This window comes from Rhizobium sp. R711 (assembly GCF_002211365.1).
In the GTDB taxonomy this organism is placed as follows: domain Bacteria; phylum Pseudomonadota; class Alphaproteobacteria; order Rhizobiales; family Rhizobiaceae; genus Rhizobium.
Genome location: NZ_LOKZ01000034.1, coordinates 112,881 through 168,317, shown reverse-complemented (window position 1 = coordinate 168,317; position 55,437 = coordinate 112,881). Strand labels below are relative to the sequence as shown.

Annotated in this window: 55 protein-coding genes and 1 riboswitch (2 of these 56 running past the window's edge); of the genes, 22 read left to right on the top strand and 33 right to left on the bottom strand. The window is 59.5% G+C overall.

Going from position 1 to position 55,437, the window contains the following annotated elements; genetic code table 11:
• Positions 1 to 425: the 3' portion of an Lrp/AsnC family transcriptional regulator gene (locus ATY80_RS21470; protein WP_007533095.1), read on the top strand. 64 nt of this gene lie to the left of the window's left edge; only the last 425 of its 489 coding nucleotides appear in the window; its start codon lies off the left edge, out of view; it ends in the stop codon at positions 423 to 425.
• Between the two features lie 20 nt (positions 426 to 445).
• Here ATY80_RS21470 and ATY80_RS21465 read toward each other — a convergent pair whose 3' ends face one another.
• On the bottom strand, positions 446 to 1,444 hold the full coding sequence (locus tag ATY80_RS21465; RefSeq protein ID WP_088694335.1) for an ABC transporter permease: 999 nt from the start codon (positions 1,442 to 1,444) through the stop codon (positions 446 to 448).
• A 36-nt stretch (positions 1,445 to 1,480) separates the two neighbouring features.
• A complete protein-coding gene (locus tag ATY80_RS21460; RefSeq protein ID WP_088694474.1) occupies positions 1,481 to 2,254 on the bottom strand; it encodes an ATP-binding cassette domain-containing protein in 774 nt (257 codons plus the stop codon).
• 182 nt (positions 2,255 to 2,436) lie between these two features.
• On the opposite strand from ATY80_RS21460, the gene ATY80_RS21455 reads away from it, so the two are divergent.
• Together ATY80_RS21455 and ATY80_RS21450 are read left to right on the top strand one after the other, a co-directional pair.
• Complete coding sequence (locus ATY80_RS21455) at positions 2,437 to 3,417, top strand: NAD(P)-dependent oxidoreductase (protein WP_088694334.1); 981 nt, start codon at positions 2,437 to 2,439, stop codon at positions 3,415 to 3,417.
• 47 nt (positions 3,418 to 3,464) lie between these two features.
• Complete coding sequence (locus ATY80_RS21450) at positions 3,465 to 4,454, top strand: sugar-binding protein (RefSeq protein WP_088694473.1); 990 nt, start codon at positions 3,465 to 3,467, stop codon at positions 4,452 to 4,454.
• 65 nt (positions 4,455 to 4,519) lie between these two features.
• On the opposite strand, the gene ATY80_RS21445 is transcribed toward ATY80_RS21450, so the two are convergent.
• Both ATY80_RS21445 and ATY80_RS21440 read right to left on the bottom strand, forming a co-directional pair.
• Positions 4,520 to 5,221 (bottom strand): DNA alkylation repair protein, encoded by a 702-nt coding sequence (locus ATY80_RS21445; protein WP_088694333.1) that lies wholly within the window; start codon positions 5,219 to 5,221, stop codon positions 4,520 to 4,522.
• Positions 5,218 to 6,111, bottom strand: coding sequence for an NAD(P)-dependent oxidoreductase (locus ATY80_RS21440; protein WP_280950699.1), 894 nt, complete (start codon positions 6,109 to 6,111; stop codon positions 5,218 to 5,220). Before ATY80_RS21440 ends, ATY80_RS21445 begins: the two co-directional genes overlap by 4 nt.
• Positions 6,112 to 6,337: 226 nt before the next feature.
• On the opposite strand from ATY80_RS21440, the gene ATY80_RS21435 reads away from it, so the two are divergent.
• From ATY80_RS21435 to ATY80_RS21420, 4 genes are all read left to right on the top strand, one after another.
• A complete protein-coding gene (locus tag ATY80_RS21435; protein ID WP_088694331.1) occupies positions 6,338 to 7,303 on the top strand; it encodes an aliphatic sulfonate ABC transporter substrate-binding protein in 966 nt (321 codons plus the stop codon).
• Between the two features lie 30 nt (positions 7,304 to 7,333).
• Positions 7,334 to 8,509 carry an FMNH2-dependent alkanesulfonate monooxygenase gene (gene ssuD / locus ATY80_RS21430; RefSeq protein WP_088694330.1) on the top strand — a complete coding sequence of 392 codons (1,176 nt, stop codon included), beginning with the start codon at positions 7,334 to 7,336 and terminating at the stop codon, positions 8,507 to 8,509.
• A 109-nt stretch (positions 8,510 to 8,618) separates the two neighbouring features.
• A complete protein-coding gene (gene ssuC, locus ATY80_RS21425; protein WP_088694329.1) occupies positions 8,619 to 9,455 on the top strand; it encodes an aliphatic sulfonate ABC transporter permease SsuC in 837 nt (278 codons plus the stop codon).
• A gap of 10 nt (positions 9,456 to 9,465) precedes the next feature.
• Positions 9,466 to 10,290: an ATP-binding cassette domain-containing protein gene (locus ATY80_RS21420; protein ID WP_088694328.1), complete on the top strand. Its 825-nt coding sequence runs from the start codon at positions 9,466 to 9,468 to the stop codon at positions 10,288 to 10,290.
• Between the two features lie 32 nt (positions 10,291 to 10,322).
• Here ATY80_RS21420 and ATY80_RS21415 read toward each other — a convergent pair whose 3' ends face one another.
• The 4 genes from ATY80_RS21415 to ATY80_RS21400 form a co-directional block, all read right to left on the bottom strand.
• Positions 10,323 to 11,075 carry an ABC transporter ATP-binding protein gene (locus tag ATY80_RS21415; RefSeq protein WP_088694327.1) on the bottom strand — a complete coding sequence of 251 codons (753 nt, stop codon included), beginning with the start codon at positions 11,073 to 11,075 and terminating at the stop codon, positions 10,323 to 10,325.
• A complete protein-coding gene (locus tag ATY80_RS21410; RefSeq protein WP_088694326.1) occupies positions 11,069 to 12,136 on the bottom strand; it encodes an iron ABC transporter permease in 1,068 nt (355 codons plus the stop codon). Before ATY80_RS21410 ends, ATY80_RS21415 begins: the two co-directional genes overlap by 7 nt.
• Positions 12,136 to 13,272 carry an ABC transporter substrate-binding protein gene (locus ATY80_RS21405; protein ID WP_088694325.1) on the bottom strand — a complete coding sequence of 379 codons (1,137 nt, stop codon included), beginning with the start codon at positions 13,270 to 13,272 and terminating at the stop codon, positions 12,136 to 12,138. The genes ATY80_RS21410 and ATY80_RS21405 overlap by 1 nt, the downstream gene beginning before the upstream one ends.
• 91 nt (positions 13,273 to 13,363) lie before the next feature.
• Positions 13,364 to 14,494, bottom strand: coding sequence for an ABC transporter substrate-binding protein (locus ATY80_RS21400; RefSeq protein WP_088694324.1), 1,131 nt, complete (start codon positions 14,492 to 14,494; stop codon positions 13,364 to 13,366).
• Positions 14,495 to 14,605: 111 nt separating this feature from the next.
• On the opposite strand from ATY80_RS21400, the gene ATY80_RS21395 reads away from it, so the two are divergent.
• Positions 14,606 to 15,421 carry a class I SAM-dependent methyltransferase gene (locus ATY80_RS21395; protein ID WP_088694472.1) on the top strand — a complete coding sequence of 272 codons (816 nt, stop codon included), beginning with the start codon at positions 14,606 to 14,608 and terminating at the stop codon, positions 15,419 to 15,421.
• A gap of 27 nt (positions 15,422 to 15,448) precedes the next feature.
• Here ATY80_RS21395 and ATY80_RS21390 read toward each other — a convergent pair whose 3' ends face one another.
• From ATY80_RS21390 to ATY80_RS21370, 5 genes are all read right to left on the bottom strand, one after another.
• Positions 15,449 to 15,628, bottom strand: coding sequence for a hypothetical protein (locus ATY80_RS21390; RefSeq protein WP_088694323.1), 180 nt, complete (start codon positions 15,626 to 15,628; stop codon positions 15,449 to 15,451).
• 63 nt (positions 15,629 to 15,691) lie between these two features.
• Positions 15,692 to 16,168, bottom strand: a complete 477-nt coding sequence (locus ATY80_RS21385) for an SRPBCC family protein (protein WP_088694322.1) — start codon at positions 16,166 to 16,168, stop codon at positions 15,692 to 15,694.
• An 8-nt stretch (positions 16,169 to 16,176) separates the two neighbouring features.
• A complete protein-coding gene (locus ATY80_RS21380) occupies positions 16,177 to 16,509 on the bottom strand; it encodes a metalloregulator ArsR/SmtB family transcription factor (protein WP_088694321.1) in 333 nt (110 codons plus the stop codon).
• Complete coding sequence (locus ATY80_RS21375; protein WP_088694320.1) at positions 16,506 to 17,189, bottom strand: glutathione S-transferase family protein; 684 nt, start codon at positions 17,187 to 17,189, stop codon at positions 16,506 to 16,508. Before ATY80_RS21375 ends, ATY80_RS21380 begins: the two co-directional genes overlap by 4 nt.
• A 122-nt stretch (positions 17,190 to 17,311) precedes the next feature.
• Complete coding sequence (locus ATY80_RS21370; RefSeq protein WP_088694319.1) at positions 17,312 to 18,127, bottom strand: class I SAM-dependent methyltransferase; 816 nt, start codon at positions 18,125 to 18,127, stop codon at positions 17,312 to 17,314.
• 124 nt (positions 18,128 to 18,251) lie between these two features.
• On the opposite strand from ATY80_RS21370, the gene ATY80_RS21365 reads away from it, so the two are divergent.
• Positions 18,252 to 18,974 (top strand): DUF2270 domain-containing protein, encoded by a 723-nt coding sequence (locus ATY80_RS21365; RefSeq protein ID WP_088694318.1) that lies wholly within the window; start codon positions 18,252 to 18,254, stop codon positions 18,972 to 18,974.
• An 18-nt stretch (positions 18,975 to 18,992) separates the two neighbouring features.
• Here the strand turns inward: ATY80_RS21365 and ATY80_RS21360 are convergent, their stop codons facing one another.
• The 4 genes from ATY80_RS21360 to ATY80_RS21345 all read right to left on the bottom strand — a co-directional run bounded on the left by ATY80_RS21360 (position 18,993) and on the right by ATY80_RS21345 (position 21,938).
• Positions 18,993 to 19,259 carry an aspartate-semialdehyde dehydrogenase gene (locus tag ATY80_RS21360; RefSeq protein WP_088694317.1) on the bottom strand — a complete coding sequence of 89 codons (267 nt, stop codon included), beginning with the start codon at positions 19,257 to 19,259 and terminating at the stop codon, positions 18,993 to 18,995.
• Positions 19,260 to 19,417: 158 nt separating this feature from the next.
• Positions 19,418 to 20,248: an ABC transporter permease gene (locus tag ATY80_RS21355; protein WP_088694316.1), complete on the bottom strand. Its 831-nt coding sequence runs from the start codon at positions 20,246 to 20,248 to the stop codon at positions 19,418 to 19,420.
• Positions 20,245 to 21,048 (bottom strand): ABC transporter permease, encoded by an 804-nt coding sequence (locus ATY80_RS21350; protein WP_088694315.1) that lies wholly within the window; start codon positions 21,046 to 21,048, stop codon positions 20,245 to 20,247. The genes ATY80_RS21355 and ATY80_RS21350 overlap by 4 nt, the downstream gene beginning before the upstream one ends.
• A gap of 113 nt (positions 21,049 to 21,161) precedes the next feature.
• On the bottom strand, positions 21,162 to 21,938 hold the full coding sequence (locus ATY80_RS21345; RefSeq protein ID WP_088694314.1) for an ABC transporter substrate-binding protein: 777 nt from the start codon (positions 21,936 to 21,938) through the stop codon (positions 21,162 to 21,164).
• Positions 21,939 to 22,261: 323 nt separating this feature from the next.
• Here ATY80_RS21345 and ATY80_RS21340 point away from each other — a divergent pair, with 323 nt between their 5' ends.
• Entirely contained in the window at positions 22,262 to 24,595 is a 2,334-nt protein-coding gene (locus ATY80_RS21340; RefSeq protein WP_088694313.1) for an OmpA family protein, read from the top strand.
• A 620-nt stretch (positions 24,596 to 25,215) separates the two neighbouring features.
• Here ATY80_RS21340 and ATY80_RS29750 read toward each other — a convergent pair.
• From ATY80_RS29750 to ATY80_RS21320, 4 genes are all read right to left on the bottom strand, one after another.
• Positions 25,216 to 25,533, bottom strand: coding sequence for a hypothetical protein (locus ATY80_RS29750; RefSeq protein WP_245306912.1), 318 nt, complete (start codon positions 25,531 to 25,533; stop codon positions 25,216 to 25,218).
• A 233-nt stretch (positions 25,534 to 25,766) separates the two neighbouring features.
• On the bottom strand, positions 25,767 to 26,282 hold the full coding sequence (gene mobB / locus ATY80_RS21330; protein WP_088694312.1) for a molybdopterin-guanine dinucleotide biosynthesis protein B: 516 nt from the start codon (positions 26,280 to 26,282) through the stop codon (positions 25,767 to 25,769).
• Positions 26,282 to 26,914, bottom strand: coding sequence for a molybdenum cofactor guanylyltransferase MobA (gene mobA, locus ATY80_RS21325; RefSeq protein ID WP_088694311.1), 633 nt, complete (start codon positions 26,912 to 26,914; stop codon positions 26,282 to 26,284). Before mobA ends, mobB begins: the two co-directional genes overlap by 1 nt.
• Before the next feature lie 7 nt (positions 26,915 to 26,921).
• Complete coding sequence (locus ATY80_RS21320) at positions 26,922 to 27,830, bottom strand: DMT family transporter (RefSeq protein WP_088694310.1); 909 nt, start codon at positions 27,828 to 27,830, stop codon at positions 26,922 to 26,924.
• 205 nt (positions 27,831 to 28,035) lie between these two features.
• On the opposite strand from ATY80_RS21320, the gene ATY80_RS21315 reads away from it, so the two are divergent.
• Entirely contained in the window at positions 28,036 to 28,806 is a 771-nt protein-coding gene (locus ATY80_RS21315; protein WP_088694309.1) for an SDR family oxidoreductase, read from the top strand.
• A gap of 21 nt (positions 28,807 to 28,827) precedes the next feature.
• On the opposite strand, the gene moaA is transcribed toward ATY80_RS21315, so the two are convergent.
• Entirely contained in the window at positions 28,828 to 29,874 is a 1,047-nt protein-coding gene (gene moaA / locus ATY80_RS21310) for a GTP 3',8-cyclase MoaA (protein ID WP_088694308.1), read from the bottom strand.
• Between the two features lie 134 nt (positions 29,875 to 30,008).
• On the opposite strand from moaA, the gene ATY80_RS21305 reads away from it, so the two are divergent.
• Entirely contained in the window at positions 30,009 to 30,383 is a 375-nt protein-coding gene (locus tag ATY80_RS21305) for a DUF971 domain-containing protein (protein WP_088694307.1), read from the top strand.
• A 25-nt stretch (positions 30,384 to 30,408) separates the two neighbouring features.
• A complete protein-coding gene (locus ATY80_RS21300) occupies positions 30,409 to 31,599 on the top strand; it encodes a low temperature requirement protein A (protein WP_088694306.1) in 1,191 nt (396 codons plus the stop codon).
• 2 nt (positions 31,600 to 31,601) lie between these two features.
• Here the strand turns inward: ATY80_RS21300 and ATY80_RS21295 are convergent, their stop codons facing one another.
• Positions 31,602 to 32,069 carry a MarR family transcriptional regulator gene (locus tag ATY80_RS21295; protein ID WP_088694305.1) on the bottom strand — a complete coding sequence of 156 codons (468 nt, stop codon included), beginning with the start codon at positions 32,067 to 32,069 and terminating at the stop codon, positions 31,602 to 31,604.
• Between the two features lie 45 nt (positions 32,070 to 32,114).
• Here ATY80_RS21295 and ATY80_RS21290 point away from each other — a divergent pair, with 45 nt between their 5' ends.
• Positions 32,115 to 33,068 (top strand): alpha/beta hydrolase, encoded by a 954-nt coding sequence (locus ATY80_RS21290; protein WP_088694304.1) that lies wholly within the window; start codon positions 32,115 to 32,117, stop codon positions 33,066 to 33,068.
• A 49-nt stretch (positions 33,069 to 33,117) separates the two neighbouring features.
• Entirely contained in the window at positions 33,118 to 33,729 is a 612-nt protein-coding gene (locus ATY80_RS21285; protein WP_088694303.1) for a pyridoxamine 5'-phosphate oxidase family protein, read from the top strand.
• A gap of 54 nt (positions 33,730 to 33,783) precedes the next feature.
• On the opposite strand, the gene ATY80_RS21280 is transcribed toward ATY80_RS21285, so the two are convergent.
• The 3 genes from ATY80_RS21280 to fumC form a co-directional block, all read right to left on the bottom strand.
• Positions 33,784 to 34,854, bottom strand: a complete 1,071-nt coding sequence (locus tag ATY80_RS21280; protein ID WP_088694302.1) for a GGDEF domain-containing protein — start codon at positions 34,852 to 34,854, stop codon at positions 33,784 to 33,786.
• A gap of 565 nt (positions 34,855 to 35,419) precedes the next feature.
• Positions 35,420 to 37,027 carry a fumarate hydratase gene (locus ATY80_RS21270; RefSeq protein ID WP_088694301.1) on the bottom strand — a complete coding sequence of 536 codons (1,608 nt, stop codon included), beginning with the start codon at positions 37,025 to 37,027 and terminating at the stop codon, positions 35,420 to 35,422.
• A 156-nt stretch (positions 37,028 to 37,183) separates the two neighbouring features.
• The gene (gene fumC, locus ATY80_RS21265; protein WP_088694470.1) at positions 37,184 to 38,575 is read right to left on the bottom strand and encodes a class II fumarate hydratase; all 1,392 of its coding nucleotides are present in this window, start codon (positions 38,573 to 38,575) and stop codon (positions 37,184 to 37,186) included.
• 400 nt (positions 38,576 to 38,975) lie between these two features.
• Here fumC and ATY80_RS21260 point away from each other — a divergent pair, with 400 nt between their 5' ends.
• Complete coding sequence (locus ATY80_RS21260) at positions 38,976 to 40,850, top strand: L,D-transpeptidase family protein (protein ID WP_088694469.1); 1,875 nt, start codon at positions 38,976 to 38,978, stop codon at positions 40,848 to 40,850.
• A gap of 56 nt (positions 40,851 to 40,906) precedes the next feature.
• On the opposite strand, the gene ATY80_RS21255 is transcribed toward ATY80_RS21260, so the two are convergent.
• A complete protein-coding gene (locus ATY80_RS21255; RefSeq protein WP_088694300.1) occupies positions 40,907 to 41,611 on the bottom strand; it encodes an HAD family hydrolase in 705 nt (234 codons plus the stop codon).
• A gap of 191 nt (positions 41,612 to 41,802) precedes the next feature.
• Here ATY80_RS21255 and rpiA point away from each other — a divergent pair, with 191 nt between their 5' ends.
• From rpiA to gor, 3 genes are all read left to right on the top strand, one after another.
• The gene (gene rpiA, locus ATY80_RS21250) at positions 41,803 to 42,501 is read left to right on the top strand and encodes a ribose-5-phosphate isomerase RpiA (protein ID WP_088694299.1); all 699 of its coding nucleotides are present in this window, start codon (positions 41,803 to 41,805) and stop codon (positions 42,499 to 42,501) included.
• Positions 42,502 to 42,518: 17 nt separating this feature from the next.
• Entirely contained in the window at positions 42,519 to 43,103 is a 585-nt protein-coding gene (locus tag ATY80_RS21245) for a DUF2059 domain-containing protein (protein ID WP_088694298.1), read from the top strand.
• A 111-nt stretch (positions 43,104 to 43,214) separates the two neighbouring features.
• Positions 43,215 to 44,600 (top strand): glutathione-disulfide reductase, encoded by a 1,386-nt coding sequence (gene gor / locus ATY80_RS21240; protein WP_088694297.1) that lies wholly within the window; start codon positions 43,215 to 43,217, stop codon positions 44,598 to 44,600.
• 6 nt (positions 44,601 to 44,606) lie between these two features.
• Here gor and ATY80_RS21235 read toward each other — a convergent pair whose 3' ends face one another.
• The gene (locus ATY80_RS21235) at positions 44,607 to 45,977 is read right to left on the bottom strand and encodes a pilus assembly protein TadG-related protein (protein ID WP_088694296.1); all 1,371 of its coding nucleotides are present in this window, start codon (positions 45,975 to 45,977) and stop codon (positions 44,607 to 44,609) included.
• A gap of 290 nt (positions 45,978 to 46,267) precedes the next feature.
• Between ATY80_RS21235 and ATY80_RS21230 the strand changes: the two genes are divergently transcribed.
• Complete coding sequence (locus ATY80_RS21230) at positions 46,268 to 47,641, top strand: 3-deoxy-7-phosphoheptulonate synthase class II (RefSeq protein WP_088694468.1); 1,374 nt, start codon at positions 46,268 to 46,270, stop codon at positions 47,639 to 47,641.
• 122 nt (positions 47,642 to 47,763) lie between these two features.
• Here ATY80_RS21230 and ATY80_RS21225 read toward each other — a convergent pair whose 3' ends face one another.
• The 3 genes from ATY80_RS21225 to ATY80_RS21215 all read right to left on the bottom strand — a co-directional run bounded on the left by ATY80_RS21225 (position 47,764) and on the right by ATY80_RS21215 (position 51,312).
• Complete coding sequence (locus ATY80_RS21225; protein ID WP_088694295.1) at positions 47,764 to 48,660, bottom strand: hypothetical protein; 897 nt, start codon at positions 48,658 to 48,660, stop codon at positions 47,764 to 47,766.
• Between the two features lie 132 nt (positions 48,661 to 48,792).
• Entirely contained in the window at positions 48,793 to 49,317 is a 525-nt protein-coding gene (locus ATY80_RS21220; RefSeq protein WP_088694294.1) for a DUF1003 domain-containing protein, read from the bottom strand.
• A gap of 81 nt (positions 49,318 to 49,398) precedes the next feature.
• Positions 49,399 to 51,312, bottom strand: a complete 1,914-nt coding sequence (locus ATY80_RS21215; RefSeq protein WP_245306911.1) for an LTA synthase family protein — start codon at positions 51,310 to 51,312, stop codon at positions 49,399 to 49,401.
• Positions 51,313 to 51,540: 228 nt separating this feature from the next.
• Here ATY80_RS21215 and ATY80_RS21210 point away from each other — a divergent pair, with 228 nt between their 5' ends.
• Both ATY80_RS21210 and bluB read left to right on the top strand, forming a co-directional pair.
• On the top strand, positions 51,541 to 52,374 hold the full coding sequence (locus ATY80_RS21210) for a TolB family protein (RefSeq protein ID WP_088694292.1): 834 nt from the start codon (positions 51,541 to 51,543) through the stop codon (positions 52,372 to 52,374).
• Between the two features lie 25 nt (positions 52,375 to 52,399).
• Positions 52,400 to 52,582, top strand: a riboswitch (cobalamin riboswitch).
• 39 nt (positions 52,583 to 52,621) lie between these two features.
• A complete protein-coding gene (gene bluB / locus ATY80_RS21205; protein WP_088694291.1) occupies positions 52,622 to 53,311 on the top strand; it encodes a 5,6-dimethylbenzimidazole synthase in 690 nt (229 codons plus the stop codon).
• Positions 53,312 to 53,317: 6 nt separating this feature from the next.
• Here bluB and ATY80_RS21200 read toward each other — a convergent pair whose 3' ends face one another.
• Both ATY80_RS21200 and ATY80_RS21195 read right to left on the bottom strand, forming a co-directional pair.
• A complete protein-coding gene (locus ATY80_RS21200) occupies positions 53,318 to 54,400 on the bottom strand; it encodes a DUF2865 domain-containing protein (protein WP_088694290.1) in 1,083 nt (360 codons plus the stop codon).
• A 122-nt stretch (positions 54,401 to 54,522) separates the two neighbouring features.
• Positions 54,523 to 55,437 carry the final stretch of an NADP-dependent malic enzyme gene (locus tag ATY80_RS21195; protein ID WP_088694289.1) on the bottom strand. The gene runs 1,398 nt beyond the window's last position, so the window shows 915 of its 2,313 coding nt (coding positions 1,399-2,313); the start codon falls outside the window, past its right edge; the stop codon is at positions 54,523 to 54,525.

Sequence of the window (55,437 nt, the reverse complement as noted above, 5' to 3'; positions counted from 1 at the left end):
ACCTTGCCAAGAAGGTCGGGCTTTCCACGACACCATGCTGGCGGCGCATCCAGAAGATGGAAGAGGACGGCGTGATCAAGCGCCGCGTTGCGATCCTCGATCCGGAAAAGGTCAATACCAAGGTTACGGTCTTTGTGTCGATCCGGACGGCAACGCACTCGATCGAGTGGCTGCGGCGCTTTTCCGAGGTCGTTGCCGATTTTCCCGAGGTGGTCGAGTTCTATCGCATGAGCGGCGATGTGGACTACCTGTTGCGTGTGGTTGTGCCTGACATTGCCGCCTACGACGCCTTCTACAAGCGGATGATCGCCAAGATCGAGATCCGCGATGTGTCGTCCGCCTTTGCCATGGAGCAGATCAAGTATTCGACGCAACTGCCGCTCGATTACATGATCCTCGATAACGCGAAGTCGAACGAGGACTGACAAGCGACAGCGGCGCAGCGTTATTCGCTCTGCCGCAGATTTCTCAGCCGGTCGAACAGAACCGCAAGAACGATCGCGCCGCCGATGAAGGTCCCTTGCCAGAAGGCATTGATGCCCAATAGGCCAAGGCTGTTGCGGATAACCTCGATCAAGGCGGCGCCGACAAGGGCGCCGAAGGCGGTACCGACACCGCCGGCGAGATTGGCGCCGCCGATGACGGCTGCGGCGATGACCTGCAGTTCCATTCCGGCGCCGATGTTCGTCGTGACGGCTCCGAGCCAGCCTGTCTGGATGATGCCGGCAACACCGGCCGAGAGAGCCGAGATCATGTAGACTGCGACCTTGATCTTCCTGACCGGCACGCCGGTCAGGGTCGCGGCGTGTTCGTTTCCACCGATGGCGAAGACGTAGCGACCGAAGCGTGTCCAGCGCAGCACGAAGCCGGTCAGCAAAGCCAGCACAGCCATGTAAAGCACGGGATTGGCGATGCCGAAGAGCCATGCACCGCCGCCGAGCGCCAGCAGCTTGTCGTGATCGGGGCCGAACTGGAAGACGACGGTGTTGTTCGAGGCCACCATCGCGAGGCTTCGGGCGATCGACAGCATTCCGAGCGTGACGACGAAGGGCGGGAATCCGAGGTAGGCGATCAGAATGCCGTTGAAGGCGCCGACCACCAGCGCTGTGCCGATCGAGGCTGCAATGCCCGTTCCGATGCCATAGCCGGCATGCATGGTGATCGCAAGGATCATGCTGCAGAGGCAAAGCACTGACCCGACCGACAGGTCGATTCCACCGGTGATGATGACCAGCGTCATGCCAAGCGCAATAATCGCGACGAAGGTGACGTTGCGGGTGATGTTGTAAAGGTTGGTGGGCGTGGCGAAGGAGCTCGTGGCGAAGGATAGGAAGATGCAGGCGAGGACGACGGCAACGAGCACCCAAAAGGTCTGACTGGCGAAAATGGACGAGAACCAGTTGCGCTGCTTCTGCGCTATCGTCTGATCGAGGGTTATTGCCATGGTCGACCTTCGCTTACGTTAACTACCGTGTGCTAATCACACCTGTTCGATTGCGCCTGTTATCAGCCCCGTGACTTCCTCCGGCGAACTCGCCGCTATCGGCTTGTCTGCGACCTTGCGCCCGCGCCGCATGACGATCACGCGGTCGGCAACCGAGAAGACGTCAGGCATGCGGTGGCTGATCAGAATGACTGCGATGCCGCGATCGCGCAGTTGACGGATGTGAGCAAGAACCTCCGCAACCTGGCGTACTGAGATGGCGGCGGTCGGCTCGTCCATGAGCACGAGCTTCGCTTCCGCCAGCATGGTACGAGCGATTGCCACGGCCTGGCGTTGGCCACCCGACATCTGTTTTACCAGATCTCGTGGCCGTGTCTCCGATTTCAGCTCATTGAAGATTTCGCCGGCGCGCTTGTACATCGATTTGTAGTCGAGGATGCGAAGGGGGCCAAAACCACTGCGGATCTCGCGGCCGAGGAATACATTGGCGGCGGCCGTCAGATTGTTGCAAAGCGCGAGGTCCTGGTGGACGATCTCGATGCCCCGTTGTCGGGCTTCGACCGGCCGATGCAGAACGAGGTCTTGGTCGTCGAGTCGCATCGTTCCGTGGCTTGGACGGAAATTGCCGGCGATCATCTTCACAAGCGTCGATTTGCCGGCGCCGTTGTCGCCCATCAATCCGACGACCTCTCCCGCTTCCAGCGAAAATGACACGTCGTTGACCGCCTGTATGGCGCCGAAATGTTTTGAGATGTTGGTGAGCTCGAGAACTGCCACCAGCTGTCTAGCCTCCCAAAGCCGCGACCGTATTTCAAGCCGCAATTTCACCCGCCAGTTCCTCCCTGCGAGCGCTCTCAGCATTTATCCAGAACCGCGCGAAACCGTCAATTGGATGCTGCTAATTTACGGCGTTCGTTACAATTACTCGTTTTATAGTACAATTCGATTGACGCGCGGAGGTGTCTGTATATTAGCTGTTTGTGGAGGAGAGCATGCTGATCCTTGTCACCGGTGCAACGGGCAAGGTCGGGCAGCACTTCATCGCTGGGCTGCTCGACGATCCGCGATTTTCGAAGGCGCGCATTCGCGCGCTTTGTCATAACCGCTTGTGCCCAGAAACCGAACGCGTCGAGGCGGTGCGCGGCTCTATCAGCGATCGCGGGGCGGTTACGAGCGCGCTTGCGGATGTCACGCATGTCGTGCATCTCGCAACATGCAAGGAGACGCCTGATGACGTGATGGATGTCACCGTCAAGGGACTGTTCTGGCTTCTCGAAGGCTTCAGGACCAGCGCCACTGCACGCCAGTTCATTCTCATCGGCGGCGATGCCGCGATAGGGCATTTCTTCTATCGCCACGAGGCCCCGATTACCGAAGCGACGCCGCATCAGGCCTATCCCGGCTGCTATGCCCTATCGAAGGTGCTGGAAGAGGTGATGCTGGAGCAATTCCAGATCCAGTATGGCATCAATGGCTGCTGCCTGCGTGCGCCTTGGATCATGGAGAAGGATGACTTCAAGTTCACGCTGTCGTTCGGAGACGATGTTTTCGGGGGGCCGGATTGGAAGACGCTCGTTCCGGAGAGCGACGCCGTGCGCTATGCGCGGAAGCAGACGGTTCCGTTGTTGCGTGACGCCGATGGCCGCCCCTTGAAGCGCAATTTCGTTCACGTCGACGATCTCGTCTCCGCAACACTTGAAGCGCTCGACAATCCGCGCGCGCGCGGCCAGCTGTTCAACATTTGCATGGATCGACCTGTCGACTACGGTGAGGTTGCCCTCCACCTTGCGCGCACACGCGGCCTCGGTTCGGTCGACGTACCGAGCCAGTTCCACTCGAACTGGATGGACAACGGCAAGGCGAAATACCTGCTCGGGTGGCGGCCCGTCTACGATCTGGAAATGCTAATCGACTCGGCCTGGGGGTATGTGCGTTCGGAGGAGGATTCTCGCATCGTCTGGTATCCGGGTTGATCATGTGGCGGGCGATGGCGTCCGCCATTTTTCAATGGGAGGAAGCTATGAAGAAGGCATTATTGCTTACAGTCGCGGTGCTGGCGCTGACGGCCGGACAGGCCCTGGCAGCCAAGAAGCAGTTGGTCATCGTCGTGAAGGGCCTCGACAACCCGTTCTTCGAGGCGATCAACCAAGGTTGCCAGAAGTGGAACAAGGAAAACGCCAAGTCCGAGTACGAGTGCTTCTACACAGGCCCAGCATCGACATCTGATGAGGCCGGCGAGGCGCAGATCGTTCAGGACGTGTTGGGCAAGGCCGAAACGGCGGCAATCGCCATATCTCCGTCGAACGCCAAACTGATCGCACAGACGCTTAAGACGGCTAATCCCAAGGTTCCTGTGATGACCCTCGACGCCGACCTTGCGGCAGAGGATTCAGCTCTGCGCAAGACCTATCTCGGCACCGATAACTATCTGATGGGCGCGCGCATCGGCGAGTACATTAAGAAAGCGAAGCCAAAGGGTGGCAAGATCTGCACGATCGAAGGCAACCCCGGCGCCGACAACATTCTCCGGCGTGCTCAGGGTATGCGCGATACCTTGACCGGAAAGAAAGGCCTGACGGCATTGAAGGGTGAGGGCGGATGGACGGAGGTTGCCGGCTGCCCGGTCTTCACGAACGACGACGGCGCCAAGGGCGTTCAGGCCATGACCGACATTCTCCAGGCCAATCCGGACCTGGACGCCTTCGGCATCATGGGCGGCTGGCCGCTGTTTGGCGCACCGCAACCCTATCGCGACCTATTCAAGCCGATGGCTAAGAAGATTTCCAAGAACCAGTTCGTGATCGGTGCAGCCGACACGATCGGCGATGAAGTCGCGATCGCCAAGGAAGGTCTCGTGACTGCTCTTGTCGGTCAGCGGCCGTTCGAAATGGGCTACAAGGCGCCAACGGTCATGATGGACCTGATCGCTGGAAAGAAGGTTCCGGATCCCGTCTTCACCGGTCTCGACGAATGCACCAAAGATACCGTCAAGACGTGCATTCAGAAGTAGTTGACAAGCGAGGCAGCGGGCGAAGCATCGTCCGCCCGCTGTCTTTCCGATGGCGGGTACCGCGGTCACCGTAGAGCCGCTTTCCGATCCAGTCTGACAAGCACCTTGTCGCTCGTCAGTTCCCGGACGGCATCCTTGCCGATCCAACGTGCCGTCTGATCATCCGATGCCGCCAGTTTCTTCGCGAGCTCCAGTGCTGCGGTATGGCAGTAGAGACTTCGTTTTCCGATGTTTCTCAGCGCCCAGTTCACAGCCTTGCGCACGAAATTGCGGGGATCGTCGGCATGGGTCGCGATGAGCGGAAGCGAGGCCAGCAATGTCTCATCCGGCTCCTTCTTCAGGTGGACGGCCGCGCCCGCAATCATTGCAAAGGCCGTGCGCCGGACGAATTCCCGCTCGTCGGATGCGAATTCGGGAATGAGCGTTTCGATGCGTGCTTCGACATAGAGGTCTGCGGCGCAATCGACGATTTCCCATGAGTCGAAGTCGTCGGCCCAGGCTCGCGCGGTTTCGAGCGTAAGCCTGTTGGGCTCGGCCGTATAGAGAGCGAGTAAGCGGCCTTCGCGGATGCAGCTCTGCCAAAGCTCAAGGGCGCGGGCATGGTTCCGCTTCACTATCCCGGCGATTTTCTGGAGATCCGGATTGGAGATGCCGAGCGCGGTTTCGGTGACGATACCAAAACGGGCCATGCCGGATATGTTTTCCTCCGAGCGCAGCGTCTGCAGATGCGCGATCAGTTCCGCGGCACTGGAGGAGGGGCCGATCATTTCTCCAGTCGAGCCAGCAGTGAGGACGTGTCCCAGCGGTTGCCTCCCATGGCCTGGACGTCGCCATAGAATTGATCGACCAAGGCTGTCACCGGCAGTTTCGCACCGTTGCGGCGCGCCTCGCTGAGCACGATTCCGAGATCCTTGCGCATCCAATCGATGGCGAAGCCGAAATCGTATCTCCCCTCGTTCATGGTCTTATGCCTGTTCTCCATCTGCCACGAGCCGGCAGCACCTTTGGATATAACTTCGACAACCTTCTCGATGTCCAGGCCGGCGCGCTTTCCGAAATGAATGCCTTCCGCAAGTCCCTGGACGACGCCGGCGATGCAGATCTGGTTGATCATCTTGGTCAGTTGGCCGGCGCCCGCCGGTCCCATGAGGCCGACCATGCGGGCGTAGGCATCGATGACAGGCTTTGCCTTGTCGAACGTGGTCTCCTCACCGCCGCACATGACCGTCAGCACGCCGTTCTCGGCGCCCGCCTGTCCGCCCGATACTGGGGCATCGATGAAGCCGCAGCCCTTGTCTTTCGCTGCGGTATCAAGCTCGCGGGCAACCTCGGCGCTCGCGGTCGTGTTGTCGATCAGGATCGCACCGGGCTTCATCGTTTCAAAAACGCCGTTCTTGCCCGTTGTCACCGAGCGGAGATCGTCGTCATTGCCGACGCAGGTGAAGACGAAATCCGCATCCTTGGCTGCTTCCGCAGGCGTTGGGGCCGATTTACCACCAAACTTTTCTGCCCAGGCAGCCGCCTTTGATGCGGTCCGATTGTAGACCGTGACGTCATGGCCGCCTTTCACCTTGAGATGGCCCGCCATGGGAAACCCCATCACGCCAAGACCGATGAATGCGACTTTTGCCATGTGCCTATCCTTTTCTGAATGCAGGGCATGAGGATTAGCCGAAAGCACTGCGCGCGAAAAGGCATCGGAGCGCCGGCAACCTCGAGACGGAAAAATTTTCCTCGAAAGCGGCGAATGCTGGTTCGGATAATCCCGTGAACGTCGAAAGATGATAATTATAAATGTCGATTGATTTAATAGGTTTTATCAGGATTGGAGTATCGAAACGCTGGAGCGCCGAGACCGGCTGCCTCCCAACGAGGGAACGATCATGATCTCACGACGTCAAACATTGGGACTTTTTGGCGCCGCGGCCGCCACGGCATTGCTGCCTGGCATCAAGGGTGCGCGCGCGGCAACGACCGAATTTCGTATCGGCTGGCAGAAGAATGGGGTCCTGGCGCTCGCCAAGCGCCGCGGCGCGCTGGAAAAGCGGCTAGCAGACAGAGGCATTACCGTCAGCTGGTCGGAATTCACCTCCGGCCCGCCTCTGCTGGAAGCGCTCGGCGCTGGTGCGCTCGACTTCGGTGCAACGGGCGACGTGCCTCCGCTTTTTGCCCAGGCGGCCGGCGGTCACCTTTACTATGTGGGGCTCTATCGAGGCAGCCCGGCAGGCTCGGCAATCCTTGTCAGAAAGGACTCGCCGATCCAGACGCTGGAAGATCTGAAGGGCAAGAAGATTGCCTTCAAGCGCGGTTCGAGCGCGCACAACGTTGCAGTCAAGGTCCTGCGTAAGGCAGAGCTGGCACCGGAAGACATTGAGGGTGTGGATCTCAGCCCGGCGGATGCGGCGGCAGCCTTCAAGAATGGTAGCATCGACGCCTGGTCGATTTGGGACCCCTATCTCGCAATTGCTGAAGCCGATCCGGAAACGCGGGTTCTGACGACGGCTGAAGGCATTGTCGACTCCTACAGCTTCTTCCTTGCGAATGCCGAGTTCACCGACGCAAACGGGCAGGTCATCACCGATGTGCTTGATGAGCTTAAGCAGGTCGGGAGCTCTGCTCAGAGCAATCTCGATCAGACAATCAAGGAGCTCTCCGAGATCACCGGCGTGCCGCCGGAGGTAACACGCGTGACCCTGACGCGCGCTGGAGCCGATCTCGGCAGCGTATCTGGCATCACGGATGCGGCCGCGGCCTACCAGCAGGGGTTGGCCGATGAGTTCTACAAGCTCGGCATCGTGCCGAAGCAGCTGAACACCGGCGACATCATCTGGCGCGCCAAGGCAAGCTGATTTCCATTCCGACTAGAAGGCATCACATCCATGACCAGCAAACACGACCCTATCAATTTCCTCTGGTTCATCCCGACCTCCGGGGATGGCGCCTATCTCGGTTCGAACGAGCAGACGCGCGCGCCCGAGATCGGCTATCTGACGCAGATCGCCCAGGCAGCTGATCGTCTCGGCTACTCCGGCGTGCTGCTGCCGACGGGCGTTGCCTGCGAAGAGTCCTTCGTGACGGCAGCAGCACTTGCCGCCAAGACCGAGAGGCTGCAGTTCCTAGTGGCTATCCGTCCCGGCACGGCATCGCCGGCATATTACGCGCGTCTAACAACGACGCTGGACCGTATTTCGAATGGGCGCCTGCTGCTCAACATCGTCGTCGGCGGCAGTCCGGCGGAGCTTGCCGGCGACGGCATTCATCTCGCGCATGACGAACGCTATGCCCATGCCGACGAGTTCTTCACGGTTTTCGAAGAGCTGCTGGAGAGGGGTGTCGCGAGCTATGATGGCAAGTACATCAAGGCGACGAACGCGAAGCTTGGTTTTCCTTCCGTCCAGAACCCGCGGCCGCCACTGTACTTCGGTGGTTCGTCGGATGCCGGCATCGACTTCTCGGTCGGCCGTGTCGACAAATACCTGACCTGGGGTGAGCCACCGGCTCAAGTTGCCGAAAAGGTTCAAAAGGTACGCGCTGCCGCGGCGAAAAAGGGGCGCGAAGTCAGCTTCGGCATTCGCCTGCATTTCATCGTCCGCGAAACCGATGAGGAAGCATGGGCAGCGGCAGATCGCCTGATCTCGAAACTCGACGATGAGACGATCCGCGAGGCGCAGGAGCGTTTCGTGAATGAATCCGATTCCGTCGGCCAGAAGCGCATGGCGGCATTGCACGGCGGCCGGCGCGACAAGCTGGAAGTGTCGCCGAACCTGTGGGCTGGCGTCGGCCTAGTACGCGCCGGGGCAGGGACGGCACTGGTCGGCTCGCCGAAAACAGTCGCCGCGCGGCTGCGCGAATATCAGGACGTCGGCATCGATACCGTCATAGGATCCGGCTATCCGCATCTTGAGGAGGCCTATCGCGTCGCCGAGCTATTGTTCCCGGAACTCGGGATCACGCGCGAGGAGCAGCGACACGGCTTCCAGACTGATTTTGGAAAGCATCAGGTCTTCGGTGGCGGCAGCCATGGCGGAAACCTGAAAGTCGTCTCCGGCTCCTGATCTGCCAATTGGCGCCGTCCGCTGTCGGGCGGCGCTTCTTCATCGACCGCACCGGCCCACCAAGCCTCTCGGAGGCCGGGTGATGCAAGCAGAAGCGAGGAAAACCTTCATGTCGACTTTTGATACGCCGATTGGGCGGACGCTGACCGAGCGCGTTGAACGCAACGGAAGGCTCCGGGTCTCGCTTCCAGGGTGGGACAAGCTATTGCCCTTCTTCGTGCCGGTGGCAATTATTGCCGCCTGGCAGCTGGCCTCGTCAGCCGGCTGGATCTCCTCCCGCATCATGCCGTCGCCCGCCGATGTAGGCGTTGCATTCTGGTCGACGACCGCCACAGGACAGTTGCCGCACGATATCCTCGTCAGCGCCGGTCGCGCCTTTGCCGGTCTGCTGGTAGGTGGCTCGATCGGGTTCCTCCTCGGCATCGCCAACGGCGTCTCGAAAATCTCGGAACAACTGACGGATACGACGCTGCAGATGCTGCGTACGATCCCGCATCTCGCAATGATCCCGCTGGTTATCCTCTGGTTCGGGATCGGCGAGGAATCGAAGTTGTTCCTGACCTCGCTCGGCGTGCTCTTTCCCATTTATCTCAACACCTATCATGGCGTTCGCAACGTCGATCGTGACCTGATCGAAATGGGCCGTGTCTATGGGATGGGACGCTGGACATTGTTCCGAAAGGTGATCTTCCCCGGCGCGCTGCCGTCTATCTTCGTCGGGCTGCGATACGCGCTCGGCATCATGTGGCTGACCTTGATCGTGTCGGAATCGATCGCCGCTTCATCCGGCATCGGTCACATGGCGAACAATGCGCGCGAGTTCATGATGACCGACGTCGTCGTGCTGGCGCTGGTCATCTACGCCATCCTCGGCAAGCTTGCCGATGTCGTCGCCCGGGCCCTCGAACGCCGGGCCCTCAAATGGAACCCGGTTTACCAGAAGTAGGAGAGGCGTCATGACCATCATTGCGCATGAGCGTTTTCAAGGAGCCTCGGACGAGTTCGAATACGAGACCGATCGCGCGACGCCAGCCGGCACCGGCGCTGCGGCAATTACGCTGAGGGGACTTGAGAAGAGCTTCGGCGGCAATCGTGTGCTCCGCGGCATCAATCTCCACATTCCGGCCGGGCAGTTCGTTGCCGTCATCGGCAAGAGCGGCTGCGGCAAGAGTACGCTGCTGCGCATTCTGATGGGGCTCGACGAGCCGACGAGCGGTGAACTGCATTTCGAGAACGCCGATGGCGCTGATGCGGAAGCGAATGCCAGGATCGTGTTTCAGGAGCCTCGTCTGCTTCCCTGGTTGAGCGTCGCCGAAAACGTGGCGGTCGGGCTTGGCGATGGGGTCGACAAGCGCATCGCTCTCAGGGAGGCCGAGGCGGTGCTCGGCGAGGTGCAGCTTGCCGAAAAGGCGGCCGAATGGCCTGCTCGTCTCTCTGGCGGGCAGCGGCAGCGTGTCGCGCTGGGACGGGCACTTGTCAGCAAGCCTGGCGTGCTGGCGCTTGACGAACCGCTGGGCGCGCTCGACGCATTGACGCGGATCAGCATGCAGGAGCTGCTCAATCGTGTCTGGCGAGAGCTGGGCTTTACGGCCGTCCTGGTTACGCACGACGTCAGCGAGGCGGTGCATCTCGCCGATCGTGTGATCGTGCTGGAAGAGGGGCGCGTTGCGCTTGATCTGGCGATCCCCTATCCGCATCCGCGTCGATACGGCAATCCCGCGCTCGCCGAGCTCGAAGGGCGGCTTTTGGCGGCGATCCTGCGGACGGACACCGCTCATTGAAATGACCGGTTGCGATGTTCGACGACGTTGTCTCAGATCGCGCCGTCGACAATCACCATCGGTGTGCCTTGCGAGCAGTTTTCTATGCGAGCGTTGATCTTGTAGATGTCGCGCAGCATGGCGTCGGTAATGACGTCCGATGTCGGTCCGCTCGCCGCCATTGCGCCATTGGCGATAACAATTGTGTTCTCGCAATAGCGCAGCGCATGATTGAGGTCGTGGAGCGCGATGAGCACGATCATTCCGTTGCGGCGGGCGAGGTCGGCGATAAAGCTCAATACTTCGATCTGTCTGTGGAGGTCGAGCGCGGAGGTCGGCTCGTCCATCAGCAACACCTCGGGCCTGCGTACCAACGCCTGCGCGAGAGACACAAGCTGGCGCTGGCCGCCGGAAAGTTCACCAAGGCCCCGGAAAGCCAGGTTTTCGATGCGAAGAGCCCTCAGGATTTCATCGATGCCATTGAGCTCGTCGTCGGCGACCCGCCAGCCGCCGCCTTGCTTAGCTGACAGGAGAATCGACTCGTAAACGGTCAGGACGGCATTGGCGCCGGTATCTTGTGGCATGTAGCAGATCGTACGCGATCCGCGATCGGTATCGGAAAGCTTGACCAGGCCAGGACCTTTCACCAGGGCCGCGATCCGTTTGAATAGCGTGGATTTGCCTGCCGCGTTGGGGCCGATGATGGCCGTGACGCTGCCGCCTTTCAGGTCGTCGATGCTCACGTTCGATAGAACGGTCGTGCGTCCATAGGAAGCGCCGACATCTGCGAGGGCTAGGGCTACCATGAGCGCCTCCGATTGCTGAAGATGAGGACGAAGAAGAAGGGGACGCCGACGAGCGCCGTAATGACGCCGATCGGCAGGATTGCGCCGGGGATCAGGATCTTGCTGACCACAGATGTCACCGACAGGAGAAGAGCGCCGCATATGACGGAACCCGGCAGGAAGAAGCGCTGGTCCTCGCCAACGACCATGCGGGCGATGTGCGGTCCGACGAGCCCGACGAAGCCGATGGTGCCGACGAACGACACCGGGATGGCAGCCAGGAGGCTGACGATCATCATTGTTTGCAGACGCAGCCGGCGGACGTTGATGCCGAGGCTGGCGGCCTTGTCGTCACCGAGACGGAGAGCCGTCAGTGCCCAGGCCTGCCGCATGAAGAGCGGCACTGTGACAACAAGCACCGCGGCGGTGAAATAGACCTTCACCCAGGTCGCCTTGGTCAGGCTGCCCATCGTCCAGAAGACGACGGCGGCCAGAGCTTGCTCGGAGGCTAGGTATTCCAGCAGTGATAGCGCGGCATTGAAGGTGAAGACGAGGGCAATGCCGAGAAGCACGATCGTTTCGACGCTCACGCCACGCATTGTCGAGGCGAAATGAATGAAAAGGGCTGCCGCCATCGCCATCAGGAAGGCATTGAGCGGCACCATGTATTCGATCGCTCCCGGAAAGATAGCAACGCCGCCGACCAAAGCGAGAGCCGCACCAAAGCTCGCGGCGGCAGAAATGCCGAGCGTGAAGGGGCTCGCCAGGGGGTTCGAAAGGATCGTCTGCATCTGCGCGCCTGCAACGGAAAGCGAAGCGCCGACGGTCACCGCCATCAAGGCGATCGGCATACGGATGTCCCAGATGATGACGCGAAGCTGGTTGGCCGCCGCGGCGGGATCAAAGAGCGCCGAAAGGACGTCCGACAGCGCGTAGTTGGCAGGGCCAAGCGCCATATCGGCCGAGATGCTGAAGCAGAGCGCCGCGGTTAGGCCGACGAGGATGAGGATACGGCGAAAGGCGAGGGCGCGATATTGCTCGCGCCCCGTCACTTCGGCCTGGACCTGGCTGAACGAGGCCATCAGTTGGAGCCCTTTTCGAGAGAAACGAAATATCCCGGCTGGTAGGTCACCGGCAGGAATCGCTTGTGGAATTCTGCGAAGTTCGCTTCGGGATCGAGATCTGCGAAGAGATCCGGGTGGAACCAGTTGGCGAATTGCTGGATGGGGAAGAACTCATAGGGCGCGCCGTAGAACTGATGCCAGGCGGCGTGTACGTTGCCGGTTTTGACAGCCTTTAGTTCGGGGAACGGCGTCCGGGTCATCAGATTTGCCAGCCTCTCCCGGGCCAGCGTCAAATCCGCACCGCGACCGACGGGCACGAACTGATTGATGTCCGACTCGACCGCCCAGTTCGATCCGGTGACGATGATATGTTCCGGATCGGCAAGTACGAGCTGTTCCGGATTGAGATCGCCGAAGGTGGTCTTTATGACGTCGGCGCCAATGTTGTGGCCGCCAGCCTGCTCGACCATGGCGCCGAAATTGACCGGGCCGAAGGTACGGCAGCAGGTGTTCTCGCATGATATGCCGGGCGAGCGCTCGATGAAGACGTTCGGCCGCTTCAGATCTTTCACGGCTGCCAACCTGTCGGTCACGCGCGCGATCTCGGCGCGGCGATAGGCGATGAACTCCTTCGCGCGCTCCTCCGCGCCGAAGAGCCTGCCGAGGATCGCAATTGAAGCCTCGCTGTTTCTATCGGGATCGATGCGGAAATCGAGATAGACCACCTTGATGCCAGCGGCTGCGGCCTTCTCCTCAAAACCGCTTTCCTTGGCGGACTTTTCCGCCTCGAGATTGAGCGTGATGACATCCGGTGAGAGCGAGATCGCTGTTTCGAGGCTGAAATCGCCCTGTGGCACATAACCGAAACGAGGCAGCTTTTCGATCTGCGGAAAATGCTCGGCGTAAGCCTTGTAGCTATCGGGGTCCTTCGTGATGATATCGTCACGCCAGCCGACGATTGTGTCGAAGGTCTGTTCACCCTTGAGCGCCGCGATCACATGGATCTGACGCGCTTCGCCAACGATGACGCGCTTGGCGGGCAGGTCTATCTCGACCGTGCGACCGGTGACATCCGTAATTTCCGCAGACAGGGCGGGTGTGGTCAGGAGCGCGAGGGTAAGGACAGCAACATGCCGGAGTGTCGTGAGTCGCATGGACACCTCTCAATCTGAAACAGAAGCGCGGAGCCGCGTACGCGGCCCCGCCTTGCGATTTCGGCGAACCGTCGATGGCCCGCCAAGTATCTTATTCGTCCTTCAGAGAGACGAAGTAGCCGGGCTTGTATTCCAGCGGCAGGAAGCGGGCGTGCAGTTCCTTGAATGTCGCTTCCGGATCGAGATCGGCGAAGAGATCAGGATGCAGCCACTTGGCGATCTCCTGGATGGCGACGAACTGGTAGGGGTTGTTGTAGAACTGGTGCCAGATGGCGTGGACGTTCTTGTCTTCGACGGCCTTGACGCCGGTGAAGGCAGGGCGCTTGGTCAGGGCTTCGAGTTTGCGGTGCGCTTCCTTGAGGTCGGCGCCATAGCCAACGCCGACCCAGGCGCCGCCCGGCACGTACTTGTCCCAGTTGCCGCCGGTAATGATGATCTGGTCCGGATTGGAGGCGATGATCTGCTCGGGATTGACGGTGCCGAACGTGCCCGGGATGATGTCCTTGGCCATGTTCTTACCGCCTGAAATCTCGACCATCTTGCCGAAATTCTCGTCGCCGAAGGACATGCAGCAATCATCGGAGTAGCCGCCGGCACGCTCGACGAAGACGACGGGCTTAGGCGGGTTGTTCTTCTCGAGGACATCGGTGACGCGCTTGATGCTGCCGGCACGGAACTTGATGAAGTCCTCGGCGACAGCCTCCTTGCCCATCAACTGGCCCATGATGCGCATGCTGGGTTCGGTATTTTCCATCGGCTTTTCGCGGAAATCCACATAGACAAGCGGAATGCCGACCTTCGCCAATTTCTCGATGTAGCCGGCTTCGTCGGTCGCCGTCTTGGCGTCGACGTTCATGAGAATGACATCGGGCTTGAGCGTCACGGCCTGCTCGATATCGAAGGTGCCGTCCTTCATGCCACCGAAAGTCGGGAGCTTGGCGATGTCCGGATATTTCGCCAGATAGGCCGCATAGGATTCGGGATCGGCCTTGGGGAGGTCGTCGCGCCAGCCGACGACGTGCTCAAACGGCGCCTCCTTGTCGAGCGCGGCCAAAAAGTAGATTTGCCGTCCTTCGCCGAGAATCATGTGGTTGACGGGCGCGTTCACTTCGACGCTGCGGCCGGTCACGTCCTTGATCGTGATCTTGTCGGCCAGCGCCGGCAGGACTGCGGAGACGAGAAAGCCGATTGCAAGCGCTGATGTTTTGCCTGTAAGTCGCATCGAAAAGTATACCCCCGTGGAAAACTTTTCGTCGTCTATTATTTTCTGAGTAAAGCGGTCAAGTTATATCTATTAGAACGATTTCAAACTGGAATGGCGATCGGCATGAGCATGGGTGATACAGGGATTGCAGGCGGGCACAACTACGGGCTTCGCGAGGAGATCAAGGCTTATTGGTCCGCACGTGCGGCGACGTTCGATCTGTCTCCGGGGCATGAGATTTTCTCGGAACCGGAGCGTGTTGCCTGGCACCGACTGATTCTGAAGCATCTGGGGCCGGGCGATGGCAGGCAGGCGCTTGACCTCGCCAGTGGCACCGGCGTGATTTCCCACCTGATGGACGATCTGGGCTTCAAGGTCTCGGGGCTCGATTGGGCGGAGCCGATGCTGGAGCGGGCGCGCGCCAAGGCGAAGGCGAGGGGAAGGTCGATCTCATTTCGAATGGCTGATGTCGAACACACGATGGAGCCCGATGAGACTTATGACGTCATCATAACCCGCCATCTCGTATGGACACTCGTGGATCCCAAAGCGGCTTTTGCCGAATGGATGCGCGTTCTGAAACCTGGTGGCACGATCCTGATCGTTGACGGGGACTTCGTGAATGTTAGCCGGGTAGAGCGCATGCTGAAGGCGCTTGCGAAGACCATGGAGAGGGCCGGCTTGCTCAAGACCGATCCGCAGCATGCGCCGCCCGAGCTCATGAAAAATCACAGTGACATCGTTTCGCGCGTTCACTTTTCGAATGGGGCACGGGCAGAGCTGGTCGCAAGCATGCTCGGCGATGCTGGCTTCGAAGACGTGACGATCGACACGAACCTGCGCGAAATCCACAAGACGCAGGCGAAGCACTGGAATTATCTGAAGGCGCTGTCGCGCGGCATCCAGCATCGCTTTGCCATTAGCGCGCGCAAGCCGGGCGGTTAAGGCCAACGGCCTTGCAGCACTCGGCGGCTACCACAGTGCCTGAACGGCGACAACGACGAGAAAGACAACCGTCACCACGGAAGCCATCCATAAAACGGTGCGATTGGCGTCGGCCAGAACGTGCGGTTTCGGGTCGCGCTTGGGATTGAATTTGTGCCGACGTCTCTGTGGGGCACCCGCCTGGGACGGTTTGTTTCCTGCTGCCATGGCCGTTTCGCTCGAGGTGGTGGATTGCTGGAACGGCAATCTAGCATGAAAGGCACGTGGCGCTTAGTGCGCGATGCTGCCGTCTCGCTCGACGAAGGCCTGGATGCGGTCGACCAGAATTTCGGTCCCTTGTCGGCGCGAACCGCCGTCCGTGTAGCCATCGAGGAAGACAACCTGCTCGGTGAAGAGCATGGTTGTTCCCGACGGTGTTGCCTCGAAGGTGACCGTCGCGAGCGATGCTGAAATACGTGTTTCGCCGAGCTTCATGTCGTAGGCATAGATAATGCGGGCTTCTGGCACGATATCGAGATAGCGCGCCTCGTAGGCGTGCGGAACGCCGCTGCTGTCGGCGACGCGGTTCCGCTCCTGGCCGCCGACCCGGAAGTCGAGGCTATAGTCGAGGGACACCCACTCGTCGTGGCAGGCAAACCACTGGCGCTTGGCTGCGGGACTGGCCCAGGCCGCAAAGACGCGAGAGGCCGACACCCGAATCTTTCGCTCGATCGAGAAGGTCTCGTGCATGGCGGAATATTTCATCATCTCCGTCCTCACTCTGGTTGGTCGTCTGACAGGAACTGTTCCAGGCGGTCGAAGGCCTTGTTCCAGCTCGCCTTGTGTGTGGCAAGCCAGTGCTCCATCTGCGCCAGGGCGTCTTTCCGTAGGTGGTAGGTGCGCACACGGCCGCTCTTTTCCGAATGGACGAGACCGCCTTTTTCCAGAACCGCAAGGTGCTTCATGACAGTGGGAAGCGCCATCGACAGAGGCTCGGCGAGCTCGGACACGGAAGCAGGCCCATGGCCGAGGCGATCAACCATGCCGCGCCGGCTGCGGTCGGACAGCGCGTGGAACATCTGATCGAGAGCGGCAGGTTCGTGCATCATTCGGCGGCTTCATCCGGCCGGAAACGGGCGGGCAGCCGCTCGCGGTACGGATAGAACTTGAAGTATGGCCGCGCCTCCTCAAGGACCCGCGCGAAGGAAGGGCGCGCCAGAAGCCTGTCATAGTAACTCTGCAGCTTCGGTTGTTTCGCGAGCGGGACCAGTGTCTCGGAGTAGAAGAGGGCGGGAGCGGCCGCGCAATCGGCCATGGTGAAGCTATCTCCGATGATCCATGCGTGTTCGCCAAGCTGCCTCTCGATCAGCGCGTAAGCTTTGCGCAGCGCTGCCTCGGCCTGGGTCACCCGGGCCGGATCGCCGCCGCCGCGCAGACGTTCACCAACGATCTGCTGCATCGGTTCCTGTACGTGCAGGTCGAAAAGACGATCCCACAGCCTGACCTCGAGCGCTTCGTCGAAGTCGTCGGGGATAAGGGGTATTGCGCCCGGATAGTACCGATCGAGATACTCGATGATGATTGTCGTTTCGGGCACGGTGCGGTTCCGGACTTCATCACGAAGGACCGGCATCTTTCCGAGCGGCCAGACGCCGAGGAACGCCGCTCTCGACGCCTCGTTTCCAAGGTCGACATGAACGTCTTCGAAGGGCGTGGCGTTCTCATAGAGCGCCACAAGGACCTTGTGGCAGAAGGATGCAAGCGGGTGGCTGTGGAGGAAGAGCGACATGCGACCAGCCTTTCACGTTGTTTTAAACTTGCGCGATTGGCTAAGTATCAGCTCCTTGAGCTGTGATCAATGAAAAGTTTCGTGGTTGGCTAACTATTGGTCGGCGTATTTCGCTGCAGGCGTCAGCCGAGGCGGGCGACTACAAGATGGCCAGGGCTTGGAAGCCCTTCCTGCATACGAACGTTGATCTCCGTCATTTCGACGAGCTCGAATCCCGTCGCGATGAGCCTTTCGCGAATGTAAGTCGCCGAATGCAGAAAGCGCTGATGCGGACCGACCATGTAGGGTTGGGCGTTCGCAGACGCCTCGGACAGTTCCTCCGAGGAAAAGATGAAGAGGCCGCCGGGGTTTAGGTTTTCCGCAGCGCCAAAGAACAGTGGTTCCAGCGCGCCGAGGTAGGGCAGGACGTCCGTTGCCGTGATGAGGTCGAAGGGATCCTCGTCATTGTCATCGAGGAAGTCTTCGACTTCCGCGACGAAGAGCGTTTCGTAGAGATCCTTCTCGTGGGCGATCTCGACCATGTTTTCGGAGATATCGATACCGGTCATGTCCTCGCAGAGATCGCCGAGCGCGCTGCCGGTGAGGCCGGTGCCGCAGCCGAGGTCGAGCATGCGCTTGAAGGGGCCAAGCTTCAGCTCCTGCAGGCGTTGGCGCACCATCATCGGTACGTGGTAGCCGAGTTGTTCCACCAGAACGTCCTCGAAGACCTCGGCATGCTGGTCGAACAGGGTCTCGACATAGGCATCCGGCGCCTTGGTCGGCGTCTCGCCACGGCCCATGGAGGCGATCCTGACGGCTGCGCCCCCGTGATCTTCGGGATCGATGGCAAGAACCTCCTCATAGGCCTTCACGGCTGCGTCGACATCACCTGCCTTTTCAAGGGCAAGAGCCCGCTCGTAGGCTTCCGCGAGTGCGTCTTCGTCGATCTTATTGGCCATAGCAATTCACCATCGTTTTTATCCAGAGCTGCGTCTACGGCGACTGAATGTCTTTTGCAATGGCGACGTTCGAAGCGCAGAATAGGGATCCTCTAATGGATAAGAACAAAATGGAGGAAATGCCATGGTCGCCGAAATCAGCAAGGCGAATTTCGAGAAGGAGATGGATAGTCCGCGACCGGCGCTCCCGGCCACCCCAGGCGAGATCACAAATACGCTCAGCCACTATTATCGCGGAGAGCTCGGCCGGATGATAAGCTGGCGCGATCGTATCGACCGAACATCGAACTGGGCGATCACAGTCTCGGCGGCGCTGCTTTCCGTTTCTCTGTCGACGCCGACCTCCCACCATGGCGTGCTGCTTTTCGGGATGATGCTGATCACCCTGTTGTTGCTCATTGAAGCCCGCCGCTATCGCTTCTTCGATATCTATCGCGCCCGTGTGAGGAAGCTTGAGCGGGGTTACTTCGCGCAAATTCTTGCGCCGAACGGCGAGTCCAGGCCCGATTGGGCCGGCGCCATCGCCAAGAGCTTGCGCAAGCCGCAATTTCTCTTGAGTTATCCCGGCGCCGTGAAGCGTCGACTGCGGCGAAACTATTGTTGGATGTATCTCATCCTGCTTCTCGCATGGTGCCTGAAGATCACCACACCCAAGCTCCAGACTGAAGGAAATCCACTGACGCAGGCACATTCATGGAGCTATGTGGTCGACAACGCGGCGCTTGGCCCAATCCCGGGTTGGGCCGTGCTCTGCATCGTGAGCTTGGCTTATGTCGGCATACTGTACGGCACACTGCATCGCGAGATGGACGAAGACGAATTCGTCCAGGGGGAGGCTCATGTCTGACCGGCGCTCGCTGCGCGGTCAGTTGATGATGAACTCGCCTCTCAGCGCGCGCCATTCGGTGGCGGAGATCAGTTTGCGGTGCATGTAGCGCACCGAATGCAGCGGCCCGTCGAGCTTCTCCTGCCAGAACTTCAGGAAGCTGCACATCTCGGGAAAATCCGGAGCAAGGTCGTAGTCCTGCCAGATATAGGTCTGAAGGATCGTTTGATGATCCGGCATGCGGTAGATGATCTGGGCCGTCGTAAGGCCGTAGCCCTGAAGCTGCCTTTCCATGTCCTTATGCATCGTCGTCTCGCTTCTGGTTCCAATGACCGCTTATTAGTGGTCCTCGAAATGGAACCACTACATGCTTAACCGAAGCTTGACGAATTGCTAGTGTTTCATGGATTTTCTTTGTAATTTCAGATCGTTAGCAGCTCTCTTCAGTGAGTGCTGCCAAATCTTCAACGCTTTAGGTGGCGAGTCAGCCGCCGCTCAATCCAGGCCCAGAGATGGCGTAGCGCTTCAACCATGCTGAGGTAGAAGATCGCTGCCCAAAGGTAGGTCTGGTAGTCGAAGGTGCGCGAGAAGGCGTAGCGCGTTTCGCCCATCAGGTCGAGAACGGTGATGATCGCGACGACAGCCGAGCCCTTGATAAGCAGGATGATTTCGTTGCCGTAGGGCCGCAGGGCGACGATCAGGGCCTGCGGCAGGATGATCTTGCGGAAGGCGACGATCTTGTGAATGCCGAGCGAGGCCGCCGCCTCATGCTGGCCGCGCGGAACGCTCTGGATGGCGCCACGCAGGATTTCGGCCTGATAGGCGGCCGTATTGATGGTCATCGCAAACAGACCGCAATACCAGGCATCGCGGAAGAACCACCACAGACCGACGGCTTCCAACTCCGGCCGGAAGCTGCCGAGGCCGTAGTAGATGAGGAAGAGCTGGGCCAGCAGCGGCGTGCCGCGGAACACGTAGACGTAGCAATAGGCGATGCCGTTGATGACCTTGTTCTTCGACATGCGGGCAAAGGCCAGCGGCAAGGAGAGAATGGCGCCAAAGAAAACCGAGATCACCACGAGCATGATCGTCGTGTACAGGCCATGCAGATAGCGGGGACCGTAGCGTGTGAATTTTTCCGGATCCCAACCGCTGACCACCATTGCAATCAGCGCGGCGGCAAGAAGGATCCAGAGAGCGACGACGACGTAACCGGTGATGCGCGCAACGGTGATCGGCTTGTGCGCCTGCTTCGGTGCCGGCTGTGCCGGAATGAGCGTTTGGGCGTGGCTCATCGGCTGATCTCCGACCGCTTGGCCCACCGCTCGATGTAGCTGAGACCGAAGGAGGAAATGATGGCAAGGCCGAGATAAAGAGCGCAGGCGACGGTATAGAACAGGAACGCCTGTTTGGTGACCTTAACGGCGACGCCGGTCTGCCGCAGAATGTCGGCAAGGCCGATAATCGAGACGTAGGACGTATCCTTGAGCAGGATCATCCAGAGGTTTACCAGGCCGGGAAGGGCGATGCGCACGAGTTGCGGCAGCACGATAAGCAGCAGGGTACGGCCGCGATGAAAGCCCAGCGCGTCTCCTGCCTCATACTGGCCCTTCGGAATGGCGCGGAAAGCCGACAGCAGAACTTCGGAGCAATAGGCGGAGAATACGACCGAAAGGGCGATCATGCCGGCGAAGAAGGCGTTGATTTCAATACGGCTGTCGTAGCCGAGAGAGGCAAGAACCGACTGGATCAGAATCTGCATGCCGTAATAGATGATAAACAGCGTCAGCAGTTCCGGAAGGCCGCGAAAGATCGTGGTGTAAATGCCGGCGGCCAGGCGGACCGATTTCTCTTCCGATTGCTGGCCGAGCGCCACGAGAAAGCCGATGATCAGTCCGATCGGCAGGGTAAGGAGCGCGACTGCAACGGTGACCTTCAGGCCGGCGGCAATCTCATCGCCCCAGCCGGTGTCGCCACAGGCCAGGATCGTCGAAGAGCCGAACCAGGTGAAGAGTCCTGCAGGTCCGCAAAGCGGATCGAAGATATACCCAATCCAGGCCCAGAATGAGCCCAGCGCGGAAAATAATCCGCCCATGCCAGTTTTCCCCTCGCGGTTTGTACCGCTTTGATCTTTCCATTCTTTTCAAACAAAAATGGCGGAAGAGCAAGCCTTCCGCCATAACCTTTCTGGGCGACCTACAGCTTTTCTTATTCGCCGTAAACGTCGAAGTCGAAGTACTTGTCCTGGATCTTCTTGTATTCACCGCTGGTGCGGATCGCGGCGATCGCTTTGTTCAGCTTTTCGCGCAGCGCGTCGTCGCCCTTGCGGACGGCAATGCCTGCACCAACGCCGTTGATTTCCTTGTCGACCGGGAGCGGCGTCAGGATCTTGCAGCATGCGCCGGCATCCGACTTGACCCACTGCGACAGAACGACGATGTCGTCGATGACGGCGTCAACGCGGCCATTCGCGATGTCGAGCTTGTACTCGTCTGCCGTCGGGTAGAGCTTCAGCTCTGTGTCGGGCAGGTGCTTTTCAGCGTAGTTCGAGTGGGTGGTGGAGGTCTGCGCGCCGATCGTCTTGCCCTTCAGGCCGGCAACGTCGGTGACGGTCGAATCCTTCGGCACGGCGATTGCCGGCGGGGTGTTGTAGTACTTGTTGGTGAAGTCGACGAGCTTCGAGCGCTCCGGTGTGATCGACATGGACGAGATGATCATGTCGAACTTCTTGGCTTGCAGCGCGGGAATGATGCCGTCCCAGTCACTGCTGACGATGGTGCAGTCGGCCTTCATCTCAGCGCAGAGCGCGCGGGCGATGTCCATGTCGAAGCCGAGGAACTGGCCGCTGGCATCAACGTATTCGAAGGGCGGATAGGTCGAGTCTGTGCCGATGACATACTTCTCGCCATCAGCCATGGCGGCGCCTGCGAAAAGAGACATCGCGGCGACGGAAGCAGCGGCAAGAATACGGGTGGAGATACGCATGTTAGTCCTCTCTGTTGGTGCTGCCGCTCGTATTCTTCTTTTGGACGGCGGCGGAGCAGGGCGGTGCTGGGCACTGCCTTGGCGCGATACTCAACCCTTTTTCAGCGGAATTGCAACTGGAATCGCAGGGGGCGCGGCGAGCGGTCAACTATGGCGAAGATGAACAATGCCGCACTGCCACATTCATACCGGGTTAATAGTCCAGTTCCTAAGACTCGTGGAACAAATGCAGTCCTCGCGCGGTTTTCGCCGTGGGTGAGTGCCCCAAAATCGGACGTGGCCGCGACCGCGTCTCAAGAACATAAAGTCAACGAGGAGCCCCTATGGGAATGAAATCCAGATTGTTTGCCAGTGCCGCCTTTCCGCTGTTGTCGCTGTCGCTCATAATGCCTCCCGCACATTCCTTCGCCGCAGTGGCCAGCGTTGATCAGGTTCGCACAGCGCCGCAAGCGGTCGCGGGCAGTTTCGAGGTTGCTCAGGCTGCACCCTCCGATGAAGAGCTTCTGAAGAAGCGGCATAAACAGCACGATGGTGGCGGCGAGCCACAGGCGCCGGCAGGCCAGGAACAGCCGCCCCAGCAGGAAGCGCCCGCCGAAAAGCCGCGTGGCCAGCGCCAACCCGCTGCCGACCAGCCCCAAGAGCAGCCAGCGCCAGTGGAGAAGCCACGGAAGCAGCGTGAGCCTGCGCCCGAGGCCCAGCCCGAACAACAGCAGCAAGCGCCGGTAGAGAAGCCACGAAAGCAGCGTGAGCCCGCGCCGGAGGCCCAGCCTGAGCAACAGCAGGCACCGGCAGAAAAACCGCGCCATCAGCGCGAACCCGCCGCCGAGCAGCAACTTCAGCAGTTGCAGCAAGAAGCGCAGCCCGAGCAACCGCGCAAGAAGAGGCAGCCCGCTGCAGAGCAGGCAGAGCCTGCTGCGCCGCAGGAGCAGGTAGCACCGGGACAGCAACAGCAACCAGCGCAGAGCCCCGAAAAGCCGCGGCGCAATAAGAAGCAGCAGCCACAGCAGCAAGAGGCTGCACCGCAGCCGCAGATCGAGCAGGTGGCCCCACAGCAAGAACAGGCAAAACCGCAGGGTGAAGAACTGCAGCCGCCGGCCAACGGTAAGCAGCCGGCGACCGAAGGGGCCGAACAACCGGTGAAACCGCGCAAGAAGCCGACTGCCGAAACGCAGCCGCAGAAGCCGGCCACAGAACAAGCAACTCCGCAGGAATCACCCGTGGCACCGAAGGCTCCCAAGCCAGCGGAAGCACCGACGGCTGAGAAGCCGCCGGTTCCCGCACAGCAGCCTGCGACTGAAGCCAAACCTGGCGGAGAGCAACCGGCCCAACAGCAGGGTAATCAGGCCCCTGCGCCGCAGGGGGGGCAGCAGCAGCCTGTCCAACAACAAGGCGAACAGGTTCCGGCTCAGCCTAATGCCGCACCGGGTGGCCAGCCGATAACTGGCCAGGCCGAGCAGCCCATCCCGGCTCCGGAAAAAGTCACGCCGCAGGAGCTCCAGCGCCGCAAGGCAATCGCTGCCGATCCGAGCAAGAGCACGGAAACCGTCGTTCTGCCTGTTGAAAACGGCGCCGCTGTTCTCGACAGCGACAAGGACGCTGACCGCTTCGGCGGCATCCAATCCCGTCGTGACCGCGACAGGCTGCGCGGTCAGGAGCAGAACTTCCGCGTGCCGAAGTCCGATGCCGATGCCCAGATCGTAACCGGGGGAGCCAAGGCTGCTCCAATCAAGATCGAAGCCGTTACCAGTGAAGAGGGTCGGCGTCTCGACAAGCGCCCGCAATTCGAGCAGCCGCAAGGCGCGCTCTTCGGCCAGCGCAGCGACGACAATCGCGTGATCATCCAGATCAACAACCAGACGATCGTTCGCGGCGACGATGACCGGCGCTTCCTGCGTGATGGTGAACGGCCGATCTACGAACAGCTGCCGCGCGACCGCTATCGCGAGACGATCGACCGCGATGGCTATCAGATCGTGACGATCCGGAACCGCTACGGCGACGTTATCCAGCGGTCGCGTATCGATGACCGTGGCCGCGAAGATGTCCTCTATTATTCGCCCGACCTCTATGAGGATCCGGACCGTGGCGGCTACTTCGAAGATCCGGGCCGCGACCTGCCGCCGATGCGTCTGGCCATTCCGCTTGATGACTACATCATCGACACCAGCAGCGACGAGGATCGCGACTATTACCAGTTCCTCAGTGAGCCACCTGTCGAACCGGTGGAACGCGTCTACTCGCTGGACGAGGTGAGGTATTCGGCACGTATTCGCGACAAGGTTCGTCGTATCGATCTGGATACGATCACCTTCGCAACAGGTAGCGCGGAGATTCCCATGAGCCAGGCGCGGACACTTCGTAAGGTGGCCGATGCTATGAACGAGTTGCTGCGGAAGAGTCCGGCGGAAACCTTCCTGATTGAAGGTCACACCGACGCCGTCGGCTCGGATCAGAGTAACCTCGTTTTGTCGGACCAGCGTGCGGAGTCTGTGGCCAACGTGCTGACGGATGTCTACGGCGTTCCACCGGAAAACCTGACGACTCAGGGCTACGGCGAGCGTTACCTCAAGGTCAACACGCAGGGGCCGAACCAGGAAAACCGTCGCGTTACCATCCGCCGCGTGACGGCGCTGGTGCGCCCAGTCGCCTCGCGCTAACCTAGCCGAGAGACAGAACGGATCGAAAGCCGCCGGGAGACTGGCGGCTTTTCTTGTTGCCGCACGCAGCGGTTTTGGGCTCGCTTTTATGTGGGCTGCGACCGAAGCCCTAATTCGCAAAGCGGCGTGGGCGACCGGTGTTGCAGTCGACGTGGACTTTTATTTCTCAGCGCGTGAATGGATTTCCCAGTAAAGCGCGCCAATCCTAGGTTTTGGGGCGAGATCAACGTCGCAGACCTTTCGCTGTAAATCTTGCCGCAGCATACCAGCAACGTTGTCGCAGACCTCTGCCCCAGGGTCACCTTGGAGGTTTGTCGATACACGGAAATTGCCGCGTATTAGACGCAGGCCCGAAGCGCTGTTAGCGGCTATGGAAAACAATTCGGCCATCGGTCCCGTCGCCCCAAGCGGAAAGTTATCAGGGCTAATCTGCCAATCGCAATACGAGAGAGGACGTCCAGCCTCGTCTCGCATTTGATTAATATTCAGAGCATGCATTCTACAGATAAAATATAGAAGGTAGACGACGTACGCAGCTTGCACGGACGAGATCGTGAACTCACGGCTTGACGCTAAGCCGACGGCCGAGACTTTGTGTCCGGAAGTCAAAATGTGCCGGCTTAAGCCCGGGTTGGGATCAACGCAGAAAGTGAATCTGTAACTGTGCCGCCTTTCACGCTGAAAGCGAGACCAAAGACCTCGCTGTTGGCAAGCGTTATGGGGAACTGCTTGCGGAATTCTTCCCGGTATCGGTCGTTGCGTTTGGCCGCCCATTTCCGCAAAGTCTTACCCTGGCGGTTCAACAATGGCCCTAGCGTGTTGCCCCATCCCCACTGTTCGGCACGTTCAGATACCAAAAGGACTGTCGTATGCCAGCCCTCACGATCGTTTGGAATCTCCTGAGGACTATGGTCCATGGAAGCAACGAGCATTGTCATCTATCGAACCTTGCTTGGTTGCTCCTGCTCGGTTTGTCGTCGCGATGCGTCACTGCCAGTTCACCCAGTTGCGGGTACCGCCTCCACTCGACGGAACCAAGTGCTCCAGGATTGGTTAGCATCCTGCGCCCTTGTAGCTTACGTGAAGACCCTGCGCCTCGTCGGATTGACGCTGCAAGCGCTGCTGTCTTTCGGAGCCGTAGTAGGTCATTGCTCCCTCGCAACAAGCTTTTCTATTTTGCAGGCAGTTGCACTATTCCTGAAATGAAGTCTGCGATCGCCTGGGTATCATCAAGATTGAACACCGGTAGAAAACCTTCGGCAACCGGGTGATCGGCTGCGATGGCCACGATGAAGGGATCGGTCGGTGCGAGAGGTTCCCGGTTGGTGGATTCGAGCCGCCTGGCTTCAATCTTCGGGATCGGCTCGCGCTTGTAGCCCTCGATCAACACGAGGTCACAGGGCGCAATGCGGCCAAGGATTTCATCGAACGTCGGCTCAGGGGCGCCGCGCAACTCGTGCATGATGGCGTAGCGCGTCCCGGAAACGATGGTGACTTCGTGAGCTCCAGCCTGCCGGTGGCGGTAGCTATCGGCACCGACCTTGTCGATGTCGAAATCATGATGGGCGTGCTTGATCGTGGAAATGCTGTAGCCACGGCTGGTGAATTCCTCGACGAGCCGGACGGCCAAGCCGGTCTTGCCGGAGTTCTTCCAACCCGCGATTCCAAAGACCTTCGGTTTGTCCATCATACCAGTACCTTGAGCCAGCGTTCCGCCTCTGCGAGGTCGTCGGGCGTGTTGACGTTGAAAAACGGATCGAGGAGGCTCGCCCGAGTCGGGCGTAGGGGAAAGGCAACTTCCGTAACGTTATGCCGTAAGAGGAAGTCCCGAACGCGGCGTTTTTCATCGGTAGCGATCCAAGATGCCAGCTCATCGGCAAGAGCGACGGGCCATAAGCCGAACACCGGATGGCTGCGGCCCTCCGAGGAAGCAATAGCGATTTTATCGTGCGCATCGATCGCGGCAGCGAGCCAATCGACGAGGTCGCCAGGAAAGAATGGACTGTCGACAGAAACCGTGACCACGTGCGTCACCCCCCCGAGCGTCGCGCCGTAGGCCATCGCGGCGTGGATGCCGGCCATCGGTCCCGCTTTGCCGGGAATTATATCAGGAATGAACAAATGCCGGCAATTCTCCGGTGTCGCGTCGGCGTTGACGGCGAAGGTATTCACCTGCGGCTCAAGCTGTTCGACGACGCGCTCCAGCAAGGTGCGGTTGCTGAGGCGTACGGAGGCTTTGTCGCGGCCCATGCGCGAGGAACGCCCGCCCGCGAGCACGACACCCGGTATATTGGATCTATCGAGCACAAAATCGTTCATTGTTGCCTCAGACGGGTGTTCTCGGCTCCGACTCCTGGGCGACCGGCGGCACGTGGCGCTTGGCCTCACGATAGAACGTGTAGAGGCCGGACGCTATGACCACTGCGGCACCTGCAAGTGTCCAGAGATCGGGAAACTCCGCAAAGAAGACGAAGCCCAGCAATGTCGAGAAAATCAGGCTGGTGTAGCGGAAGGGCGCCACGAAGGAGATTTCACCGGTTCGCATTGCCATGATGACGGACTGATAGCCGATCAGGACAAGAATGGCGGCGAGCAAAAGGTGGGAAAGCGAGCTCAGGCTGACCGGCTCCCACCCGCCGAGTAGCGGCGTCAGCAACGCACCAACGATCGTCACGGAGACGGCTGTAACGACGGTAATCATCAGCGATGGGATCTCAGGGCCAATGCCACGGGTGGCGAGGTCGCGACCGGCCGTGGTGAGGACGCTACCAACGCAGAGGAGGGCTGCGGCCGTGAAACCCTCTGGTCCCGGTCGAATGATAATCAGAACGCCGATCAGGCCGACAAGAATGGCTGACCAGCGACGCCAGCCGACGGGCTCGCGAAAGAACAGCGCCGCACCGAAAGTGACGACCAGCGGCAGCGACTGCAGGATGGCCGATGCGTTCGCGATCGGCATCATGCCAAGGGCGGTAATGTAAGTCACCGCTGCCAATATCTCGCAAATGACTCGGACGATAATCATCGGCTTCAATACGAGTCCCCACGGACGCAGCGCGTCCATGCGGCGCGCGATCACGTAGACGAAGATGCTCGTGAACAGGCCACGCAGACACATGATCTGGCCGGCATTCATGTAGGCGATGACTGATTTGGAAAGTGCGTCGCTGCAAGAAAATCCGGCCATGGCCGAACTCATGTAGATGGCGCCCTGGGTATTGCGGGACCGCGGCATGTCGATATTCCGATTCTCGTACACGTCCTTGTAGAGGGTGCCTCGCGGCCTGGGTATCGAGCGAAAGACACAGTCGAGATAATTCGGTTGCGCAGTGCACAATAACGCAGGCGGTGCGTGCGCAGACGCGAGCAGGAAACGGGTGGCTGCTCGGGCGGATGTCTGAAAATTTGGAATGCCGCAAACAACAAGTGGAGGTTCCGACATGAGATATCTGGATGACAAGGTTGCGATTATAACCGGTGCGAGCTCAGGTATCGGCCGGGCGGCGGCCAAACTCTTTGCAGCCGAAGGCGCGCGACTGGTCGTTGCAGCGCGACGCGAGGCCGAACTCGGTATGCTGGTCGAAGAAATCGCGGATGCCGGTGGCGAGGCGTTTGCTGTTGCCGGTGACGTGCGCGAGGAGGCTTTGAACAGACGGCTGGTCGAGGTGGCTGTCGAGCGTTTCGGTGGTCTTGATGTCGCCTTTAACAATGCAGGCAGCACCGGCGAGTCAGCGCCGATGGTTGATCTATCCTTGGCAGGCTGGAACGAAATGCTGGCGGTCAATCTGACCAGTGCGTTTCTGGCGGCGAAATACCAGGTGCCGGCGATGATTGCTCGCGGCGGCGGATCGATCGTCTACACCTCGACTTTCGTCGGCCATACGGCGGGAATGCCAGGGATGGGTGCCTATGCTGCGAGCAAGGCGGGGCTGACCGGCCTGGTGCAGGTGCTTGCAGCCGAACTCGGTCCGAAAAACATCCGCGTCAACGCGTTGCTGCCTGGAGGTACCGATACCGCGATGAACCCGGCAAACTCCGAGAATCCGGATATGCAGTTGGTCGCGTTCATCCATGGCCTGCATGCGCTGAAACGACTGGCGCAGCCGGAGGAGATTGCCAAAGCGGCTCTTTTCCTGGGATCGGATCTGGCAAGTTTTGTGACCGGCACGTCCATGCTGGCCGATGGCGGAGTATCGATCAACCGGACCTGATCTGCTTGAATTCAGTGGGCGTCACCCACCGGTGACGCTCATGTGGCGGGCAACCGCGGGGCGGTTGTGAGTACGGTCGATGATGAAATCGTGGCCTTTTGGCTTGCGTGAGATCGCCTCGTCGATCGCAGCATAGAGCAGCCCGTCGTCATCAGTGGCGCGGACAGCGGCGCGGAGATCAGCGGCGTCGTTCTGGCCGAGGCACATGTAGAGCGTGCCCGTGCAGGTCAGCCGCACGCGGTTGCAGCTCTCGCAGAAGTTATGCGTCATCGGGGTGATGAAGCCGAGCCGGCCGCCAGTTTCCTTGACCTCGACATAGCGGGCCGGACCGCCAGTGCGGTAGCCGACATCCGACAAGGTGAACTGCTGCTCGAGATCGGCTCGGAGCTTTGACAGCGGCAGGTAGCGGTCGGTCCGGTCTTCCTCGATCTCCCCCATCGGCATGGTTTCGATGACGGTCAGATCCATGCCGCGGCCGTGCGCGAAGCGGATCATCTGAGGCATTTCGATATCGTTGAAGTCCTTCAGCGCCACGGCATTCAGCTTGACCTTGAGGCCAGCCTTCTGGGCCGCCTCGATGCCGTCCATCACCTTGTGAAAATCGCCCCAGCGGGTGATCTGGCGGAATTTGTCGGGATCAAGCGTGTCGAGCGAGACGTTGATGCGGCGCACGCCGCAATCATAGAGTTCGTCGGCAAAGCGGGAGAGTTGCGAGCCGTTGGTGGTCAGCGTCAGTTCATCGAGACCGGAGCCGATCTGCTTGCCGAGTTCGCGCACCAGATACATGATGTTCTTGCGCACCAGCGGCTCGCCGCCAGTGAGCCGCAGCTTGCGGACGCCCTTGGCGATGAAGGCGGAACAGAGCCGGTGCAGTTCCTCGAGCGTCAAGAGCTCCTGCTTCGGCAGGAAGGTCATGTGCTCGGCCATGCAGTAGGTGCAGCGGAAATCACAGCGGTCGGTCACGGAGACGCGCAGATAAGTCACGGCCCGCTTGAACGGGTCGATCATCTGTTTCGCCTCTGCAACGAGGGGCGATGCGTTGCCTGTCGTTCCGACGTTGCTGTTCACGAATACCTCCGCAATGCTACTAATGTGCGTATATGCCATTGTCGCGTCAAGGGAAACGCGTTCTGGGCACGACAAATTGAGCTTGCCTCGCCAAGCATCATTGCCTACTCGTGATTTTGAAGGGGAATGGGATCATGAGCGATATCTGGCCGACTGAACTCAGAGTTTCGAAAGATCGGCAGCACCTCGTCGTCACGTTCAACGACGAGCAGAGTTACGATCTTTCCGCCGAAATGCTGCGCGTGCTTTCGCCATCGGCGGAAGTGCAGGGGCACGGGCCGGGGCAGAAGGTGACGGTGCCTGGCAAGCGCAATGTCGCCATCATCTCGCTGACGCCGACCGGCAACTATGCGGTGCGCATCGGCTTCGATGACATGCACGATACGGGTATCTACACCTGGACCTATTTGCGCGAACTCGGCGAACGCGGCGAAGAACTCTTCGCCGCATACGAGGAAGAGCTGCGCGAAAAGGGCATGAGTCGCGACACCTCCGAGAAGCCGCGGTAAAAAACAACACTCACGGGGTGAATGCGTGACGGGAACGAAGAAACGAAACTGGCTGCGCGCGAAGGGTAGTCCAGGCGGGAGCAGGGTCACTTTTCTCGAACTGTTTTTCGATCTCGTTTTCGTCTTCTCGATTTCGCAGCTTTCGCATGCCTTGGCGGCGCATTATACGCCCCTCGGAGCGCTTGAGGCTGGACTGATGACCTTCGCCGTCTGGTGGGTGTGGATCTTCACGGCGTGGGTTACCAACTGGCTCGATCCCGACAAGATGCCCGTTCGCGGTATGCTCGTCGTGTTGATGTTGCTGGGCCTCGTTCTTTCCGCGTCCATTCCGGAAGCCTTCGGTGACAAAGGTCTTCTTTTTGCTGGCGCCTATGTGCTGATGCAGGTCGGGCGGTCGCTCTTCACGACCTATGCCGTCAAACAGGCGAGTGCTTCCAACTACCGCAATTTTCTGCGCATCAGCACCTGGTTGACCGTTTCCGGCATATTCTGGATTGCCGGTGGCATTCTAGAGCACGACGCGCGGCTGATTGCCTGGCTGATCGCGCTTGCGATCGAGTACGCGGGGCCGGCGAGCGGCTTTGTCGTACCCGGGCTTGGCAAGTCAACTGCTTCCGACTGGGATGTGTCCGGCGCGCATATGGCCGAGCGTTGCGCGCTCTTCGTTATCATCTGCCTCGGTGAAGCGATTCTCGTCTCCGGCCGTACATTCTCCGAGTTGCCGTTTTCGCTGCTGACAGCGGTGGTATTCGCCACGGGTTTCGTCGGGACCGTCGCCATGTGGTGGCTCTATTTCCGCTTCGGCCACGAGCGGGCGGCGCATCGGATCGAGCACGACGAAACGCCGGGAAGCCTCGCACGGCAGGCCTTCACCTATGCCCATATCCCGATTTTGGCGGGGATCATCGTTCACGCCGTTGCGGTTGAGTTCATGTTCTCGCACCCGCATGAAACCGGCGACCTCGGCGTGATTGCCTCGGTGCTCGGCGGCTCGGGACTGTTTCTGGCGGGCAATCTCTGGTTCAAGGGGGCGACCAGCGGGCGTTTGCCGCTCTCGCATCTGGCCGGCCTCGTGCTCCTGATTCTGCTCGCTTTCATTGCGCCATTTATCGAGCTCTACCTTGCCGGCGTTCTCGCGACGGCAGTGCTGATTATCGTGGCCGCCTGGGAGTACAAGTCCCTCGCTGGCCAGGCAGTCGGTCATACAGTTGACTGATGTCAATCTTCGTCGACCAGATCCCGTTGCAGCACGCGGATAATCCGCTCCATCGAGTCCGCCATCGCCATGCATTGCTCGATCGGTTCGGGGGAAAGCACGCGCTCGATTAGGTCAGTCTGAATGATCATGGCTTTTTCGGTGACTTCGCGCCCTTCCTGGGTCAGGAAGAGGCGTAGCACACGCTTGTCTTTTGCGTCGCCGCGTCGTTCGATCAGGCCGCGCTTCTCCATCTGCGGCAGCAGCATGCTCATGTTCGAGCGCCCGACCAGCAGTTTGCGGGCGAGCTCCTGCTGGGAAATGCCTTCGAAGCGATAGAGGTTGATCAGAATATCGAGATGCGGGGTCTTGATATCGAGTTCAGATAGCGAGCGACCGAGCGACTGCTGCATGAGCTGGCAGGCGCGGGCGACGTTGATCCAGCTGCGGAAACGCGGATGATCCCAGGGCAGGGATTGATTTTTGTTCATCGTTGTACTTTATTGTTCAGTGTTGAACATTATTGGATTCCCACTATGGCAAACTTTACGCTGAAGGTCACCCGCCTCGGATTTTCCTTGTTGCAGTCGGTTTCGCCGCGCATCGCCGGGAAAATGGCGTTCCGTCTGTTCTGCATCACACCCTCCTCAAAGCCCAAGGGCGAGAAGGCGAAGGGCGCGCATGCAGCCGGCATAGCAAAGCTGGCCGGCGCGGAGCGGTTCAGGCTTCGTCTTGCCGGCGGCGGGCGGGCGCATGCCTATCGGCTGAATGGTGGCGCCTTGGGGCGCCGCCCCCGCTATCTCGTGACGCACGGCTGGGGATCAAACAGCGCCTATATGGCCGACCTTGCGACGACTCTGGCGGCAGCGGGCGCGGAGGTGATCGCAATCGATTTTCCCGGCCACGGCCGCGCAGCGGGGCGGGCGCTCCATATGGGTATGGCGGTGAAGGCAATAGCGGCGGCCGAAGTTCGGTTCGGCGCGTTCGACGCCGCAATCGGCCATTCTTTCGGCGGTGCCGCACTGGTCGTGGCGGCGGCAGGCCTGCTACCGGGCGTGCCTGCCGTGCTCCCGCAAAAGCTGGTGCTGATCGGCTCGCCGAGCGAAATGCACTGGCTGTTCAAGGATTTCGGCAAGCTGATCGGGCTTGGGTGGCCGGCGCAGCAAGTCTTGGAGAACGAGGTGCGCCGTGTCACCGGCCGGCGAGTGGAGGAGTTCGACGCGAGCAGGACCGCCGGCACGATCCAGCGCCCGGTGTTGATCGTGCATGCCGAAGACGACAAGGAGGTGAGCGCCGACCATGCCCGACGGTACGCGGCGGCTGGCGATGATGTCCGGCTTCACTGGGCCAACGGATTTGGGCACCGCCGAATTGTCGCGGCGCGGCCGGTTCTGGATACGATCGCGGGCTTTCTCGGCGAGGTCTGTTCCGATAAAGATGCTGAGATCATTCCGCTTTTTGATCTTCCGACCCGTCGTGTGTCATTGTAACGTCACGCCAGGCAGCTAAAGGCCGCCCGACAAACCCGGCAGGACGATCATGAAGATCATTGAAACGGTGGAAGAACTCGCGGCGATCTATGCCGGCGGGCTGACGCAGGCATCAGTAGCCAAGGTGACGGATTACCTGACACAGCTCTATCGCGAGATGATCGAGGCATCGCCTTTCGTGGCACTGGCAACGGTTGGTCCCGAAGGGCTCGACTGCTCGCCGCGCGGCGATATTGGTGGCGTCGTGCGTATCATCGACGACAGGACGCTGCACCTGCCGGACTGGCGCGGAAATAACCGTGTCGACTCGCTCTCCAACATCGTGCGCGATCCGCGTTTGGCGTTGATGTTTCTCATTCCCGGTTCGAACACGACCATGCGCATCAATGGGCGCGGCGTCGTGACCAACGATGAGGCGGTCCTTTCCAGCTTCGTGATGGACGGAAAGCATCCGCGGACGGTGATCGCTATCACGATCGACGAGGTCTATTTCCAGTGCGCCCGTGCGCTGATCCGTTCCGAGCTCTGGAATCCAGCAACGTTCATCGATCCGAAGAGCTTGCCGACCCCCGGGTTGATGCTGAAGGCGGCGACTGGGGATTTCGATTACGAGACCTATGATCGCGAATGGCCGGAGCGTGCGGCCAAGACGATGTGGTGAAATAGCAACCGGAAGGTTCAAGCCCGAGGCAGCTGGCGAACTGTCCTTGCGGGCTTAACCCTTGTAGATCAGCCAGCTCTTCGTGAAGTCTTTCTGCATGCCGTCTTCGAAGAGGACGCTGCAGTTGCGGCCCGAATTTTTGGCGCCGTAAAGCGCCACGTCTGCCTTGTGGTAGAGCTCGCCGGCGTCGTCCGCGTAGGAAGCCATGCAGACGCCGACCGATACGGTGACAGGCCCGTAATTGATCCTCGTGCGCGAATTCGTGAAAGGTGTCGTTTCAAGCGTGCGGCGGATCCGCTCCGCCGTTCCCATCACTTCCTCGGCGGTGTTGCCTTCGACGATCAGGGCGAACTCCTCGCCGCCGGTGCGGGCGACGAAAACGTCGCGGCGGACGTTGGCGCGGATGACAGACGCGACAGTCGCAAGAATCTTGTCACCGACAGGATGGCCATAGGTGTCGTTGATCTTCTTGAAATTATCGATGTCGGCGAGCACCAATGCGGTGACCGGACGCATGGCAGGATTGTTGAAAACCGCCGCGAGGCGATCGTCGAAGGCACGGCGGTTCGACAGGCGTGTCAACGAGTCGGTGTTGGCGATGCGCTTGTACTCGTCGAGCTCCTTGCGGACCTGGTCCATCTCCTGCGAGCGCTGGACGACGTTCTCTACCGTGCGTTCGCCGTGCGCCATGGTGTCGCCGGTGGCCTCGGTGAGCAAAGTGAGGGCGTTTTCGATGAGTTCCACGCTCGTATGGTTCTTCGAGCTGATCCGCTTGTAGGTTTCCCCAAGCAGCCTGTTGTAGCTCTCCAGTGAGGTTTGCTCCTGGCGCAGGACGCGCAACAGCGTCTCAAGCTCGGCGGCGATACGACCGTGCGCGTCGTCGAACACGCGGGCAGGGCTGTGCGCAAAATACTGTGCGCCGAGCCTATCGAGTTCTTCCTGCGTTGCCTGACTGCCGAGCGCCGCAAGATCTCGTGTCAGCGCCGGGTTGGAGCCGATATAGGCTTCATAGAAGAGTTCGTAGTTCCGAGGAATCGGCGCGACGCCCATGGAGCGCATGGCGAACGTGATCTGACCTGCCACGTCGGGAACCTGCGCCCTCGTTGGCGCTGCGGTCGTCGTCATGCGACTACTCCTCAATTGAATGTCAAATGCAGACTTTAATTTGTTAGCCTACAAATATTGGGAAATGATTAAGGGGGGATATACCAATGATTACATGTGAGATTTACGCAAGATTCTCCAATACTTGCTTATCGCTTTGATTTTTATCTGTGAATTTGCCGCAGTGTAACGATTGTTGCGCGTTATGCGCGAGTGACGCAAAACAGAAAATCCAACTTGTCGTTTCTTCTTTGCTTTATTGTCTTCAGATTGTTGGCGCTCGGTGTCGATTGGTCGCTCTGTTCTGTCTCACAGAGAAGGCGCACCTTCCCGTCAAAGCCGGCTCTTATCGAAGGCCAGGCGCAAGGATAAGTCTCGTCATACTTCGTCCATCGTCCTCAGTGCCGTAGTTGTCGCGGCGTCTGTCGCGCTGATTCAGCAGGAGGGCTTCTTTGATGGGGTTTTCCGCAGCGACATTCTCGCCAGCGTGAAGACAGAAGAGGCGCTTGGCATTGCAGACTCCGAGAGCCGGACGGAGGGCGCCGCGGCCGACCATCGGGCGACTGCGGCTATCCATTGAGGTCGATCAGCCGAGGTTGAATTCCTGGAAGAAGTCGTTGCCCTTGTCATCGGTGACGATGAAAGCGGGGAAATCTGCGACTTCGATCTTCCACACGGCTTCCATGCCGAGTTCCGGATATTCCAGCACCTCGACCTTCTTGATGCAGTCCTGCGCCAGTCGGGCTGCAGGTCCGCCGATCGAGCCGAGGTAGAAGCCGCCGTGTGTCTTGCATGCCTCGCGCACGGCGCGGGACCGGTTGCCCTTGGCCAGCATCACCATCGATCCGCCGAAAGACTGGAACTGGTCGACATAAGAATCCATGCGACCAGCTGTGGTCGGGCCGAAGGAGCCGGAGGCGTAGCCCGCCGGAGTCTTCGCGGGACCGGCATAGTAGACAGGATGGTTTTTCATGTAGTCGGGCATGCCTTCACCCTTCTCCAGCCGCTCGCGGATCTTGGCGTGGGCGAGGTCACGGGCGACGATGATCGTTCCGGTCAGTGACAGCCGCGTCTTGACCGGATGCTTGCTGAGTTCGGCCAGAATACCGGACATCGGTTGGTTGAGATCGATGCGGACCATCGAGTCCGATAGTTTCGAGTCGTCGATTTCAGGCATGTACTTCGAGGGATCCGTCTCGAGCTGCTCGACGAAGATGCCGTCGCGGGTGATCTTGCCCTTCGCCTGGCGATCGGCGGAACAGGAAACTCCGAGGCCGATCGGCAGCGAGGCGCCGTGGCGCGGCAGGCGAATGACGCGCACATCATGACAGAAATACTTGCCGCCGAACTGAGCGCCGACTCCCATCTGCTGCGTCAGCTTGTGGATTTCCTTTTCCATCTCGATATCGCGGAAGGCATGGCCGCTATCGGAGCCTTCGGTCGGCAGATCGTCGAGATAGCGTGTCGAGGCGAGCTTGACGGTCTTCAGGTTCATCTCGGCCGACGTGCCGCCGATGACGATTGCCAAATGGTAGGGAGGGCAGGCCGCCGTACCTAACGTTAGGATCTTCTCCTTGAGGAAGTCGATCATGCGATCATGCGTCAAAAGCGACGGGGTGCCCTGATAGAGGAAGGTCTTGTTGGCGGAGCCGCCACCCTTGGCAACGAACAGGAAGTCGTAGGAGTCGGTGCCTTCCTCATAGATATCGATCTGCGCCGGCAGATTGTTCTTGGTGTTCTTCTCTTCGAACATCTTGACGGGGGCCAGCTGCGAATAGCGCAGGTTCTTCTTCTCATAGGCGTCCATCACCCCCTTGGCGAGAGCCGAGTAGTCCTCACCTTCGGTCCACACGCGGCGGCCCTTCTTGGCCATGACGATCGCAGTGCCTGTATCCTGGCACATCGGAAGCACGCCGCCGGCAGCGATGTTGGCGTTTTTCAGCAGATCGTATGCTACGAAGCGGTCGTTGTCGGTCGCTTCGGGATCCTCGAGGATCGAAGCGAGCTGCTTCAGATGGCCGGGCCGGAGGAGATGGTTGATGTCGGCAAATGCCGTTTCGGCCAGCAGGCGGATGCCTTCGGGCTCGACGGTCAGGATGTCTTGTCCCTTGAAGCTGTCGACAGAGACGTAGTCGCTGCTGATCTTGCGGTATGGGGTGGTGTCTTTGCTGAGGGGGAAAAGATCGTCAGCCATCGAAGGACCTTTCATGCGGACCGAAATCGCAGATGGTCTATTCGGGCGTCCTCGCAATTGCAATAATTCTAAAACTTGTCTGTTTTTGTCATGAAAACCTATGAAAACGCCGCCGCGAGTGCGGGGCTCTCACATTTCAACCGAGTTCGAAGCGGGTTATTTAGGGCCGATCATCGCCTCGGGGCGAACGATCGTATCGTACTCCTCAACGGTGACGAGACCACTCGCCAACGCCTCTTCCTTAAGGGTCGTGCCGTTCTTGTGTGCCGTCTTGGCGATCTTGGCGGCATTGTCGTAGCCGATTTTCGGCGCGAGCGCGGTGACCAGCATTAGCGAGCGCTCGAGGCCGGCCCTGATGTTGTCTTCGCGTGCCTCGATGCCGACGACGCAATTGTCGGTGAAGGAGATTGCTGCGTCACCGAGCAACTGCACCGACTGGAGGAAGTTATAGGCCATCATCGGATTGTAGACGTTCAGCTCGAAGTGGCCCTGACTGTCGGCGAAGGTCAGGGCAGTGTTGTTGCCGAAGATATGAATGCAGACTTGCGTCAAGGCCTCGCACTGCGTCGGGTTGACCTTGCCCGGCATGATCGAGGAGCCGGGCTCGTTCTCGGGGAGGGCGAGTTCGCCAAGGCCGGAACGAGGGCCCGAGCCCAGCAGGCGAATATCATTAGCGATCTTGAAGAGCGCAGCGGCAGCGGAGTTGATGGCGCCATGGCTGAACACCATCGAGTCATGCGCGGCGAGCGCCTCGAACTTGTTCGGGGCAGTGATGAACGGGAGGCCGGTGATGCCGGCGATCTCTTCGGCAACCATTTCGGCAAAGCCGACCGGCGCGTTGAGGCCGGTTCCGACGGCGGTTCCGCCTTGTGCAAGTTCGCAAAGACCGGGTAGCGTCATCTCGATGCGCTTGATGGCGGAACCGACCTGCGCCGCGTAGCCCGAAAACTCCTGACCGAGCGTCAGCGGCGTTGCATCCTGAGTGTGCGTGCGGCCGATCTTGATGATGTGGCTGAACTCGGTGACCTTCATGTCAAGGGCGGCATGCAGATGCTTCAAGCTCGGAAGCAAGTGGCGAACGATCTCTTCGGCGCAGGCGATGTGCATCGCCGTCGGATAGGTGTCATTCGACGACTGGCTCATGTTGACGTGATCGTTTGGATGTACCGGCTTCTTCGATCCCATCACGCCGCCCAGCATTTCTATTGCGCGGTTGGAGATCACCTCATTGGCATTCATGTTTGACTGCGTGCCCGAGCCGGTCTGCCAGACGACGAGAGGGAAGTGATCGTTGAGTTTGCCGTCGATGACTTCCTGTGCTGCATCCACAATGGGGTTGCCAATCGCCGGATCGAGATGGCCAAGCGCCATATTCGCGCGCGCTGCCGCCTGCTTGACGATGCCGAGCGCGCGAACGATCGAAAGCGGCTGTTTTTCCCCGCCGATCTTGAAGTTACCGAGGGAGCGTTGTGCCTGGGCGCCCCAATACCTGTCACTCTGAACTTCGATCGGGCCGAACGTATCTGTTTCGGTGCGGGTGGAGGTCATGGCCATGCCTTTCTATCGCGGTGCGTCTCAGGGATGCGGTCTTATAGGTCTGAAATGATCCGAAGAAAACCGCTTGAAATATAAATATGAGCGGCGATGTCATGTTAGCGGGCGCAAGATCAGTGATCTTTTAGACACGGCTGAATTTTTATCTGTCAGCGGCTTTTTGGCCACTGTGTCTGGTCGCGAAAATAAAGTAAAAAATTAACCAATAATTTCATAATTTTGTGTGAACTGACGGCCAGCGTAAGAGTTTACCTAGTTACTAAAGGTTGAGTTGGTCGAGGCTGGCGGCTGCGCCTGCTTTCTGCCATGTGACGCTCGCGCCGGATGAAACAAGTTCTGAGGCGGGTCTTGCCCGCGATTTGAAGACAGCATGACACTGGGACTGGATAGAAGCATGACATTCCTTTTGAAAGGTGCGGCGTCCGCACTTGCGCTTTCCTGCGGTATGGCTGCGATGGGTGCCGCGCCCGCGCATGCTTACACCTTAATGGATATGATCCGTGGGGATCGCGCTCGGACCCAGAGCACGATTGTCAATCCGAGGGCATCGGTTCCCTCATTCCTTCAGTCGGCTCCAGATGCGCCGCTGCCCAAGGTTTCGAGCCCGCGCTACTATACTTATCAGCCGGATGCGATGCGCTTCGTTGATACCGGCAAGTTTACCGACCCTGTCGTCACCGGGGCAGTTGCCGATGCGTCGGCAACGACCGAGGCGACGCCCTCGGTGCAGCGCCGTTTCCTGATCGAGGCGAAGGTGCGCGCGCCCGTCGAAGTCGCCAAGGCGCTTGAAACCTATTACGGTGACGTGAAGAACCCGCTGGTTTGGCTCGCCGGAACGGATGTCAACGATCGCGCCAAGGCGGCGATGGCCGTATTGGCGGATGCCGCGTCGGTTGGCCTTGATCCGGCAGACTATACGGTACAGGTTCCGACCGAGGATCCGGCCAATCCGGATCCAGCAATCCGTGATCGCGCCCTGACGCAGTTCGAACTGGAGCTATCCGCCAAGGTGCTTGCCTATGTGCAGGATACCATTCGCGGTCGCATCGATCCGAACAAGCTGTCCGGCTATCACGATTTCAAGCGTAAGGACGTGAACCTTGCGCCGGTGCTGAAGCTCGCCCGCATTAGTCCGGACACGGCAGCCTATCTCAGAAGCCGCACGCCGGATGGGCCGCAGTTTGTGGCGCTTGAAGGTGAACTGGCAAAGCTGCGCGCCGAAGGCGCAAGCGACGATCGCATCAACGTCGCCCTGAGCGGCGTGCTTCACCCCGGCGAGAGCTCGTCCGAAATCCCGAATATCGTGAAGGCGATCGACAAGCATGGCTCAGCCGCGCTCAAGGCGGAACATGCGACAACGCTTGCCGCCTATGCAGGTGGCACCGAGTATTCGCCCGAGATTGTCGCGCTCGTCGAAGGATTCCAGAAAGAACATGGGTTGAAGCCGGACGGCGTCATCGGTCAAGCCACGGTCCGCACTATGGTCGGCGGCGACAGCAACGCCTCGAAAGTCGAAAAGCTGGTCGTTGCCTTGGAGCAGGCGCGTTGGCTGCCTAGTGATCTCGGCTCGCGCTACGTCTTCATCAACCAGCCGGCCTACATGGTCTACTACCACAACGACAACAAGGAGCAGTTGTCGATGCGTGTTGTAGTCGGTCAGCCGTCGCACCAGACCTTCTTCTTCCAGGATCAGATCGAGACGGTCGAGTTCAATCCTTTCTGGGGTGTTCCGCAGTCGATCATCATAAACGAGATGCTGCCACGTCTGCGCTCCGACCCGAGCTATCTGGACCGGATGGGCTATGAGGTAACGGTTGGCGGCCGCGCCGTGGCGTCGTCCAGTGTTGATTGGTACGGCTCGACGACCAATGTTTCCGTACGGCAGCCGCCGAGCGACGACAATGCGCTTGGCGAACTCAAGATCCTCTTTCCGAATGCGCATGCGATCTACATGCATGACACGCCCTCGAAAAGCTTCTTCAAGCGTGACATGCGCGCTCTCAGCCACGGTTGCGTGCGTCTCGCCGAGCCGCGCGCGATGGCGGCGGCCGTATTGAATACGTCGGTCGAACAGATCGGCAAGGAGATCGCGACCGGCAAGAACCATGCCATCCAGGTTCCACAGAAGATCCCGGTCTACGTGGCTTATTTCACCGCGTGGCCGAATAAGGACGGCGTCGTGCAGTATTTCGACGACGTGTACGGCCGCGATGCTTACGTGCAGAAGGCATTCGACGCCACGACGAAGGCGCGTGGCGCGCAGATCTGATTGCGCTAGGGACAATATGAAAAAAGGCGGCCGTTGAGCCGCCTTTTTTGTTTGTGTCAGCCTACTGCGGCAGTCGGTCTCGCGGCGAAGCCCGCGATCAACTCGTACACGAGCGCAGGCGTGAGCTCGTTGAAATGTGTGATCATGCGGGTCGGCCCGAGTGTCTCGACGGGGACGTCGGAATAGCCGAACGGCACGGCAATCGAGGGCACGCCGGCATTTCGAGCAACAAGAATGTCGTTGACGCTGTCGCCAATCATGACGGTGTTGCGGAAGTCGCCGCCGGCGCGCTCAATAGTTCCAAGGAGATGCTGGGCGTCCGGTTTCCTGACCGCGAAGGTATCGCCGCCGGTAATGGCGTCGAAGTAATGGATGAGTTCAAGCTTTTCGATCAGGCTGCGCGCCAGACCTTCCAGCTTGTTGGTGCAAACGGCAAGCTTGCAGCCGGCGCTCTTCAGTTGATTCATAGCCTCGATAAGGCCTGGGTAAGGCAACGTATGTCCAGGCATGTTATTGGCATAGTGAGCGATGAACCGGTCGAGTAGGGCTGGGAGCTGCTCCTGTGACAACGGATGTCCCCGAAGACCACAGGCCCGCTCAATCATGACCTTGGCACCGTGTCCGACCAGATACGTGAGGTCGCCATAGCTGACCGGCGCGATGCCGAGCTCGGCAATCGTATGGTTTATACTCTCGACAAGATCGGTGTGAGTATCGAGCAGTGTTCCGTCGAGATCGAATACGATGAGCGCAGGGGTCAAGGATTCCGCCTTTCAGAAATGATGTCATTGGGCAGTAGGCGATGAGGGCGGGAAAAGCAACGTTTCGCGGCAGAAGCGACAAGTTGTAGATGCCCACGGCTTTTCGAAAATCATTACGCTATTTTGGCTTTCGTTTGGCAAGCGAGCCGTGTAAACAGCACATCCAACGCAATAATCGGAGTCAGCGGCGCATGGATGCCCGCGAAATGAAGATCAGGGCCGCCGAGGCCGCACTCGCTCATGTCGAATACGGCATGCGGCTTGGAATCGGGACCGGGAGTACTGCCGAGGAGTTTGTTCGGCTGCTTGCGGAGAAGGTTTCCACCGGCTTCAAGGTCGAAGGGGTTCCGACTTCGGAACGCACGGCAAGGCTTTGCGTCGAGCTGGGCGTACCGCTGAAGTCGCTTGATGAGTTGCCGGAACTTGATCTGACGATCGATGGCGCGGATGAGGTTGATTCCAACCTGACGCTCATCAAGGGTGGCGGGGGTGCGCTGTTGCGCGAGAAGATCGTTGCTGCGGCATCTCAGCGCATGATCGTCATTGCCGACGAAAGCAAACTGGTCGCGACACTTGGGGCATTTCCACTGCCGATCGAGGTGAATCCCTTCGGGCTGGTCTCAACGCGCATGGCGATCGAAAAGAAGGCCTCGAAACTGGGATTGAGCGGCAGCTTGACGCTGCGCCAATCCGGTGGAGAAGACTTCATGACGGACGGCGGTCACTACATCCTCGATGCATCTTTTGGCCGCATTCCTGATGCAGAGGCGCTCTCAAACGAGCTGAATTCGATACCCGGAGTCGTTGAACACGGGCTTTTTCTCAATATGGCGACGCTTGCGATCATTGCAGGTCCAGCAGGTGCACGCACGCTGCGGGCGAACAGGTAACAGGAGCATTGAAACTCATGATTAAATTTGCAGGTCTTGGCCGTTTTGCTGCTGCGACCGTTATTCTTTCGGGCGTCGCATTCGGCTCTGTCGCACACGCGCAGGAAGCTTCTCCGGAGCAGTTGAAGGCGGCCCGCGCTGCCATCGACGCGATTGGCGCCACTGCGCAGTTCGACAACATCCTGCCTGGCCTGGCCGAGCGCCTGAAGGCTGATCTTATCCAGGATTCGCCGAACTATCAGGATGCGATCACCGCTGAGGTTGACAAGCAGGCGCTGGCGCTCGCGCCGCGTCGCGCCGATCTCGAAAAGGAAGCCGCGCTGACCTATGCCAAGGCATTCTCCGTCGAGGAGCTCAACGCGATCGCCGAGTTCTACAACTCGGCGGTTGGCAAGAAGCTGCTGAAGGATGGCCCGATTGCATCGCGCGAAACGGTGAAGGCAGCCGACATCTGGGCGCAGGGCATTTCCCGCGATCTTCAGAAGCAGACGAGCACTGAGCTTGCCAAGATCATCAAGGCGCCGCCGCCGGCCGCCGATCCGTCCAACCCGGCTGCAACGACCGCGCCGAAGGCTGCGCCGGCTCCCAAGCCGAAGCAGTAAGCTACGACACGACTACAGACCGAAAGCCCGGCATCGTCCGGGCTTTTGTTTTTGCGGCGGTCAATACTATATCACCTTCACTTTACCAGCCGATTCCACCCGGAGTTTCTCATGACGTCCTACGATTACGATCTCTTTGTCATTGGCGGGGGCTCGGGCGGCGTGCGAGGCGCCCGCGTTGCAGCCTCGCTCGGTAAGAAGGTCGCGATCGCAGAGGAATATCGCTACGGCGGAACATGCGTGATCCGCGGCTGCGTGCCCAAGAAGCTCTTCGTGTATGCAGCTCAGTTCCATGAACACTTTGAGGATGCTGCCGGCTTCGGCTGGACAGTCGGCGAGAGCTCGTTTGATTGGAAGAAGCTGATCGCGGCGAAGGACAACGAGATCGCGCGCCTTGAAGGGCTCTACAAGAAGGGGCTCGCCGGTGCCAACGCCGAAATCCTGGAAACACGCGCCGAATTGCTCGACGCGCATACGGTCCGACTGGTCAACACCGGCAAGACAGTGACAGCCAAGACGATCGTGATCGCGACCGGCGGTCGGCCGAACCCGCACGCGGCTTTGCCGGGGAACGAGCTCTGCATTTCGTCCAACGAGGCCTTCCATCTGGAAGAGCTGCCAAGGTCAATCGTGATTGCCGGTGGCGGTTATATCGCAGTGGAATTTGCCAATATCTTTCATGGCCTCGGCGTCGAGACGACGCTGATCTATCGCGGCGCCGAAATCCTGTCGCGCTTCGATCAGGATCTTCGTCGGGGGCTGCACGAGGCGATGAGTGCCAAGGGCATCCGGATTCTCTGCCATGATGCGCTCGAGAGGATATCGAAGCAGGATGATCGTCTCTCTGTCGAGACACTGAACAACGGCACATTTACGGCGGATGTTGTCATGCTGGCCCTTGGACGCATCCCGAATACGCAGGGCCTTGGCCTGGAAGCCGCCGGCGTGAAGACTGACCAACGCGGAGCGGTGGTCGTCGACGAATATTCGCGCACCAGCGTCCCGAACATCTATGCGCTCGGTGATGTCACTGACCGGGTACAGCTGACGCCTGTGGCGATCCACGAGGCAATGTGCTTCATCGAGACCGAGTACAAGAATAACCCGACCAAACCGGATCACGAGACGATCGCAACGGCCGTCTTCTCTCAGCCGGAAATCGGCACCGTCGGATTGACCGAGGAGGAGGCGGGCAAGCGCTACGGGGAACTCGAGATCTACCGTGCCCAGTTTCGTCCGCTGAAGGCGACACTATCGGGGCGCGGCGAGAAGATGATCATGAAGCTGATTGTCGATGCTTCCAGCCGCAAGGTCGTCGGTGCGCACATTCTCGGTCACGATGCCGGGGAGATGGCGCAAATCCTCGGAATCACCTTGAAGGCCGGCTGCACCAAGGACGATTTCGACCGCACGATGGCCGTGCATCCGACGGCAGCGGAAGAGCTCGTCACAATGTATGCGCCGACCTATCGCATTCGGGACGGCGTTCGCGTCTGATGCCGGTCAGCTGGTGAGGCGGGGCATGCGGAGGACCTTCAGGAAGAGTGCCTTCATGGCGTCCGTGATACCTTCGGTGGGCGTGACTTCGAAATAGAGACCGGGCGAGGCGCAGCTCTGCATCTTCGTCGGAATTTCGTCCTGGAAGGGTTTGATCCAAGTATTGTACCAGCTGTTGGTCGGCAGCGGCAGATACGTCGTGTAGAGCACGGCGATCTTGATGCCTTTGTCCTTCAGGGGCTTGCAGAAGGAGGTATCGATCGGTTCCTGACAGCGGCTTCCAGTCGTTTTCTTTGTGCAGGTCGAGGCCTTGTAACTGTCGCCGACACCGTCGGACACGAAGAAGACGATCTTCTGTGTATCGGCAGCGTTTGTACCCGAGCCCCCAGCCGGGATTTTGGCCTTGAGTTGGGTCAGTGCGCTATCGAAGCTCGTCTGGGTGTCGTCGTTGTAGCCTTGCTGAGGGATGGTCATCAGGTCGAGCACGTATTCGCTGTCGCCGACTTGGGGATTTGGGGTCTTTTCGGAGACCTTGCTGCCCACCTTGTCGAGGTCGCCTGTAAGCGGCACGATTTCACTCAGCCCTGCCGCCTCTGCTTTCGCGCCGAAGGTGTAGACCGCCATGCGAAATTGATCATCGGTGTCCGCCTTGGCGGTCGCAGTCAGTGCCTGGGTGGCCTGGCGCACGACATCAATGCGCATCGTCACTTTGTTCTTCTTGGCAAGTGTATAGTAATCCTTGCCTTTGTTCGTGCCGCTCTCATGGCAGGCAAAGGCACAGGAAGCGTTCGATTTGTTGTTCTTCGTGAGACCTACCATGGTGGCGACGTCGTTCGGTGTCGCGCCGACGCCCATCGATGGTGTGTTGTCGATCAGGATATAGAAATCCATGAAGGCCGCTGTCTCGATTGTTGCTGTCGCGGTGCCCGATACTTCGACGGTTTTTCGCCCGAATATTTGCATGAACGTCGTCGGGACGGCCGCGCTGAAGGAGACGGACGAGTTGAGTTTGGTTGCTGCCTTGTTCACCTGGATGTCGACCGCAACTTCGTTTGCCGTCAATTCACCCTGCATCTGGCTGACGAAGATATTGCGCGCGTCGCTCTGCCCGACGGAGATCGCGCCATCTGCGGTCATTTTCATCGCGGCGGAGGCGGCTGCGGATTTTTCCGCAATTGCGCCGACGGCTGCGGCGTCCGCCGCCGCGTAAAGCTGCGTGCGCAGGCTCAGTGCGTGAGCGAAGTCGACGGCTACGCCCGCGGAGCCGATGAGCGGCACCATCAGGATGGCAGTCAGCATGCCGAAATTGCCGGAACGGTCAGTACAGAAACGATACAAGCTGCGCACGAAATGTATCCCACGGTTCCACCAAGCCATCGGTGTTCAAGCGGGAGTCATCATGACGCGCTATCAGAATTGAGGGTATTTCTACGGCAGAAGCCTAAATTAGATACAAACTGTCTTGGTATATTGATCATTAATCCGGTGCCCGCCGTTTGAAAACACGGGGCGGATTTCCTTTATATTCACGTGTTGTTCGTGAAACTAATCCGGAGCGCCAAAGAGCGGAACGCCGCTATGCAAGATGGCGCTAAAGGTTTATAAGCCGCGCAACATTTTTAAGACGGAACATCCGGACGGACCGGATGCTGAAACAGGTGAGCGAGATGGCACAGAATTGGACTCCGAGCAGTTGGCGGCAAAAACCGATCCAGCAGGTTCCGGACTATCCGGACCAGGCGGCATTGGCAGCAACGGAAGCCCAGCTCGCATCCTATCCGCCGCTCGTCTTCGCAGGTGAAGCACGCCGGCTGAAGAAGCATCTCGCCAACGTTGCTGAAGGCAATGGCTTCCTCTTGCAGGGCGGTGATTGCGCCGAGAGCTTTGCCGAACATGGCGCCGACAATATCCGCGACTTCTTCCGCGCATTCCTGCAGATGGCCGTCGTCCTGACGTTCGGCGCGCAGCTGCCGGTCGTCAAGGTCGGCCGTATTGCCGGCCAGTTCGCAAAGCCACGTTCTTCGGGCATCGAGACCCAGGATGGCGTGTCGCTGCCGAGCTATCGCGGTGACATCATCAACGGCATCGAGTTCACTGAAGAGGCCCGTATCCCGAATCCGGAGCGTCAGGCCATGGCATACCGCCAGTCGGCCGCAACGCTGAACCTGCTGCGCGCCTTCGCGATGGGTGGCTATGCCAACCTCGAGAACGTGCATCAGTGGATGCTCGGTTTCGTCAAGGATAGCCCGCAGGGCGAGCGCTACCGCAAGCTTGCCGGCCGCATCAGCGAGACGATGGACTTCATGAAGGCGATCGGCATCACCTCGGAAAACAATCCGAGCCTGCGCGAGACGGATTTCTTCACTAGCCATGAAGCGCTGCTGCTTGGCTACGAAGAAGCGTTGACGCGCGTCGATTCGACGTCTGGCGACTGGTACGCGACCTCAGGCCACATGATCTGGATCGGCGACCGTACGCGGCAGGCCGATCACGCGCATGTCGAATACTGCCGCGGCATCAAGAACCCGATCGGGTTGAAGTGTGGTCCGTCACTGCAGACTGATGACCTTCTGAACCTGATCGACATTCTCAATCCCGAGAATGAGGCGGGCCGGTTGACGCTGATCTGCCGCTTCGGTCACGACAAGGTCGCCGAGCATCTGCCGCGTCTCATCCGTGCGGTCGAGCGCGAGGGCCGTAAGGTCGTGTGGTCTTGCGATCCGATGCACGGCAACACAATCACGCTCAACCACTACAAGACCCGTCCGTTCGAACGGATCCTGTCGGAAGTTGAAAGCTTCTTCCAGATCCATCGCGCCGAAGGTTCGCATCCTGGCGGCATCCATATCGAGATGACTGGCAAGGATGTGACGGAATGCACCGGCGGCGCCCGCGCTGTGACGGCAGAGGACCTGCACGATCGCTATCACACGCATTGTGACCCGCGTCTCAATGCCGATCAGGCGTTGGAGCTTGCCTTCCTGCTGGCCGAGCGCATGAAGGGTGGGCGCGACGAAAAGCGGATGGCCGTCAACGGCTGATCAGAAAAGATGGACGAAAGAAGCCCGGCTGAAGCCCGTCCGGCTGATGCCGGGCTTTTTTGTTGGGCAGAACAACAAACTGGCAGCGTTCGTAGTGCCCATGTCGGCTGGGATTGCCTCGCTTACTCAACGCTCGTGTCGGAGAAACGGATTTGGCCGGCTGCCCAGTGGATGGCGCTGTCCAATTCGGCGAACTTTGCCGACTGCCAATGGAAATAGTCTTCGATGAATCTCCGGGAGAGCCATAGTGCACCGCGGTTGCGCGGGTTTTCCCAGCCAAGCAGGCTGTCTATTTCGGCCTTCTTGAACATCCGCTTCACATTGGTGAGGGAGATGCCGAACTCGTTCGCGATTTCGCTGATCGTTACGCCTTTCAGCAGTATGCGATCGTGCAGCCGCGCGTCGTCGGGCAGGCGGCTGATGAGATCGTGCAGCACAAGGCCGCCGACATCGGACCAGAGGAAGTGGCCGATACTGGTCCGCGGTTCCTTCCAGACCGGCTCCTGGATGAGGGCACGCGCGGCACGAGGTTGCGCAAGGCGAAAAAGTCGGGGATCCGCTGCCGTCAGGCTTGCACGATTGCCGCCGTCGAGTTGATCGAGGCAGGCCATGTGCCCTTGGAACCAGGAGGCCATGGCCTCCTCGCTGGTTTCGGTCGTTTCGAGGCGACGAAGGCGCCGATCGGGCGTTTCGTCAGGTGCATCCCGCAGAAATTTGTAGGCGATGAGTTCGGCAAGAAACGAGGCGGCAGTATTCTTGCTGGCGAGATCAAACTCCGTGGCGACCTGCATCATGCGACTGGCCGTCAGCCCCGACCGGGGATTACCCCGATCTCGTGCAGTGTGCATGGCAAACAGCGTTTGCGTCAGCAGCCACTTTTGGTGCGAGGCTGCGAGGCGGGCAAGACGAGGCGCACGCCTGTGAATGCCAATAAGATGGAGCGCTATCTGGCGTTCGATCGACAGAAACAGGGGATGATGAAGAATTTCATCGCGTGTATGCGGTCGGCCTGTGAGCATCGTCTCGTACGGTGGATCGGATTGGTTCCAATTGCTCCTCTTACATTTGTGACGGTGTTTCAATGCGGGACTTGGTTAGCGGCTCGCTAATCGGTCGGTATAGTTAAATTCAAGCGATCAGTGATCGTTCCATCAACTAGGCAGGCGCTGGTTCAGTCGCTCGATGTCTTCGCGCAACGCCGCAATTTCGGTGAGCACGCGCATGTCTATTTTCTGATGCAGGGAAAGAACTTCCAGTTCTGCCTTGAGATTGACTTCATAGTCTTTCGCCGCCTCGAAACGATCGCGCTCCGCCTGCCGGTTTTGCGACATCATGATGATGGGAGCCTGGATCGCCGCAAGCATCGAGAGCACGAGATTGAGGAAGATGAAGGGATAGGGATCGAAGGCGCGTGTGAGCAATACAACGGTATTTACGACGCACCAGAACACCAGGAACATCAAGAAGGTGACAATGAACGACCATGAGCCGCCGACGCGGGCAATCGAATCCGCCAGGCGCTCTCCAGCGGATGCTTCCGCCTGCAAGGCCGCATTGATATCGGTCGAGATTATCTTGCGCTCATGGGCCTTTGCGAGAACGCGCTTCTCGACCTCGCCGAGTTCGTCAGCAGATTTGTCGAAGTGATGGTGGATTAAGTCCGATAGATTGTGCATGGCCGACTCCGAATGCTAGATCGCTCGGGCGCCAGTATTCCGTAATGTTTTCAAATTGCAATGTGGGCTTGTTCCGGTCTTTTACGTGCCTTGCGCATACAGCCAAGCATGCTGCGGGAAGAAGCGATCGAGCGTCTGAGCCTTGCCAAACATGATGTCGTGCTGGAGGTATCGATAGTCCCGTACGAGGGGATCGAGGTTCTTCGGCTTCAGGACCCAATCGGGAGAGGGCGTGTTGTCGCGCGCAATCAGCTGATAACGATCGATGACGCTGTACTTCTTCTGCACACGGCCGAGGAAGCCCGTGTAGTAGGGATGCTCGAAGCCGGCGAACTTCAAGAGATGATAGGGCAGCAGTGAAGGGCTGATTGTGCCGACATCCTTCTTGCTGCCCTTCTTGTTGGACCAGATGACGAGCGGCGTCTCATGCTCCTGTCTCATGGTGTTGACCGACGCCTTACGGGTGGCAACTTGATCCGGCATGTAGCCGGTCGCCATGTAGACGTTGCCGAGCGGCGGCAGGTGATCGCCCCAGAGCACGATGATCGTTTCGCGGTCGCGCTTCTCTGCCCAATCCATTAGCAACTTAAGGCTGTCGTCCGCTTCCTTGATGCCCTGCGTATAGGTAGCAAGCGTTGCGCGGTCTGCATCGTTCAGGTTGCCCTGTATATCGATAGTATTGCGTGCATAACGGTTCGGCTCATACGGCCCATGTCCCTGCAGGGTGACAGCAAAGAAGAAGAACGGGCGATCGATGCCGTCCGCCTCGTTCATGATTTCCTTCATGAGCGAGTCGTCCGAAGCGAAGATGCCCCGCTTTTCCATTGGAGGCATGGTCTCTTCCGAGCGGAACTGCTCGAAACCGAAGTCCTTGTAGACTTCATTGCGGTTCCAGAACCAGCCGCTGAACGGATGCAGCGAACGCGCCGCATAGCCTTCGCCACGGAAGAACGTGGCGAGCGAGGGAACGTCGTGACGGATGTATTGCTGATAGGGGATGCTGCCGTATGGCAGGAAGGCATTGGAAAAGCCCGTCAGCGCCTCGAATTCGACGTTGGCGGTCATGCCGCCGAACTCCGGTGAGAAGACATGGCCAGACTGCTCGGCGCGGATAGTCGGCATGGGATCGGGCGACAGGCTCAGCGTTTTCAGCCGGGTCGGATCCCAGAATGACTCGCTCATCAGCATGATTACGTCGGGCTTTTCGCGCGGGCCGCTGAGATAGCCGTAGTTGCGGCTCGGGATAGTATCAAGCGCCTGCGTGCCGAAGCCGACCGGCGCCGCCACCTCGGCCATCGGAATATTGAAGATGAAGGCGAGGATGAAGCCGTTGCTCCGGTAGTTTTCCTTTTGGTCCCACATCATTGGAACCACCTGAAGGCGGTCGCGGATGAAGGAATACTGGGAATAGTCCATCAACGACCCGAAAGCCGCGATAACAGGTAGGCCGACGCACAGCCGGCGGACGCGAGCGGTCCGTGAGAGCTGTGGGAAGTTGCGCCAGGCGAAACGCCACAAGATGACAATTGCGCCAGCGGAAAAGGCGATGCCGACAGCCATTGCAACAGCAGTCCAGGGACGGTCGCTCACCATGACAGGAAGCAGTTCAATGATCTGGCGCCCGAAAAGGACGTCGGACGGATAAAGTGGATCCGAAAGGTAGTGTTGCTTCTGGTTGGATACGATGGCGGGGACGATCACAATCGGAAGAACGATCAGCGCTGAAATGAACCGTCGGCCCAAGGCGGCGTCGAGCGACAGCATCAGCACAGTCAACATCACAACGGTCGTCATGCCGGGACGCACCGGCGATGTCAGGAATTCGCGAACGTCAGTCAGCCCATCGCGGGCAATTATCTCTACGGTGGCCGTAGTGAGAAGCGCAAGCAGGGCACAAAGAACGGCGCTGAGCGCCGTGCGTATAGCAGGCGATCGGATGCTTCCTCCGAAATCGGTGGAAAGCGACGCAAAGCGCGCTGCCGCTGCAGACCTCATTACCAACGCGATCAACCGGAAAACTCCAACGTCATAAAAGCTTCACTGAACTGTCACATCCTCGTCATGAACGCTAGATGAACCGTTAGGTTTCGCGCATTTGTGATTGGGGGATAAGGGCCGATCGCTCCAAAGACATTCCTGGGCCGAACCTGGCCAGGCGCATTTGCTTGTGCTGAGTGGCGGGCCGTCGTAGGTCTGACGGAGACGATGTCAGGAGGATTCAGATTGCGCAGTTCCGTCGAGATCTACAACATCAGGATAGGCGAGGCACGCGTCGTCTGGCAAACGACGCAGCTTGTGGAGGCGCCCAACTTTGCGCCCGACGGCAGCTATCTTCTGTTGAACGGCGACGGACTTCTGTACCGTCTGGCGCTTGATGGTTCAGGCAGGGTCGAGAAAGTCGACACCGGTTTTGCCAAAACGTGCAACAACGATCATGGCATTTCGCCCGATGGCCGGCAGATCGTCATCTCCGACAAGACCGAGTTCGGGAAGTCGACGATTTATGTGCTTCGGGCCGAAGGCGGGATGCCACGGCTGGTGACGCAAAATCAGCCGTCCTATTGGCACGGCTGGTCGCCTGACGGAAAACAACTGGCCTATTGCGGCATCCGCAACGACTTGTTCGATATCTACACGATTTCCGTGGATGGCGGCGAAGAACGGCGGCTGACACACGGCGAGGGACGCAACGACGGGCCGGACTACTCCGCTGACGGCCAATGGATCTACTTCAATTCCAGCCGCACCGGCCTCATGCAGATCTGGCGCATCCACCCGGACGGCACTGGCCTCGACCAGATCACCAGCGACAATTATGGGAACTGGTTTGCCCATCCGTCGCCCAACAACGACAAGGTCCTCATCCTTTCCTACGACCCGGATGTTTTCGACCATCCGCGCGATCTCAATGTTCGTCTGCGGCTGATGGATATGGACGGGGGCAATCTGACGACACTCTTCGATCTCTTCGGCGGGCAGGGCACAATCAACGTGCCCAACTGGTCGCCGTCCGGCGATGAGTTCGCCTATGTGCGTTACCACCCTGTCTCTGGGTGAAGGATTGCGTCGAGCGATTTTTGCGGGCATAGAGCTTTCGTCAGGTGCCCGTGTTAGGCGGGAGAATCGGGAATTCGGTGAGAGACCGAAACGTGCCCAACGCTGTAAGGCTGACGACTGCCGCAACACGCCACTGGCCCAGCGCCGGGAAGGCGCGGCAGTTGGATGACGCCAAGTCAGAAGACCGGCCCGACATCATAGACTGACCCGCGTGGACGGCGGGCGGTTGTGTTGTTGGGGATAGACGATGCGACCAGACCATTCAGGCTCCCTGTCGGGAGCTACAGCCTTTTCGACCGAGGAACGTGACGCCGTTTACCGGGCGATCTCAACGCGCCGCGACGTCCGTTCGGAGTTCCTCCCGGATCCGATACCGGACGACGTTGTCAGCAGGCTTCTGACGGCCGCGCACCATGCGCCGTCCGTGGGATTCATGCAGCCCTGGAATTTCATCCTGGTTCGCGATCAGCAGGTGAAGGAGGCGGCGTGGCAAGCTTTCAATCGCGCCAACCGTGAGGCTGGCGAGATGTTTGAGGGCGAACGACAGAGGCTGTACCGGTCGCTGAAGCTCGAAGGTATCCGAGCCGCACCGCTCAGCATCTGTGTGACCTGCGATCCGGATCGCTGCGGTGATATCGTTCTCGGCCGAACGCATAACCGGCGAATGGATTCTTACTCCACGGTTTGCGCCGTGCAGAATTTGTGGCTCGCGGCCCGAGCCGAAGGCGTGGGGGTCGGCTGGGTGAGCATCTTTCACGAGTCCGATATCAAAGAGATCCTCGGCGTTCCGGAACGGGTCGAGATCGTTGCCTGGCTCTGCATCGGCTATGTCGATCAGCTCTATGACCAGCCGGAACTCGCGGTCAAAGGATGGCGCCAGCGCCTGCCGCTGGAGGAACTGGTGTTCACGGATCGCTGGGACAGTTCGCTGGACTGAGGGCGGCTATTGTTGCTGCGGCTGAGGGCCAGGCTTGGCGGGATTCTTAAGGTCGATCGTGCCCTGGTCACCGGCTAGGAACTGCGGGCCGATCTGGCGCACCTTGTTGTTTGCCGGATCGTATGGCCTGTCCGGCACTTGCGGCTGCGGTGCAGCCGGGGCGGCGACCTTGCTCTCCGGCTCGGGATTCTTGGTTTCGATCGTGGTGATCGATCCTTGTTGCGGCGGTTCGCTGATCGATTGGCTATTCCTCATCTGTTCGTAGTAAGCGTTTAGATTGCAACTGCAGGACGATTTTTCGCCCGGCTTACGGTTCTTGTAGGCGAAAGCATTCGGCATTGCGCTGTAGGGGGCGCCCGTCGACGCCGAAATCATCTGTGAGGTCTCGGTGCTGGAGACGTCATGATAGAAGAGCTCGGTGTCGATGCCGGGACACATCTTCGAGCAGGTGTCGGCATCGCGGGCGAAGTCCTGCGAGGTTGCGTTCGAGCTTAGCGGAAAAAAGCCTCCGTCGCAGGTGCGTACGCAGACGGTGTTCAGATGAGAGAGCGTAGACATGCCGAAACCGTATCGACGCTGGTTGGGATCGCCACCTAGAGGTATGAAGGTGTCGTTTCGCATCGCCTGATCTTCGATGCTCGGCGGCGGAGCATATCCATCGGCGCGATCCTCAGGCCACTGCTCCTCGTTGCAGCCGTTGTCGTCGAGCGCGGCAAGCAGTTCATTTCTCGTGCGCGCATCATCGCTCTGGCCGCGCAGTTCGTCGCGCCGCTGCTGCAGATAACGGATGTTGTCGACCATCTTGGTTTCCGCGCGCTCGAGCTCGCCGCAGTAGCCGTCATCATCCCCGATCACGACCATGCTGCCACTTGTGCAGCCGTTTTGGCGCAGATCGCTACGGAGTTTGCGAAGCTCAAGGTTCTGTTCGGCAATAGCACTGGCGAATTTGCGCACCTCGGGCGTGCTGCCGATGATTTGTGGCAGATCGGCAAGGCGGGCGCGAAGGTCACCGCAGATCGCCGGCATCTGGGCTTGGGTCGGGCCGGTGAGTGAAAGGGCGGTTGCGAGTGACAGAATCCAGCGGTTCAAGGCATCGTCCCATCGGTGAGCAGGTCATAGGGCGCGGCATCCCGCCGCGCCTTCATTGCTAGCCCGTTTGTCTTAACAAGCTGCGGTCGGAAACTTACCGCATTTTCTCGATCTGCCGCAAATCACGCTGGCTGTGAAGCCTCGACGACGGCGAGAGCTGCCATGTTGACGACGCCGCGCGAGGTCACCGAGGGCGCGAGGATGTGCGCCGGCAGCGCAGCGCCAAGCAGGATCGGCCCGACATGCAAGCCGTCAATCATCGACTTTACGACGCCCAGAGTGATGTTGGCCGCGTCGAGGTTCGGGAAGACCAGCAGGTTTGCTTCGTCGTGCAGGGTCGTGTCGGGCATGACGCGCTTGCGCAGGGCATCGGAGATCGCGCTTTCGCCATGCATTTCGCCGTCCACTTCGAGATCCGGCGCGGCTTCGCGCACGAGCTTCAGAGCGGCACGCATCTTCGTCGCGCTTTCGGACTCACGGGAACCGAAGTTCGAGTGGGACACAAGAGCAGCGCGCGGCGTAATGCCGAAGCGTCTGATTTCCTCGGCAGCGAGAACCGCGGACTCGGCAATCTCTTCCGCGCTCGGATTGAAGGTGACGTAGGTGTCCGTGAAGAAGGTGGCGCCGCGTTGTGAAATCAGCAGGCTGAGTGCCGAGAAGTCGCACACGTCCTGCCTCTTGCCGATGATCTGGCGGACGTCGCGCAGATGCTTCTCGTAACGGCCTTCCAGGCCACAGATAAGCGCATCGGCTTCGCCCCGCTTCAGCGCCAACGCGCCGATAACAGTCGTGTTGGTACGAACGATCGTGCGCGCGGCTTCCGGAATGACGCCCCGACGTCCAACCAGCGAGAAATAGAGATCGACATATTCGCGGAAGCGCGGATCGTCTTCCGGGTTGATGACGTCAAAATCGGCTAGCGGCCGGATGCGCAGACCGTAGCGCTTCAGACGTGTTTCGATGACTGATGGGCGGCCAATCAGGATTGGCTTGGCAATGCCTTCTTCGAGCAGCACCTGTGCGGCGCGCAAGACGCG

What these genes read in the sequence shown, in the direction of transcription:
- ATY80_RS21245 (WP_088694298.1), top strand. Translation starts at nt 42,519, where the DNA reads ATGATTAAATTTGCAGGTCTTGGCCGTTTTGCTGCTGCGACCGTTATT.
- ATY80_RS21400 (WP_088694324.1), bottom strand. Translation starts at nt 14,494, where the DNA reads ATGCGACTTACAGGCAAAACATCAGCGCTTGCAATCGGCTTTCTCGTC.
- ATY80_RS21375 (WP_088694320.1), bottom strand. Translation starts at nt 17,189, where the DNA reads ATGTCGCTCTTCCTCCACAGCCACCCGCTTGCATCCTTCTGCCACAAG.
- ATY80_RS29750 (WP_245306912.1), bottom strand. Translation starts at nt 25,533, where the DNA reads ATGACAATGCTCGTTGCTTCCATGGACCATAGTCCTCAGGAGATTCCA.
- ATY80_RS21445 (WP_088694333.1), bottom strand. Translation starts at nt 5,221, where the DNA reads ATGATCGGCCCCTCCTCCAGTGCCGCGGAACTGATCGCGCATCTGCAG.
- ATY80_RS21290 (WP_088694304.1), top strand. Translation starts at nt 32,115, where the DNA reads ATGGCAAACTTTACGCTGAAGGTCACCCGCCTCGGATTTTCCTTGTTG.
- ATY80_RS21320 (WP_088694310.1), bottom strand. Translation starts at nt 27,830, where the DNA reads ATGCCGCGGTCCCGCAATACCCAGGGCGCCATCTACATGAGTTCGGCC.
- ATY80_RS21415 (WP_088694327.1), bottom strand. Translation starts at nt 11,075, where the DNA reads ATGGTAGCCCTAGCCCTCGCAGATGTCGGCGCTTCCTATGGACGCACG.
- ATY80_RS21380 (WP_088694321.1), bottom strand. Translation starts at nt 16,509, where the DNA reads ATGATGCACGAACCTGCCGCTCTCGATCAGATGTTCCACGCGCTGTCC.
- ATY80_RS21215 (WP_245306911.1), bottom strand. Translation starts at nt 51,312, where the DNA reads ATGAGGTCTGCAGCGGCAGCGCGCTTTGCGTCGCTTTCCACCGATTTC.
- mobA (WP_088694311.1), bottom strand. Translation starts at nt 26,914, where the DNA reads ATGAACGATTTTGTGCTCGATAGATCCAATATACCGGGTGTCGTGCTC.
- ATY80_RS21220 (WP_088694294.1), bottom strand. Translation starts at nt 49,317, where the DNA reads ATGCACAATCTATCGGACTTAATCCACCATCACTTCGACAAATCTGCT.
- ATY80_RS21450 (WP_088694473.1), top strand. Translation starts at nt 3,465, where the DNA reads ATGAAGAAGGCATTATTGCTTACAGTCGCGGTGCTGGCGCTGACGGCC.
- ATY80_RS21370 (WP_088694319.1), bottom strand. Translation starts at nt 18,127, where the DNA reads ATGGCCAATAAGATCGACGAAGACGCACTCGCGGAAGCCTACGAGCGG.
- ATY80_RS21235 (WP_088694296.1), bottom strand. Translation starts at nt 45,977, where the DNA reads ATGGCTTGGTGGAACCGTGGGATACATTTCGTGCGCAGCTTGTATCGT.
- ATY80_RS21350 (WP_088694315.1), bottom strand. Translation starts at nt 21,048, where the DNA reads ATGGGCGGATTATTTTCCGCGCTGGGCTCATTCTGGGCCTGGATTGGG.
- ATY80_RS21360 (WP_088694317.1), bottom strand. Translation starts at nt 19,259, where the DNA reads ATGCATAAGGACATGGAAAGGCAGCTTCAGGGCTACGGCCTTACGACG.
- ATY80_RS21285 (WP_088694303.1), top strand. Translation starts at nt 33,118, where the DNA reads ATGAAGATCATTGAAACGGTGGAAGAACTCGCGGCGATCTATGCCGGC.
- ATY80_RS21465 (WP_088694335.1), bottom strand. Translation starts at nt 1,444, where the DNA reads ATGGCAATAACCCTCGATCAGACGATAGCGCAGAAGCAGCGCAACTGG.
- ATY80_RS21270 (WP_088694301.1), bottom strand. Translation starts at nt 37,027, where the DNA reads ATGGCTGACGATCTTTTCCCCCTCAGCAAAGACACCACCCCATACCGC.
- ATY80_RS21340 (WP_088694313.1), top strand. Translation starts at nt 22,262, where the DNA reads ATGGGAATGAAATCCAGATTGTTTGCCAGTGCCGCCTTTCCGCTGTTG.
- ATY80_RS21385 (WP_088694322.1), bottom strand. Translation starts at nt 16,168, where the DNA reads ATGATGAAATATTCCGCCATGCACGAGACCTTCTCGATCGAGCGAAAG.
- ssuD (WP_088694330.1), top strand. Translation starts at nt 7,334, where the DNA reads ATGACCAGCAAACACGACCCTATCAATTTCCTCTGGTTCATCCCGACC.
- ATY80_RS21230 (WP_088694468.1), top strand. Translation starts at nt 46,268, where the DNA reads ATGGCACAGAATTGGACTCCGAGCAGTTGGCGGCAAAAACCGATCCAG.
- ATY80_RS21420 (WP_088694328.1), top strand. Translation starts at nt 9,466, where the DNA reads ATGACCATCATTGCGCATGAGCGTTTTCAAGGAGCCTCGGACGAGTTC.
- ATY80_RS21295 (WP_088694305.1), bottom strand. Translation starts at nt 32,069, where the DNA reads ATGAACAAAAATCAATCCCTGCCCTGGGATCATCCGCGTTTCCGCAGC.
- ATY80_RS21455 (WP_088694334.1), top strand. Translation starts at nt 2,437, where the DNA reads ATGCTGATCCTTGTCACCGGTGCAACGGGCAAGGTCGGGCAGCACTTC.
- ssuC (WP_088694329.1), top strand. Translation starts at nt 8,619, where the DNA reads ATGTCGACTTTTGATACGCCGATTGGGCGGACGCTGACCGAGCGCGTT.
- gor (WP_088694297.1), top strand. Translation starts at nt 43,215, where the DNA reads ATGACGTCCTACGATTACGATCTCTTTGTCATTGGCGGGGGCTCGGGC.
- ATY80_RS21345 (WP_088694314.1), bottom strand. Translation starts at nt 21,938, where the DNA reads ATGCGTATCTCCACCCGTATTCTTGCCGCTGCTTCCGTCGCCGCGATG.
- ATY80_RS21390 (WP_088694323.1), bottom strand. Translation starts at nt 15,628, where the DNA reads ATGGCAGCAGGAAACAAACCGTCCCAGGCGGGTGCCCCACAGAGACGT.
- bluB (WP_088694291.1), top strand. Translation starts at nt 52,622, where the DNA reads ATGCGACCAGACCATTCAGGCTCCCTGTCGGGAGCTACAGCCTTTTCG.
- ATY80_RS21305 (WP_088694307.1), top strand. Translation starts at nt 30,009, where the DNA reads ATGAGCGATATCTGGCCGACTGAACTCAGAGTTTCGAAAGATCGGCAG.
- ATY80_RS21435 (WP_088694331.1), top strand. Translation starts at nt 6,338, where the DNA reads ATGATCTCACGACGTCAAACATTGGGACTTTTTGGCGCCGCGGCCGCC.
- ATY80_RS21355 (WP_088694316.1), bottom strand. Translation starts at nt 20,248, where the DNA reads ATGAGCCACGCCCAAACGCTCATTCCGGCACAGCCGGCACCGAAGCAG.
- ATY80_RS21280 (WP_088694302.1), bottom strand. Translation starts at nt 34,854, where the DNA reads ATGACGACGACCGCAGCGCCAACGAGGGCGCAGGTTCCCGACGTGGCA.
- ATY80_RS21365 (WP_088694318.1), top strand. Translation starts at nt 18,252, where the DNA reads ATGGTCGCCGAAATCAGCAAGGCGAATTTCGAGAAGGAGATGGATAGT.
- ATY80_RS21395 (WP_088694472.1), top strand. Translation starts at nt 14,606, where the DNA reads ATGGGTGATACAGGGATTGCAGGCGGGCACAACTACGGGCTTCGCGAG.
- mobB (WP_088694312.1), bottom strand. Translation starts at nt 26,282, where the DNA reads ATGGACAAACCGAAGGTCTTTGGAATCGCGGGTTGGAAGAACTCCGGC.
- ATY80_RS21260 (WP_088694469.1), top strand. Translation starts at nt 38,976, where the DNA reads ATGACATTCCTTTTGAAAGGTGCGGCGTCCGCACTTGCGCTTTCCTGC.
- fumC (WP_088694470.1), bottom strand. Translation starts at nt 38,575, where the DNA reads ATGACCTCCACCCGCACCGAAACAGATACGTTCGGCCCGATCGAAGTT.
- rpiA (WP_088694299.1), top strand. Translation starts at nt 41,803, where the DNA reads ATGGATGCCCGCGAAATGAAGATCAGGGCCGCCGAGGCCGCACTCGCT.
- ATY80_RS21225 (WP_088694295.1), bottom strand. Translation starts at nt 48,660, where the DNA reads ATGCTCACAGGCCGACCGCATACACGCGATGAAATTCTTCATCATCCC.
- ATY80_RS21410 (WP_088694326.1), bottom strand. Translation starts at nt 12,136, where the DNA reads ATGGCCTCGTTCAGCCAGGTCCAGGCCGAAGTGACGGGGCGCGAGCAA.
- ATY80_RS21315 (WP_088694309.1), top strand. Translation starts at nt 28,036, where the DNA reads ATGAGATATCTGGATGACAAGGTTGCGATTATAACCGGTGCGAGCTCA.
- ATY80_RS21405 (WP_088694325.1), bottom strand. Translation starts at nt 13,272, where the DNA reads ATGCGACTCACGACACTCCGGCATGTTGCTGTCCTTACCCTCGCGCTC.